This window comes from Bradyrhizobium sp. Ses1 (assembly GCF_059512365.1).
Map to the genome: position 1 here is coordinate 1 of NZ_JCAMOQ010000027.1, position 55,646 is coordinate 55,646.

54 protein-coding genes, 1 tRNA gene and 3 pseudogenes (1 of these 58 running past the window's edge) are annotated in these 55,646 nt (G+C 62.1%); 24 read left to right on the forward strand and 34 right to left on the reverse strand.

Annotated elements, in window-relative coordinates; translation table 11 throughout:
* Positions 1-445: 445 nt before the first annotated feature.
* Positions 446-1,288 (reverse strand): SDR family NAD(P)-dependent oxidoreductase, encoded by an 843-nt coding sequence (locus tag AC5ZG5_RS26900; RefSeq protein WP_456644310.1) that lies wholly within the window; start codon positions 1,286-1,288, stop codon positions 446-448.
* Between the two features lie 195 nt (positions 1,289-1,483).
* Here AC5ZG5_RS26900 and AC5ZG5_RS26905 point away from each other — a divergent pair, with 195 nt between their 5' ends.
* The 4 genes from AC5ZG5_RS26905 to AC5ZG5_RS26920 all read left to right on the forward strand — a co-directional run bounded on the left by AC5ZG5_RS26905 (position 1,484) and on the right by AC5ZG5_RS26920 (position 8,147).
* Positions 1,484-2,446 carry a sensor histidine kinase gene (locus AC5ZG5_RS26905; protein ID WP_130228836.1) on the forward strand — a complete coding sequence of 321 codons (963 nt, stop codon included), beginning with the start codon at positions 1,484-1,486 and terminating at the stop codon, positions 2,444-2,446.
* A gap of 223 nt (positions 2,447-2,669) precedes the next feature.
* Positions 2,670-4,412 carry a putative bifunctional diguanylate cyclase/phosphodiesterase gene (locus tag AC5ZG5_RS26910; protein WP_028162453.1) on the forward strand — a complete coding sequence of 581 codons (1,743 nt, stop codon included), beginning with the start codon at positions 2,670-2,672 and terminating at the stop codon, positions 4,410-4,412.
* A 125-nt stretch (positions 4,413-4,537) separates the two neighbouring features.
* Entirely contained in the window at positions 4,538-7,639 is a 3,102-nt protein-coding gene (locus AC5ZG5_RS26915) for a bifunctional diguanylate cyclase/phosphodiesterase (protein WP_456644309.1), read from the forward strand.
* A 103-nt stretch (positions 7,640-7,742) separates the two neighbouring features.
* Positions 7,743-8,147, forward strand: coding sequence for a YccF domain-containing protein (locus tag AC5ZG5_RS26920; RefSeq protein WP_028162454.1), 405 nt, complete (start codon positions 7,743-7,745; stop codon positions 8,145-8,147).
* 4 nt (positions 8,148-8,151) lie between these two features.
* Here the strand turns inward: AC5ZG5_RS26920 and AC5ZG5_RS26925 are convergent, their stop codons facing one another.
* Positions 8,152-9,231, reverse strand: coding sequence for an LLM class flavin-dependent oxidoreductase (locus AC5ZG5_RS26925; RefSeq protein ID WP_456644308.1), 1,080 nt, complete (start codon positions 9,229-9,231; stop codon positions 8,152-8,154).
* Between the two features lie 127 nt (positions 9,232-9,358).
* Between AC5ZG5_RS26925 and AC5ZG5_RS26930 the strand changes: the two genes are divergently transcribed.
* A tRNA-Arg gene (locus tag AC5ZG5_RS26930) sits at positions 9,359-9,435 on the forward strand.
* A 166-nt stretch (positions 9,436-9,601) separates the two neighbouring features.
* The gene (locus AC5ZG5_RS26935) at positions 9,602-10,306 is read left to right on the forward strand and encodes a restriction endonuclease (RefSeq protein WP_456644307.1); all 705 of its coding nucleotides are present in this window, start codon (positions 9,602-9,604) and stop codon (positions 10,304-10,306) included.
* A gap of 382 nt (positions 10,307-10,688) precedes the next feature.
* On the opposite strand, the gene AC5ZG5_RS26940 is transcribed toward AC5ZG5_RS26935, so the two are convergent.
* The 7 genes from AC5ZG5_RS26940 to AC5ZG5_RS26970 form a co-directional block, all read right to left on the reverse strand.
* The gene (locus AC5ZG5_RS26940; RefSeq protein ID WP_456644306.1) at positions 10,689-11,123 is read right to left on the reverse strand and encodes a hypothetical protein; all 435 of its coding nucleotides are present in this window, start codon (positions 11,121-11,123) and stop codon (positions 10,689-10,691) included.
* 18 nt (positions 11,124-11,141) lie between these two features.
* The gene (locus AC5ZG5_RS26945; RefSeq protein ID WP_456644315.1) at positions 11,142-12,017 is read right to left on the reverse strand and encodes a DUF2950 domain-containing protein; all 876 of its coding nucleotides are present in this window, start codon (positions 12,015-12,017) and stop codon (positions 11,142-11,144) included.
* 56 nt (positions 12,018-12,073) lie between these two features.
* Positions 12,074-13,708, reverse strand: a complete 1,635-nt coding sequence (locus AC5ZG5_RS26950) for a DUF3300 domain-containing protein (protein ID WP_456644305.1) — start codon at positions 13,706-13,708, stop codon at positions 12,074-12,076.
* Between the two features lie 178 nt (positions 13,709-13,886).
* Complete coding sequence (locus AC5ZG5_RS26955; RefSeq protein ID WP_456644304.1) at positions 13,887-15,776, reverse strand: sensor histidine kinase; 1,890 nt, start codon at positions 15,774-15,776, stop codon at positions 13,887-13,889.
* A gap of 94 nt (positions 15,777-15,870) precedes the next feature.
* Complete coding sequence (locus AC5ZG5_RS26960; protein WP_028162467.1) at positions 15,871-16,290, reverse strand: hypothetical protein; 420 nt, start codon at positions 16,288-16,290, stop codon at positions 15,871-15,873.
* A 51-nt stretch (positions 16,291-16,341) separates the two neighbouring features.
* On the reverse strand, positions 16,342-17,574 hold the full coding sequence (locus AC5ZG5_RS26965) for an HlyD family secretion protein (RefSeq protein ID WP_456644303.1): 1,233 nt from the start codon (positions 17,572-17,574) through the stop codon (positions 16,342-16,344).
* Positions 17,567-17,989 (reverse strand): hypothetical protein, encoded by a 423-nt coding sequence (locus tag AC5ZG5_RS26970; protein WP_456644314.1) that lies wholly within the window; start codon positions 17,987-17,989, stop codon positions 17,567-17,569. Before AC5ZG5_RS26970 ends, AC5ZG5_RS26965 begins: the two co-directional genes overlap by 8 nt.
* Positions 17,990-18,160: 171 nt before the next feature.
* On the opposite strand from AC5ZG5_RS26970, the gene AC5ZG5_RS26975 reads away from it, so the two are divergent.
* Entirely contained in the window at positions 18,161-18,616 is a 456-nt protein-coding gene (locus AC5ZG5_RS26975) for a hypothetical protein (RefSeq protein WP_028162470.1), read from the forward strand.
* Between the two features lie 45 nt (positions 18,617-18,661).
* A complete protein-coding gene (gene ppk2 / locus AC5ZG5_RS26980; RefSeq protein WP_456644302.1) occupies positions 18,662-19,459 on the forward strand; it encodes a polyphosphate kinase 2 in 798 nt (265 codons plus the stop codon).
* Between the two features lie 327 nt (positions 19,460-19,786).
* Here the strand turns inward: ppk2 and AC5ZG5_RS26985 are convergent, their stop codons facing one another.
* The 3 genes from AC5ZG5_RS26985 to AC5ZG5_RS26995 all read right to left on the reverse strand — a co-directional run bounded on the left by AC5ZG5_RS26985 (position 19,787) and on the right by AC5ZG5_RS26995 (position 23,026).
* Entirely contained in the window at positions 19,787-19,990 is a 204-nt protein-coding gene (locus tag AC5ZG5_RS26985; protein ID WP_456671187.1) for a hypothetical protein, read from the reverse strand.
* Between the two features lie 730 nt (positions 19,991-20,720).
* Entirely contained in the window at positions 20,721-21,149 is a 429-nt protein-coding gene (locus AC5ZG5_RS26990; protein ID WP_028162473.1) for a hypothetical protein, read from the reverse strand.
* Between the two features lie 182 nt (positions 21,150-21,331).
* Positions 21,332-23,026 (reverse strand): SulP family inorganic anion transporter, encoded by a 1,695-nt coding sequence (locus AC5ZG5_RS26995; RefSeq protein ID WP_456644301.1) that lies wholly within the window; start codon positions 23,024-23,026, stop codon positions 21,332-21,334.
* A gap of 173 nt (positions 23,027-23,199) precedes the next feature.
* Between AC5ZG5_RS26995 and AC5ZG5_RS27000 the strand changes: the two genes are divergently transcribed.
* Both AC5ZG5_RS27000 and AC5ZG5_RS27005 read left to right on the forward strand, forming a co-directional pair.
* A complete protein-coding gene (locus tag AC5ZG5_RS27000) occupies positions 23,200-24,054 on the forward strand; it encodes an alpha/beta hydrolase family protein (protein ID WP_456644300.1) in 855 nt (284 codons plus the stop codon).
* A 30-nt stretch (positions 24,055-24,084) separates the two neighbouring features.
* Positions 24,085-24,681, forward strand: a complete 597-nt coding sequence (locus tag AC5ZG5_RS27005; protein ID WP_456644299.1) for an invasion associated locus B family protein — start codon at positions 24,085-24,087, stop codon at positions 24,679-24,681.
* 16 nt (positions 24,682-24,697) lie between these two features.
* Here the strand turns inward: AC5ZG5_RS27005 and AC5ZG5_RS27010 are convergent, their stop codons facing one another.
* Both AC5ZG5_RS27010 and AC5ZG5_RS27015 read right to left on the reverse strand, forming a co-directional pair.
* Complete coding sequence (locus AC5ZG5_RS27010; RefSeq protein WP_456644298.1) at positions 24,698-25,150, reverse strand: response regulator; 453 nt, start codon at positions 25,148-25,150, stop codon at positions 24,698-24,700.
* A gap of 129 nt (positions 25,151-25,279) precedes the next feature.
* Positions 25,280-25,912 (reverse strand): response regulator transcription factor, encoded by a 633-nt coding sequence (locus AC5ZG5_RS27015; RefSeq protein ID WP_456644313.1) that lies wholly within the window; start codon positions 25,910-25,912, stop codon positions 25,280-25,282.
* A gap of 227 nt (positions 25,913-26,139) precedes the next feature.
* On the opposite strand from AC5ZG5_RS27015, the gene AC5ZG5_RS27020 reads away from it, so the two are divergent.
* The gene (locus AC5ZG5_RS27020; protein ID WP_456644297.1) at positions 26,140-26,826 is read left to right on the forward strand and encodes a helix-turn-helix domain-containing protein; all 687 of its coding nucleotides are present in this window, start codon (positions 26,140-26,142) and stop codon (positions 26,824-26,826) included.
* Positions 26,827-26,975: 149 nt separating this feature from the next.
* On the opposite strand, the gene AC5ZG5_RS27025 is transcribed toward AC5ZG5_RS27020, so the two are convergent.
* Complete coding sequence (locus tag AC5ZG5_RS27025) at positions 26,976-27,326, reverse strand: phasin (protein WP_456644296.1); 351 nt, start codon at positions 27,324-27,326, stop codon at positions 26,976-26,978.
* Between the two features lie 336 nt (positions 27,327-27,662).
* Between AC5ZG5_RS27025 and AC5ZG5_RS27030 the strand changes: the two genes are divergently transcribed.
* From AC5ZG5_RS27030 to AC5ZG5_RS27040, 3 genes are read left to right on the forward strand one after another with little or no spacing between them, the layout of a single operon-like run.
* Positions 27,663-28,310 carry a CoA transferase subunit A gene (locus tag AC5ZG5_RS27030; protein WP_456644295.1) on the forward strand — a complete coding sequence of 216 codons (648 nt, stop codon included), beginning with the start codon at positions 27,663-27,665 and terminating at the stop codon, positions 28,308-28,310.
* Positions 28,311-28,313: 3 nt separating this feature from the next.
* Positions 28,314-28,964: a 3-oxoacid CoA-transferase subunit B gene (locus AC5ZG5_RS27035; RefSeq protein ID WP_456644294.1), complete on the forward strand. Its 651-nt coding sequence runs from the start codon at positions 28,314-28,316 to the stop codon at positions 28,962-28,964.
* Positions 28,965-28,977: 13 nt separating this feature from the next.
* Complete coding sequence (locus tag AC5ZG5_RS27040; protein WP_456644293.1) at positions 28,978-29,436, forward strand: MaoC family dehydratase; 459 nt, start codon at positions 28,978-28,980, stop codon at positions 29,434-29,436.
* A gap of 32 nt (positions 29,437-29,468) precedes the next feature.
* Here AC5ZG5_RS27040 and fabI read toward each other — a convergent pair whose 3' ends face one another.
* The 5 genes from fabI to AC5ZG5_RS27065 form a co-directional block, all read right to left on the reverse strand.
* Positions 29,469-30,260: an enoyl-ACP reductase FabI gene (gene fabI, locus AC5ZG5_RS27045; RefSeq protein ID WP_456644292.1), complete on the reverse strand. Its 792-nt coding sequence runs from the start codon at positions 30,258-30,260 to the stop codon at positions 29,469-29,471.
* Positions 30,257-31,471 (reverse strand): acetate/propionate family kinase, encoded by a 1,215-nt coding sequence (locus tag AC5ZG5_RS27050; RefSeq protein WP_456644291.1) that lies wholly within the window; start codon positions 31,469-31,471, stop codon positions 30,257-30,259. The genes fabI and AC5ZG5_RS27050 overlap by 4 nt, the downstream gene beginning before the upstream one ends.
* Positions 31,472-31,476: 5 nt before the next feature.
* Complete coding sequence (locus tag AC5ZG5_RS27055) at positions 31,477-32,448, reverse strand: phosphate acetyltransferase (RefSeq protein ID WP_456644290.1); 972 nt, start codon at positions 32,446-32,448, stop codon at positions 31,477-31,479.
* A gap of 29 nt (positions 32,449-32,477) precedes the next feature.
* Positions 32,478-34,697 (reverse strand): DUF3141 domain-containing protein, encoded by a 2,220-nt coding sequence (locus AC5ZG5_RS27060; protein ID WP_456644289.1) that lies wholly within the window; start codon positions 34,695-34,697, stop codon positions 32,478-32,480.
* Between the two features lie 116 nt (positions 34,698-34,813).
* Positions 34,814-35,899, reverse strand: coding sequence for an AI-2E family transporter (locus tag AC5ZG5_RS27065; RefSeq protein ID WP_456644288.1), 1,086 nt, complete (start codon positions 35,897-35,899; stop codon positions 34,814-34,816).
* Between the two features lie 285 nt (positions 35,900-36,184).
* Between AC5ZG5_RS27065 and AC5ZG5_RS27070 the strand changes: the two genes are divergently transcribed.
* The 3 genes and pseudogenes from AC5ZG5_RS27070 to AC5ZG5_RS27080 all read left to right on the forward strand — a co-directional run bounded on the left by AC5ZG5_RS27070 (position 36,185) and on the right by AC5ZG5_RS27080 (position 37,456).
* The gene (locus AC5ZG5_RS27070) at positions 36,185-36,376 is read left to right on the forward strand and encodes a GCG_CRPN prefix-to-repeats domain-containing protein (protein WP_433994492.1); all 192 of its coding nucleotides are present in this window, start codon (positions 36,185-36,187) and stop codon (positions 36,374-36,376) included.
* Between the two features lie 328 nt (positions 36,377-36,704).
* Positions 36,705-36,764: pseudogene (locus tag AC5ZG5_RS27075) on the forward strand (ATPase inhibitor subunit zeta); the annotation flags it as partial.
* Positions 36,765-36,935: 171 nt separating this feature from the next.
* Positions 36,936-37,456 (forward strand): annotated as a pseudogene (locus AC5ZG5_RS27080) (GNAT family N-acetyltransferase).
* A gap of 55 nt (positions 37,457-37,511) precedes the next feature.
* Here the strand turns inward: AC5ZG5_RS27080 and AC5ZG5_RS27085 are convergent.
* The 3 genes from AC5ZG5_RS27085 to AC5ZG5_RS27095 all read right to left on the reverse strand — a co-directional run bounded on the left by AC5ZG5_RS27085 (position 37,512) and on the right by AC5ZG5_RS27095 (position 38,746).
* Positions 37,512-37,736, reverse strand: a complete 225-nt coding sequence (locus AC5ZG5_RS27085) for a hypothetical protein (protein WP_456644287.1) — start codon at positions 37,734-37,736, stop codon at positions 37,512-37,514.
* 195 nt (positions 37,737-37,931) lie between these two features.
* Complete coding sequence (locus AC5ZG5_RS27090) at positions 37,932-38,369, reverse strand: hypothetical protein (RefSeq protein ID WP_456644286.1); 438 nt, start codon at positions 38,367-38,369, stop codon at positions 37,932-37,934.
* Between the two features lie 149 nt (positions 38,370-38,518).
* Positions 38,519-38,746 carry a hypothetical protein gene (locus tag AC5ZG5_RS27095; protein WP_245287214.1) on the reverse strand — a complete coding sequence of 76 codons (228 nt, stop codon included), beginning with the start codon at positions 38,744-38,746 and terminating at the stop codon, positions 38,519-38,521.
* 161 nt (positions 38,747-38,907) lie between these two features.
* Between AC5ZG5_RS27095 and AC5ZG5_RS27100 the strand changes: the two genes are divergently transcribed.
* Positions 38,908-39,756, forward strand: coding sequence for a metal-dependent phosphohydrolase (locus tag AC5ZG5_RS27100; protein WP_456644285.1), 849 nt, complete (start codon positions 38,908-38,910; stop codon positions 39,754-39,756).
* Positions 39,757-39,917: 161 nt separating this feature from the next.
* Positions 39,918-40,130: a hypothetical protein gene (locus tag AC5ZG5_RS27105; protein ID WP_456644284.1), complete on the forward strand. Its 213-nt coding sequence runs from the start codon at positions 39,918-39,920 to the stop codon at positions 40,128-40,130.
* Positions 40,131-40,201: 71 nt separating this feature from the next.
* Here AC5ZG5_RS27105 and AC5ZG5_RS27110 read toward each other — a convergent pair whose 3' ends face one another.
* From AC5ZG5_RS27110 to AC5ZG5_RS27125, 4 genes are read right to left on the reverse strand one after another with little or no spacing between them, the layout of a single operon-like run.
* Entirely contained in the window at positions 40,202-41,311 is a 1,110-nt protein-coding gene (locus AC5ZG5_RS27110) for a hypothetical protein (RefSeq protein ID WP_130225804.1), read from the reverse strand.
* Positions 41,311-41,967: a 5-bromo-4-chloroindolyl phosphate hydrolysis family protein gene (locus AC5ZG5_RS27115; RefSeq protein WP_456644283.1), complete on the reverse strand. Its 657-nt coding sequence runs from the start codon at positions 41,965-41,967 to the stop codon at positions 41,311-41,313. Before AC5ZG5_RS27115 ends, AC5ZG5_RS27110 begins: the two co-directional genes overlap by 1 nt.
* Positions 41,967-43,559 (reverse strand): vWA domain-containing protein, encoded by a 1,593-nt coding sequence (locus AC5ZG5_RS27120; RefSeq protein WP_456644282.1) that lies wholly within the window; start codon positions 43,557-43,559, stop codon positions 41,967-41,969. Before AC5ZG5_RS27120 ends, AC5ZG5_RS27115 begins: the two co-directional genes overlap by 1 nt.
* On the reverse strand, positions 43,556-44,614 hold the full coding sequence (locus tag AC5ZG5_RS27125; RefSeq protein WP_456644281.1) for a toxic anion resistance protein: 1,059 nt from the start codon (positions 44,612-44,614) through the stop codon (positions 43,556-43,558). The genes AC5ZG5_RS27120 and AC5ZG5_RS27125 overlap by 4 nt, the downstream gene beginning before the upstream one ends.
* A 348-nt stretch (positions 44,615-44,962) precedes the next feature.
* Here AC5ZG5_RS27125 and AC5ZG5_RS27130 point away from each other — a divergent pair, with 348 nt between their 5' ends.
* The gene (locus tag AC5ZG5_RS27130) at positions 44,963-45,574 is read left to right on the forward strand and encodes an LOG family protein (RefSeq protein WP_456644280.1); all 612 of its coding nucleotides are present in this window, start codon (positions 44,963-44,965) and stop codon (positions 45,572-45,574) included.
* A gap of 84 nt (positions 45,575-45,658) precedes the next feature.
* On the opposite strand, the gene AC5ZG5_RS27135 is transcribed toward AC5ZG5_RS27130, so the two are convergent.
* The 6 genes and pseudogenes from AC5ZG5_RS27135 to AC5ZG5_RS27160 form a co-directional block, all read right to left on the reverse strand.
* A complete protein-coding gene (locus AC5ZG5_RS27135) occupies positions 45,659-46,153 on the reverse strand; it encodes a hypothetical protein (RefSeq protein WP_456644279.1) in 495 nt (164 codons plus the stop codon).
* Positions 46,154-46,155: 2 nt separating this feature from the next.
* Complete coding sequence (locus AC5ZG5_RS27140; protein ID WP_456644278.1) at positions 46,156-46,374, reverse strand: hypothetical protein; 219 nt, start codon at positions 46,372-46,374, stop codon at positions 46,156-46,158.
* Positions 46,375-46,385: 11 nt separating this feature from the next.
* Complete coding sequence (locus tag AC5ZG5_RS27145) at positions 46,386-46,577, reverse strand: hypothetical protein (protein WP_456644277.1); 192 nt, start codon at positions 46,575-46,577, stop codon at positions 46,386-46,388.
* 94 nt (positions 46,578-46,671) lie between these two features.
* Positions 46,672-47,184, reverse strand: a complete 513-nt coding sequence (locus tag AC5ZG5_RS27150; RefSeq protein ID WP_496165472.1) for a DUF2267 domain-containing protein — start codon at positions 47,182-47,184, stop codon at positions 46,672-46,674.
* 98 nt (positions 47,185-47,282) lie between these two features.
* A pseudogene (locus AC5ZG5_RS27155) lies at positions 47,283-49,044 on the reverse strand (methyl-accepting chemotaxis protein).
* A gap of 262 nt (positions 49,045-49,306) precedes the next feature.
* Positions 49,307-49,936, reverse strand: coding sequence for an aspartate/glutamate racemase family protein (locus AC5ZG5_RS27160; RefSeq protein WP_456644276.1), 630 nt, complete (start codon positions 49,934-49,936; stop codon positions 49,307-49,309).
* A gap of 187 nt (positions 49,937-50,123) precedes the next feature.
* Between AC5ZG5_RS27160 and AC5ZG5_RS27165 the strand changes: the two genes are divergently transcribed.
* From AC5ZG5_RS27165 to poxB, 4 genes are all read left to right on the forward strand, one after another.
* A complete protein-coding gene (locus AC5ZG5_RS27165) occupies positions 50,124-51,098 on the forward strand; it encodes an ABC transporter substrate-binding protein (RefSeq protein WP_456644275.1) in 975 nt (324 codons plus the stop codon).
* 216 nt (positions 51,099-51,314) lie between these two features.
* Positions 51,315-52,136 carry an ABC transporter ATP-binding protein gene (locus tag AC5ZG5_RS27170; protein WP_456644274.1) on the forward strand — a complete coding sequence of 274 codons (822 nt, stop codon included), beginning with the start codon at positions 51,315-51,317 and terminating at the stop codon, positions 52,134-52,136.
* Entirely contained in the window at positions 52,133-52,900 is a 768-nt protein-coding gene (locus AC5ZG5_RS27175) for an ABC transporter permease (protein WP_456644273.1), read from the forward strand. Before AC5ZG5_RS27170 ends, AC5ZG5_RS27175 begins: the two co-directional genes overlap by 4 nt.
* A 128-nt stretch (positions 52,901-53,028) precedes the next feature.
* Positions 53,029-54,756, forward strand: coding sequence for a ubiquinone-dependent pyruvate dehydrogenase (gene poxB / locus AC5ZG5_RS27180; protein ID WP_456644272.1), 1,728 nt, complete (start codon positions 53,029-53,031; stop codon positions 54,754-54,756).
* Between the two features lie 134 nt (positions 54,757-54,890).
* On the opposite strand, the gene AC5ZG5_RS27185 is transcribed toward poxB, so the two are convergent.
* A protein-coding gene (locus AC5ZG5_RS27185) for a threonine ammonia-lyase (RefSeq protein ID WP_456644271.1) crosses the window boundary here: on the reverse strand, positions 54,891-55,646 show its 3' portion. It continues 456 nt past the right edge of the window; only the last 756 of its 1,212 coding nucleotides appear in the window; the start codon falls outside the window, past its right edge; the stop codon is at positions 54,891-54,893.

The following is a 55,646-nucleotide window of genomic DNA, read 5'->3' on the forward strand; positions in this document are numbered from 1 at the left end:
AAATAAGCCGTAAACCATCGCGCAGGGAAAGCCGGAATGCTTCGGTTGAACCTGTGGTCCTACCCCCGTGCTTTTTGCTGCACGGGACCCATGGGTGCAACCAGCACCCGGCTTTCCCTGCGCCCTCGGATGATTGAGGAGGGTGGAACGAGATGCAAAGCTCGGGCAGCGAATGCCGCGAGAACGCGACCTCACATCCTCACGCTGTTTGAAATTTGAATCATAAGTCACGACGACGCCGTAGGGTGGGCAAAGCGACTTGTCCGCCGTAGCTCGTAGAGCGAAGGCGGAAGCGTGCCCACCATCCCGAGCACGGCGCTGGATGGTGGGCACGGCGCAAGTGCGCCTTTGCCCACCCTACACCTCTGCAACCACTTACTCGCGCCACAACAACATCCTGTGGTGATGGGTCCCCGCCTTCGCGGGGACGACACCGGCGCTAGATCTATCCCCCGCCCTGATCAAACGCCTTGCGGAGGGCAACGTAGCCCTGCTGCTGTTGGGTCCAGTTGCGGCCGCCGGTGATGGCGCCGTCGATGACGAGGTCGTGGCCGTTGATGAAGGAGGATTCGTCGCTGGCGAGGAATACGGCGGCGTGCGCGATGTCGTCGGGCAGGCCGGCGCGCGGGATCGGCTGCGCGGTCTTGTAGACCTCGCGCATCACGGCCGGCGTCTTCTCGGCGGCGTCAGTCGACAATCCCAACGCCTTGCCGAAGATGCCGGTCGCGATCGCGCCGGGCGAGATCGAGTTGACGCGGATGCCGGACTCGCCGAGCTCCATCGCGACGCATTTGGTCAGATGGATCACCGCGGCCTTTGCCGCGCCATAGACCACCGAGGACGAAAAGCCGGCAAGCCGTCCCGCGATGCTGCCATTGTTGATGATGCTGCCGGAGCCCTGCTTCTTCATGTGCGGCGCGACATGCTTCATGCCGAGCATGACGCTGCGCACCAAGGTTGCCATCGCGGCATCGAAACGGTCGACCTCCAATCCCTCGATGCCGCCGGTCTGCGCCGGGCCGCCGGCATTGTTGAAGAGGCAGTCGACCTTACCGAATTTTTCCAGCGTCAGCCCGATCAGCGCCTTCATCTGCTCTTCCACGGTGACGTCGGTCTGGCGGAAGATGCAGTTGGCGCCAAGCGCCTTGGCCAAGGCTTCGCCTTCGGCGACGCGCCGCCCGGCGATGATGACCTTCGCACCCTCGGCAACGAAAACTTCCGCCGTGCGCAGGCCGATGCCGCTCGTGGCGCCCGTGATCACCGCGACCTTGCCGTCCAACCGTCCCATGTCATTACCCTCTTAAGTTGTCGATCGAATTCCATGGACTGGGATATTCCTGCCACAGGCGGAACAAGGCAAGCGGACTGTTCGGTGCACAACGCCGCCGGCTGTGGCCTGCGGCCCTCTGCCGGCCACAAATCGCAGCTTACCCGTCGGTTCGGCCTTATTTTGGATTCGCTGATCACCTGAAGTGACAAAGCCATGAAGAGATTGATCGACGAGTTCAGGTGCGGCTGGCGCGGGGATGCCCCGCCATCGCTCGCGCTCGGCATCGGCTTTGCGATCACCTGCCTGGCGCTGGCGACGGCGGTCCGCTGGGGCCTGTCCCAGCTCCGCCCCGACGTATTCTTCACGCCGTATTTTCCGGCGGTGTTCTTCGCCGGCGCGTTCGGCGGCTTGCGCATCGGAATCCTGACCGCGCTTGCGGGCGGCCTGCTCGGCCTCGCCCTCAATTTCGGCAGCACGGTCACCGATCCGACGCGGATCGCGTTGCTTTTGATGTTCTGGGTGGTCTGCGGCCTGACGATCTGGGGCGTCGAGCACTACCGCTCGATCGTCGCCGAGCAGCAGCGGATCGCCAAACGCCTGATCGGCGAGCAGGACTACCGCAAGCTCGTGGTCGACGAATTGCAGCACCGGCTGAAGAACAAGTCCTCCACCATTCACGCCGTGCTGCACCAGGCGCTGCAGGACCAGCCGCAGATCTGGAGCCGCATCGATCATCGCATCCGTGCGCTGTCGGCGACCGACGATTTGATCGCGAAGGTTGACGGCAACGGATGCGATATCCAGGACCTCCTGATCTCCGAACTTGGTCCCTACGGCCACGTCCGGTTCAGCCTGAACGGCGATCGCCTGTTCCTGCCGGCGAAGCTGGCGGTGAGCCTGGCCTTGATCTTTCATGAACTCGCCACCAACGCCGGCAAGTATGGCGCGTTTTCCTCCGCGCGCGGCTTCCTGCAGGTATCATGGTCGGTATCCGACGATCGCCTCACCATCACCTGGGACGAGACCGAGGGCCCGGCCGTGGAGAAGATCGGCGAGCCGGGCTTCGGCACCAGGCTTTTGAAATCGGCGCTGAGGCCATTCGACGGCAAGACCGACGTCAGCTATCTCAAGACCGGTATTCACTGCACCATGCAGTGCCGGATTCCCACGGCTTGAGCGCGCTTTTTCGCGCTCCGCGCCGAAGCGAAGGTGAAACGAAACACAGCCGCAAGCACTCGATGATCGGGTTGACGCTCTGTTAATAACGATTGAGGCAGCGCCTGTTGAAATCTCCTATCGACACAGATGTCGCGGTTTTTCTCAGTTCCACTTAACCAAAACTACAAGGGACTTTGCCAAGTTCGCGCGCATGCACAGTCCCACAAAGCACGACTTTCAGATGGCCACGGCGGCGGCCACGAATGAGAGCGAACTCCATTCCGAATTGCGGATTCTGCGCGATGTCGTCAGGTTGTTGCCTGCGGGCGTCACGGTCCAGGACGAGCACGGCGACTTCCTGGTCGTTAACGATGCCGCCGCGGCGCGCTTCCAATTGGCAAGCGATGCAATGGCCTCGCAACTCGACGAGCGCCGCGAGACCTGTCTCGAATTGCTACGGAACGGCCGCTCCGCCGTGCTGGAGGAAGCGGTTGCTTCCGGCGCGACCAGGCAGGTGTTCCTCACCGCGCACCGGCCGGTGCGGATCGCCGACCGCAGTCTCCTGCTGTCGACCTCCGCAGACATCACCGAGCAGAAGGCGTTCGAGGATCAGCTATTCCGCTCCGCCTATTATGACGAACTGACCGGCCTGCCGACGCGCCGGGTGATCGAGCACCGCGTCAACAGCCTGTTGCGCCGTGACGATGCAGACGGCCATTTCGCGCTCGCCTTCCTCGACATCGACAATTTCAAGCACATCAACGACTATTACGGCCACGCCATCGGCGACGCGCTGCTGGTGGAGATGACCCGGCGGCTCAGCCTGTCCTTGCGCGAGACCGACATCCTGTCGCGCATCTCCGGCGACGAATTCCTGCTGCTGCTCAATCCGATCCAGACCGAGCAGGAGGTCGCCGACTACATCGAATTCATGCTGCAGCGGTTGAAGGCGCCGTTCTTCATCGACCAGTCGGAGATCTTTGCCTCCACCTCGATCGGCGTGAGCCTTTATCCCGAGCATGGCCGAAGCTACGACGAGCTGCGCCAGAACGCCGACATCGCAATGTATCGGGTCAAGCACGGCGGCAAGGGTGCCGCGGCCTTCTTCGACGCCAGCATGGAGGTCGAGGCCATGGCGCGGATGAAGATCGAGCAGTCGCTGCGGCTCGCGATCCTGGAGAAGCGCTTCTGTTGCGCCTTCCAGGCCAAGGTCGATCTCAGGACGCAGGAGGTCAGGGGCATCGAGGCGCTGGTGCGGCTGCGCGACAATGAGGGCGTGATCCAGGCGCCCGGCACTTTCGTCAACCTCGCCGTCGAGCTCGGGCTGATCGACGAACTGACCCATCTGGTGCTGGCGGAGATCGTAAGATCGATCGACCTGATCAACAACACCTTTGGTCCCGACGCTTCCATCAGCATCAACGTCGCGGCCAAGCAGGCCGCCAATCCCGAATTCATGCGCCCGTTCGCCCGCGCGCTCGAGGAGACGGGATACCCGAAGCGCTTCATGATCGAGGTGACGGAAGACGCCTTCGTCACCAAGTCGCATTTCCAGGAGGAGATCCTGCCGATACTGCGCCGGATCGGCGTCGGGATCTCGATCGATGATTTCGGCATCGGCTATTCGTCGCTGTCGGCGCTCGCCGACATCACCGCCGACGAGATCAAGATCGACCGCTCATTCATCACCGACATCCATAAGCGCCCGCGCAGCCAGGGCATCCTGCGGGCGATCGAGTCCTTGAGCGAGGCGCTCGGCATGACCGTGATCGCGGAAGGCATCGAATCCTACGAGGAACTGGCCTACCTGCAGGCCGCGACCAAGATCCGCTATGCCCAGGGTTACTATTTCTCGAGACCGATCTTCCTGGACGACCTCAAGCCGTCGATGCCGCTGACGAGCGAAGCGCGGGCCCACCTGGCGAGCCGGGCGATGGAGGAGGCGCGTCCGGCTTACACCCGGACAAGCAGGTATCGGCGCTGAGGACTGGCGCCCCTACAACCATTGCGAGGAAATACTGCAATATCCCAATTAAGCGTTGAGTAACCGGATTTCCTAACCGCTTGTGACAATTTTCCGTTGTATCCCTGCCTCCCGGGAATTCGGGAATGCGCAATCCTTCAAAGCACATCCATAGGATCATCCTTCGCGCGAAGGTATTCCGCCGCCACTTCGCCGCGACGATCCGCGGCCCGGTGCTGTGGCTGACGCTCTGCGGCGGATTGCTGGTGACCGCGATCTTTGCGGGCACCATCCTGATGGTCGGCCAATTCCGTGAGCGCGCTCTGCACAACAGCGAGCGCGAACTGGAAAACACGGTGCTGATGCTGACGCGCCATTTCGACCAGCAATTCGAAGACTCCGCGACGATCGCTTCCGACCTGATCTCACAATTGCGGATTCCGGAGCTCGCCTCGCCGGAAGCGTTCAAGGAACGGATGTCGACCGCCGAAGTGCACCATGTGCTGAGATCGAAGGGCCTGTCCTATCTCGGCGACGTCTCGCTATTCGATACCGACGGGCACATCATCAACTGGTCCGGACCGCTGCCGGCGCCGAAGCTCGACATATCCGAGCGCGCCTACTTCAAGAGCTTCAAATCCAACCCGACCACGGAGACCGTTCTCGCCGAAGCAGTCCGCAGCTATCGCAACGGCAAACTCAGTACCGTGATTGCCCACCGCCTGACCGGGCACAACGGAATCTTTCTCGGGATCATGACACGACGCATCGATCCCGCGAACTATGAGAAGTTCTTTGCTTCCGTCGCTCCAGGCGAGAGCGCCACCATCGCCATGTTTCACGCCGACGGTATCTTGCTCGCCCGTCATCCGCGCATCGATGAGATGATCGGACGGAATTTCGCTTCCGCCCCGCTGATGCGAGAGGTGCTGGCGAAGGGAGGCCAGCATACCCTGCGCATCGAAAGCCCGGTCGATGGAATGAACCGGCTGGGCTCGGCGGCGCGGCTCGGCCATTTTCCGGCGGTCGTGGTCGCAACCAATTCCATCGACGCAGCGCTCGCCGACTGGCGTGCGCAGACCAAATTCCTAATCGTCGCCGCGGCGCTCGCCGCCCTGGTGATCGCAGGCGTGCTGTTCCTGATCATCCGCGAGATCAACAAGCAAAACCGCCAGGCGCGGCAACGGCTGAAGGCGGAGCGGCAGCGGCTCGATACGGCGCTTAACAACATGATCCAAGGGCTGGTGCAGTACGACGCCACTGGGCGCATCGTCGCCTTCAACCGGCGCTATCTGGACATGTTCCAGCTCTCGACCGACGTCGCGAAGCCGGGATGCCACTTCCGCGACCTGATGCTCCACCGCCAGGCGAAGGGATTGTTCGACGGCGATGTCGACGCATTCTGCACCTCGGTCATGGACAATATCGCCCAAGCCCAGGTTGATCGCCGACTGATCGGTTGCGTGGACGGCCGCTGGTTTTCGGCCATCAGCACGCCGCTCAAGCACGGCGGGTGGATCACCACCGTCGAGGACATCACCGAGCGCTGCAGGCTCGAGCAGGAGCGCGACCGGAACTTCGCGTTCCTGCGCGAGATCATCGATCACATCCCCTCGCAGATCACCGTCAAGGATGCACACGACCGGCGCTATCTGCTGGTCAACCGGGTTGCCGAGGAGAAATTCGGCATCTCACGCGACCTGATCGTCGGCAAGACCGCATTCGATGTCTTTCCGACCGCCGCCGCCCGAATCATCACCTCAGACGACGAAAGGTTGCTGGGGTCCACCGACGGCTTCTACAGGGACGAGCACCTCTGGAAGACCCAGGCGAAGGGCGAACGCTACATCACCTCGAAACGCATCGGCATACGCGATCAGGCCGGCACGACGCGCTATATCATCAACGTCGTCGAGGACGTGACCGAACGCAAGCTCGCGAACGAAAGGATCACCTATCTTGCGCATTACGATGCGCTGACCGACCTGCCGAACCGCGTGCTGTTCCGTGCGCAGATCGCGCGCGAGCTCGAAAGGGCAATGCGCGGAGAACGGTTCGCATTGTTTTACATCGACATCGACGAGTTCAAGGCCATCAACGACTCACTCGGCCATCATGTCGGCGACGAATTGTTGAAGACGGTGGCCGCACGGATCAAGGTCTGCCTGAAGCCCGGCGACCTGATCGCCCGGCTTGGCGGCGACGAATTCGCGGTGATCCAGACCGCCGTTGATGCAACGTCTGACGTTGCGGAATTCGTGACGCGGATCCATGGCGCGATCCGACAACCTTGTGACTGCCTCGGGCATCATCTTTCCACCGACGCCAGCATTGGCATCGCACTTGCGCCGCAGGACGGCACGGAGCTCGACCAGCTCATCAAGCATGCGGATCTGGCGATGTATGCCGCCAAAGCAGGCGGGCGCCGGACCCATCGCTTCTTCGAGCCGGCGATGGATGAAAGCGCCCAGGCCCGCCTCACCATGGAGCAGGACCTGCGGCAAGCCATGATGGAAGGCGGTTTCGAGATCCACTACCAGCCGCTGCTGGACTTGAGAACCAATCAGGTGGCGGGCTGCGAGGCACTGTTGCGCTGGCGCCACCCGGAGCGCGGCATGGTTTCTCCCGCCGAATTCATTCCAGTGGCGGAAGATGCCGGCCTGATCAACGAGCTTGGCGATTGGGTGTTGCGCACGGCCTGCGCCGAAGCGGCCGCCTGGCCGTCTCACATCCGGCTCGCCGTCAACGTCTCGCCGGTCCAACTCAAAAGCGAAACGCTGGCGTTGCGGATCACGAGCGCGCTCACCGCCTCCGGCCTCGCGCCCGGTCGGCTGGAGATCGAGATCACGGAGGCGGTGCTGATCAGGGACGATGAAGCCGCGCTCGCGATCCTGCACCAGCTCCGCGCCATCGGCGTGCGCATCGCGCTCGACGATTTCGGCACCGGCTATTCCTCCTTAAGCTATCTGAAGCGGTTTCCGTTCGACAAGATCAAGATCGACCGATGCTTCGTCAGCGACATCGAGGTCGACGGTTCCTCAACCATCGTGCAGGCGGTGGTGAATATCGCTGCGTCGCGCAACATGACCACCGCGGCCGAAGGCGTCGAAACCGAGCAGCAGCAAAAACTATTGCGCGAGCTGGGCTGCACGCAGATGCAAGGCTTCCTGTTCAGCGCACCGAAGCCGGCCTCGGAGATCAGGCGATTGCTCGACATGGACCAGATGGCGGCGCGGGTTTTGGCCTAGAGTCGATCGGGCGGCTATCTTGCGCGACGGCGATGGCGTACAAATATGGGGTGCGAGCCCGACCACGAGGCAATCTGGCCATAAGGCAATGGCGAGTGAACCCATGTCCCCTCTTTCCATCCTCCTCAATGTGCTCTGGATCCTGATCGGCGGCGCGTGGATGGCGTTTGGCTGGCTTGTCGCCGCGATCATCATGGCGATCACGATCATCGGCCTGCCCTGGGCACGCGCGGCCTTCAATATCGCTGTCTATACCCTGTTGCCGTTCGGTTCGCGGGCCGCGCGCCGCGACGAAATCACCGGCGTGAGCGACGTCGGGACCGGCCCGCTCGGGCTGATCGGCAACCTGATCTGGTTCGTGCTCGCGGGCTGGTGGCTTGCGCTCGGTCACCTCGTCACGGCGATCATCTGGGCGGTCACCATCATCGGCTTGCCCTTCGCCTGGGCGCACCTCAAGCTTGCCGGCATCGCGCTGTGGCCGATCGGCAAGACGATCGTACCCGCTTGATCCGTTACGCAGCCAAGCGGCCGCGATTGTTCTGGGCAAGGATCGGGCGGATCAGCCGCCCGAAACGCTCGGCCTCTTCGTCATGCAGATAGCCGGACAGGCAGAAGGAATGGCAGCCGGCATCGATGAATCGCTGCAGCATGTCGGCGCATTGGAGGGGATTGCCGACCACGGCAATGCCGGCGCCGGGCCGGACCTTGGTGATGCCGGTCCACAGATGCGGCAACAGGAAATCGCCATGCTCGCGCGCAAGCTGCTGCACCCGTTGATTGGCCGCTGAATTGTTGTAGAGCGTCTTCATCTCCTGTTTCTGCCGTTCGGTAGCGTGACGCACCAGGCGGTCAGCCGCCTCCCACGCATCCGCTTCATCCTCGCGGCAGATCACCTGCAGTCGCATGCCGAAGCCGATCTCCTGCTCGCGGCCGTGGCTGCGCGCCAGCGCCCTGATTTCGGCGATGTTCTGCGCGATGCGCTCCGGCAGGTCGCCCCAGAACAGATGCACATCGGAATGTTTCGCCGATAATTCCCACGCCTGCCGCGAGCCGCCGCCGAGATAAAATTTCGGAAACGGCTGCTGCAGCGGCCGGGGCCGGATATGCGCGCCCGACAGCGAGTGGAACCTGCCATTGAAATGCACCGGCCCGCGCGTGGTCCACAGCGCCTTCAGGATCGAGACCTCCTCGTCCATCAGCGCGTAGCGCTCTTCCTTGACGTAACGGATACCCTCGGCTTCGACCTCGCTCTCGTTCTGGCCCGCGATCAGGTTGATACAGATGCGCCCGCCCGACATCTGGTCGAAGGTCGAGATCATCTTGGCAAGCAGCACCGGATTGATGTAGCCGGGACGCGCCGCGATCAGCGGCTTGATCTTCGACGACCGCGCCGCCATGAAGGCGCCCGTGATCCAGGCCTCCCAGCACACCGAGCCGACCGGGATCAGCAAATATTCAAAGCCCGCCGCTTCGGCGGCCTGCACTACCCGCTCGCAGAGTTCCGGCGAGCCAGCCACCTGGGCTTCCATCAGCCCATAGGCGGTGGTGTCGCCATGCGTCGGCAAATACCAGCCAAATTCGAGCGGACGCATGACGATCTCCCCAAGCAGATGGCGCTTTTCGCGCGGTTCTACCGGCAGTCTACAGCCTGCATCTCGTCAGACAATCGCTCTCAAGACCGTTGCCGATGGGGGACCAATCGGCTAAATGAACCGTCAGGCACCCGTAGCTCAGCTGGATAGAGCGTTGCCCTCCGAAGGCAAAGGTCACACGTTCGAATCGTGTCGGGTGCGCCATATTGTTGCTTTTTGACCGGTTACACCCTTTGCTTGGCTTACCGCCAACGAGGCGCCGACGGTAGTTCGGATGGGAACGCATCTAGCTGTCTATTCTGAGAAGAATCGGAGTTTTCTTCCGATAGTTACGAAGCTCCCGCTAAAGCCCGAAGGTATAAGACGAGTTTTGGGCAGCCCTCTCCGTTATTGCCTGGGTGCAGAATTCCTCTATCTTCCTGAGCAGTCAGATCGGGCAGGTGAGCTGAAACTTTGCTGGGCCCGTATCGGCTCAATCTCGCTTCCTCAAGTCAAGATGACACGCTCTGTCGACGAGATTGGAGAGTACGATCTCCAATCGCTTGAGCATCTTGATGACGTGAGAATCGGCGATCGATATGTCAAGCGCCAAAAAGAGAAAGACGGCAGGTTCGTAACTGTTGATGAGTTCTGCTCTCAATCGCTAATTGATGGCATCGCGCGTGAACCCGAGGCGCTGTCATCTACATCCCGCGCTGACTTTGAGAATCTGTGCGCAGAGCTTTTTGTTAGACGAGGATTCAAGGTCGACCTGTTTCGGCCATCGAAAGATGGCGGTATCGATTTTCTTGCGGTCCAACACGAAAGAACTGATCCGATAATATTTGCTGTACAATGCAAGCAGCCCGATATCAGAGAAGGCAAATCGCGACACTCAGTTGGACGTCCGATCGTTCAACAGATTTATGGTGCCGCTAAGGCTTGGGATCTGTCGGGCGGAATTGTTGTGTCCGGTTCAACCTATAGCGTCGAAGCAAAGAGGTTTAGCGAAATAAAGCCGACTGAGATGCAACTCTACTCCGGAGCTGACGTCTTAGAATGGATTACGCGTTACAGGTGGAACGTGGACGAGTGATGCTCGGAGAAGGACCATCCTGACCTACGGCGGCTTCGGATCGGTGTTTCCGTCCTGAGCTTGAACACACTTAGGCTGCACCAGCAATATCTTGGCCCCTCTTGCCGTCGCGAATGTTTTCCGTGCGGAGCGTGATCAAAGGGGCCGTGTCGCATGTTGTGCGGCGTAGGCACCGCAACGATGTACGAGGTCCCGGTCTCGCTCTGCCCGGCGCGCCAGTTTGTCCTTATTTTGCAACCCGGTGTGCGCGCCCCAACCGAGACCGTAGCTCGGTCTCATTCGCGTTGGTCGCTTCGAGCGACATTTCTGGCACGAATGTCCGCTCATTGTCACAAGCGGAGAAACTCGGCTTGAGCGGACGACTTCCGCTCCTCCCGATAACTCACTTCATCGAAATCCTCAGGCCGCTGAGGTTGGCGGCGAACTCCATTCCCGCTTTCGGCCCCTTCAGGATGAGCACGACGCCCTTTTCATTTCTCAAGTTGACGCCGCCTGCGCCGCCAACCAGGGCGCCGCCGGCGCCGACCGCGCTATAGGTGCCGGCAAAATCGGTCACGTCAGCTATGCCGGAGGCCCAACCTTCCAGCCGGCTGACGGATGCGCCGGCGGTGACGCCGAGGCTGAGGCCGGAGACCCGGAACGGATAGTTGCGGCCGCGATATGTCAGGACGCCGGTGCCGCCGCCGGCGCCGACCAGCAGGCCCGCTTTTGCGAAATTGACCCGCACGTAGCCCGGCGCTTGCGCTTGCGATGACGTTACCGGAAATACGAAGGCGAGCAGCGCGATCACCGCAAGACGAATTGCAGATGATTCCATTGCAATGTTTCCGCGTTTTCAGGGATTCGTCGCGTCCACCTTCTTCCACGTCTGGTCCGGATCGAACAGATACGTACGCTTGGCGATGACCGCCGTGCGTTCGCCGAGATCCTTCTGATAAACGGTGCCCGCGTGGTTGACCATGAAGGTCATGACACCTGAATTGCCATACTCTGCGGGATAGGCGATCAGCCCGAAGCCGCCGATCATCTTGCCCTTGACGACATAATTCACGGCTCCACCGGGCGCGTTGGGCCCCTGCCCTTTCAGGATTCGGAAGTAGTAGCCGTGGTAGGGCGCGCTGCCCTCCGCGCCAGCCTTATAGCCTTCCGTTGCCGCCTGCGCCGCGAGCTCACCGAGGGGACTTTGGTCGCGATCGTCGCGCCAGAACAGGCCATCCTTCTTGCCGGGAGTGCTGACAATCCGTTGCGCATAGAGCCCGGCGCCGTAGCCGGTGCGATCCTTGTCCGCATACTCGTTCTCGGCATCGACAAAGGCGAGCGCGGTTTGAATGGCATCGAGCTCGTTGCGTCCGATGCGGCGATACAGGATCTCGAGGCGACCCGCGGCGGAATCAAACTCCCAGCCATCCCTGTTGTTGACCAGAGGGATCGGGAACGGGAAGTCATCCGCGCCCAGGATGAGCGTCGCCTTCTTGTTTCCTTCCGCCTTGATCGAATGCTTGGCTTCATACGCGGACACGAAGCGTTCACGCGTCTCGGCGTCGGCGACATCATCGCCTGATGCGATGATGTCCTCGGCGTCCTTGCCGAGAACCTTCAGCACGGCTCTCTTCTCGCCGGTCTTGACGGCGGCAGCCAGCGCGGCCGCGGCGTCCTCCGGCGAAGGATAGGCCTGTTGCGCGTGAGCCGATGTGATCGGGAACGCCAGCATGATGAGGGTGGCGACAGCGGCCGCGGGGTGCGCCAACCGGAGCGACTGAACGATCGTCATGGTGTTGGCTCCGGTGCTGTGGGAATCCGCGCGCCGGCGGCAAGCCAGTCGCCGTAGGCCCGGAATTTCAATCCGAGCTTGTCGTAGTAGACCCTGAGATAGCCGTCGCTACCGCGCGTGACAGCTTCCGGCATGATGCCCTGCACTTCCTGCGCCATCACACCGACATAGGACTTGTTGCTGCCGAGATAGCTGAAGCGGTAGTAGCCAAGACCGTTGGCGAGGTGGCCGAGCAGCACGACGTCATGCTTCAGCGCGATATCGGAGCGCCGTCCGCCGCCACCACGGAAGCCCCCGCCGCCTCCGCCACGGAAACCTCCACCGCCCCCGCGAATCGCGGCGCCCTGGAAACCACCGCCCCCGCGGCCGGCTAAGGCAACAGCGCCTCCCGCCCGTCCGGCAAAGCTTGCCTGGCCTCGGGCGGCCTGCAGATTGGCAGCCCTGCCGGATGACACATTTTTGAAGGCGGTGTCGCTGCCGCCGCCGCCACGCGCCGCATTGCGACCGCGGTCAGCAGCCCCCGCACGACCGCCCCCTGCTTTGGCGCGATCGGCCGCGGCTGGGCGATTGGCGCGATCTCCGCCGGGACGATCACGAGAGGCGACGCCCTCGCGGCCGCGATCACCAGCGCGATCTCCGACGCGATCATCGCCGCCGGGTCGACCCTGTCCGGGACGCAGCACCTGCTCGCCGCCGCGGCCGCGGAAATCCATCCGGTTGGCACTTCCTGCCTTCAGGTTGTTGTTGCCGAAACGCTGCTGAACATTGGCGTTGTTGTATCGGACGCCTTGCCGATGCGCCGGGTTGTGCTGCCAATTGTTTCCGACGTTGGTGACCCTGTTGTAGTGGTTGACGTAGAGGTTGCGGTTGCCCCAATTGAAGCCGCCGCCCCAATAATTACCCCAGCGGCCGATCGCCCAGGCAGTACCGAAGGCAAGGCCCGCCGCGATCACGCCCGCGCCAATATAAGATGGGTAGCCGAAGTAATAGGGCGGATAGTCCGCATATGGCCACGTGCCGTAGACGGTGGCCGGATTGTAATAGGGAACGTACATCGTATTTGGGTCAGCCGAATCGATGACGATCACCTGCTTGTTGTCCTGGGTCTGCACGCTGACCTTCTGCTGCTTGGTCGTCACCAGCTTGTTGTTGGCCTGGGCCTTGGCGCGGAGCCGCTGGATCGCGTCCATCACATCTGGCTGCTGCGCGAGCACGGCATCGCCGAGATTCTTGGTCCAGTCGATCTTGTCGCTCATCATCGAAAGAACCGCTGCGGTGCTGACCAATGCCTTCACGCTGTCGTCCCAGGACTGCTTGTCGACTTCGTTCTTCAGTGCATCGCCCTTCAGGTTCTTGTGCGAGGTCACCCAACGGTCGGCCTGCACGATCTCGAGCGGATAGGTCGACGCCGCGAGCACGTTCGCCAGGAGGTCGTCGGGATAGAGTGCAATCGGCGCGACCAGCGCCTCGAGCTGTTCAGGCTTCAACAATTGTTCGCTCGGCGCAGCCTGTGACGCCCCCTGCGGCTGACCGCCCTGATCAGGCGGAGAACTGGTCGCCTGCGCAAAGGCCGCGACGGGAGCCAACAGAAACAGTGCGAGCGCGAGCAAGATCCTGCCGCAACGAGACATCACAACCTCCATGAGCCTCAGATGCCGCAAGCATCAGTCCAGGGCATGCGCGTCTCTTGATCGAGATCAAAGAAACCAAGCGCCGTTCATCTGGATAGCGAGATTGCTGCGACGCGACATGTTCGCGCGGACACCAGGATTGGGACCAACTCCCGGGGCAGACCGGTCGCGCCGAAGGTCAGCGAGCAAGTGGTAGTTTGATGCGGAACAGCGCCCCGCTGCCGATCCGGTTTTCCACGGTGATCCGGCCGTGGTGCGCTTCCACGATCGTGCGGGCGATCGCGAGTCCCATTCCCATGCCGTGCGTCTTGGTGGTGAAGAACGGCTCAAAGACATCCTTCAGATGATCGTCGGCGACGCCCGGGCCGGTATCACCGACCAGGATCTCGGCCTGTTCATCCGAGATGCCCATCGCGACGATCACCTCCCGCTTGTCGCTTTGCGATTCCGATATAACGTCGATCGCGTTCATGATGAGATTGAGGACAACCTGCTGAAGTTGGATGGAATCGCCCTTGACGCGCAGCGTCATTGCAGCCGGAACATATTTCAGCATCACATCGCGGCCTTCGGCCGAAGCTGAAACGACGCCGACGGCTTCCCTCACGGTCTCATTGAGATCAATCTCGCTAACTTCGATTGGCGCCCTTTTCAGCATGTTCCGAAGACGGCGGATCACTTCGCTCGCCCGCTGATCATCACGCCTGATGTCGGCCAGGATTTCTCGTATTTCGTCGAGATCGGGCGAAACCGATTTCAGCATCAGCTCCGCCGTTTCGGTATTGGTGAGAATGGAGCCGAGCGGCTGATTCAGCTCATGTGCGAGCGAGGTCGCCATCTCTCCGGCAGCCGAATAGCGGTTGACGCGTGCAAGCTCCGCCAGACGTTGCCGTGCTTCGACCTCAGCGAGACGACGGCGATGACGTTCATGGAGCAATCCACTGATCAGGCCAGCCTGCACCAGAATCACGCTCGCGATTAGCGCGACCTGCCATCGATATCTTTCCCAGAAAGTCGGCTCGCGAAACAGGATTTCGCTTCCCGCGGGCAGGTTGCTCTCGCTGATGCCCCAGCGTTGCAGCTCGCGCCAGTCGTATTTCGGAGCTGCAAATCCAATCGGTTCGATCTTGATGTCGGCCGGCTTCTCGCCACCGAGAATCCGGATCACGGCATTGACGGTTTTCTCGCTCGATGCGCTGATGGAATGCATCGGGCCGCCGACCGTGTCCTGACCAAAAAAGGCTTCCTGGAAGGAAAAGATCGGGGCATTCGCGACCGCATGAAGACTGCGCAGTGCAAGATCGCCCTCATGGGCGACACCCGCCGCGTCGACCGACATCAGGCCCCAGAATAGGACAGTGTGCGGCGGAAGTGCGCTCGCCCGCTGCAGGATTTCCTGGAATGACAGGTCCGCGTACCACACGAATGCGACCCGGCTTTCGAACGGCTTCGCTTCCCTTTTTGCTTCCTCGAGCCAGAACTTCTCCAGGGGCGAGGCGCCGATCACGACGGCAATCGTCTGCGTCTCCGGCAGGACCTTAAGAATGCTGGCGAAAAAGGTTGAGAAATCATTGTGCACCGAAATGACCGTGTCGTTGTCTGTGAGTCCGGCGCGGTTCACCAATCGCTGTTCAACCGCCGTCAGGACCATGGGCGTCCCTGGGAAGAGCTCCGCGCGGTATTTCTGGACGAACCCGGCCGCAGGTGCCCCGATGCTGATCACAATGTCGGGCGCCGCACTCTGATAGAGCGCGCGCAGATAATCGACGAAGGGCGCTTCCGAGCCCGAATTGTTGAATCGCGCCGCCAGTAGCGTCTGTTCCTGGAGGTTCAGCGGCCACGGCGATTGGCGCTCGAGCTCCGCCCGGATGGCCCGGGCAAATTCGCTCCATGGTCGGAAGTCTCGCCCGAACGAATGGAGCAGCAGCACGCGTTTCGGTTCGCCGCGTGGAACGGCGCTTGCCGGCTGGGGCAGGATGGCAACCCACGCCAGCAGACAGATACAGAGGCGCAGGGCAACAACTGCCCGGCCTATGCTGACCGCATCAACGAGGATGCGTCTGCTCATCTTTCTCCCCGCCAACCTCACCGTTTGACGGCTGCACTCTATCCCATTTCTAGCGCCAAAATTGCACCGCAGCCTACGGTCTCAACGGTCCGGCCTATAGCTGGCAGCGATGGTACGTGACCTCCATGCCTTCGACGCCGGGAAACAGCCGCGTGACGCTGTTGTCATCGACCACTTTCAGGAAGAATTGCACGTTTGAGAGCATGATGCCATTGGCGCAGCTCACGACGATGTTGATGTTCTGGCCGTCGTCCTTCCTGGACTTGATCGAACAGTTCTCGAACTTGCCTCTCAAGCGATCAGGCTCGGCGATGAAGCCACCGCCATAGACGCCGGGAAATCTGGTGAAGGTGACCTGTCTTGCCCTTCCCTTGCGCGCAAATACCTTGTTGCATTGGTCGGCGCTCGTGACCCATGCGCCTGTGAGATCGAACGCGGTCGCCTTCTCTGATAGTCCGAAGACGGAAGCGGCCAATGTTGCCGCAAGCACCAGGGACCTGCGAAGTCCATTCATATCATGCCCCCTACCCCGAAACTCTCAAGCGCTTTCCGTCCTCACCACGCATCAATGGCCGGTGAACACCAGGGTCTTGATCGGCAACAGCAGCGCCTGGATGCGCAGCAGCAATGCGTGCACCAGTCCCACGCCGTCGACCACGTGCAGCGCGATGCGGCGGCCCGCGCTGGTTTCCTTGTTGGAAATTTCCTCATGATTGCTGGTGTAGGCGTTGACGATGCAACTGCTGCCCGGCGTGACCCCTTCGAGACCTCCCTTAAAGAGCGGCTCCATGAACACCAGGACGGTCCCCGGCCGGAGGATGTTTTGCGCTTCGAGCAGTTGCTCGCCACCTCGGAACTGGCCGGCGGCAATGTAATCCTGGACCGTCGTGACCACCATCGGAATGATGACCCACGGTCTTGAGATGCAGGTCGCTTCCGCCACCATGCCTTCCCTCATCACCTGCGCCTCGATCTGGCCGAACCCGGCCTGCAAGACCCGCCGCCCCGCCCCCTCCGGGATAAGGATCCCGGCCGGCCGCATCAGCGGATTGACGACGTCACCGACGCGAAGAAGGAACTGCTCCACACGCCCATCGACGCCGGCGCGAACGAAAGTCTTGTCCAGATCCACCTGGGCCTGCGCCAAGCTGGCTTCGGCGCTTGCCTTCTCCGCCGGCAGCAGTGTTGAGAGCCGAAGGGTCGCAGACTGCTTGGTAGCCACTGCGGCATCAATCCCGGCTTGCCGCTGATCGACCAGGACTTGAAGTTTTTCAATATCGCGCTGCGGCACGATGCCGGGATTGCGGCGCTGCAGATCGCTCTTGGTATCCAATTCGTCCTTCGCTTGCTGATGCGCGCTCCTGGCTTCCTGTGTCTGCGCCTCGGCCTTGACGACGTCGGCCTCCGCCGCCACCAGCGCAGCATCGACCTCGGCGACTTTGCGCTTGGCTGTCTCAACGGCCGCTTCCTGCTTCGAATTGTCCAGCCTGAAGATCACATCGCCTTTCTTCACCGAGGCACTGAAGCCGAAATTGACTTCCGCGACGCGTCCGGAGGTTTCCGGGAGGATAGGGATCGTCCGGAAGAATAGCGTGGCGCTGTCGGTGGCAGGGTGGAAATAGAAGATCATGGTGATCAGCGCTATCGTGAGCATCAGGCAGCCGGTGATGCCCCACCTCAGCTCGAACCAGACCGAGAAGAACGTGATCTCCTTGCCGAAGCGCTTGCCCTGGACATAGCGGCGATAGAGATAGTCTGGAAGGATGGTCACGAGGGAGCAGATCATGAGCTCAAGCATTGCTGGGCTCCCTTGCCTTCGTCTCCGATGAGGCTGCCGGAACTGCCGGATCCGGTTTGGTTTCAGGCTTTGCCGCGCCGCCTTCATCCGCTGCGACACTCGCTATCTTCTCCACCGAGCCGGCAATGCTGCGCAGCGGCGTGCTGAAGTCGGGAAGATCGATCATGGCGAGCAACAGCGCCGCGACCCAGAACAGGTGGATGTGCGTGAAAAGCGCCAGTAAGCCGAGGACCGCGACGATCTCGAACTGCAGCTTTTGCGATTTGTGCGCCATCCGCTCGGGCAGGCTGTGCAGGCGCCAATAGAGCGTGCCGACCCAGAGCAGGACGGCCACCAGGAAGATCCCCATGACAACCATCAGCACGTCGACCTCGTTCGGCGGGGTGATGAAAAAAGGCAGATGGTGGGGTGCCATTGGATGAAGCTGGTCGCTCAACTGCTTCTCCCGGTCAGGAATTGGGTTTGACCGTTCAATCTGGATACCGCCGCCCGGGAGGTCGCTTGATCTGGATCAAAGGTGCGCCCCTACCCGGCCCTAGCCTTTTGCGAACGACCATTGGAAACGGCCACTCAGGAGATGTCAGCCATGCCCGCGAACATTGATGACCTGATCCCCAGCGCCAGCCAGATCCAGAAGGAGGCCGCCCTCCGCGAGGCGGAAAAGGCGGATGAGTATGTCCGCCGCGCGGCCGCCGCCGAGGCCGAGAAGAAAGCACTGATCGAGCGGCTCAGCCGGCCCTCGGGCAAGTCCGAGGAGGAAAAGATCCAGTTGGCATCGACCATCATCCAGCGTGCCGTGCGGAACGGATTGACCGAGGTCCTGGTGTATCGCTTCCCGAATACGCTGTGCACCGACAGGGGCCGCGCCATCAACCAGATGGAAGCGGGCTGGGAAGCCACGCTGACCGGGATTCCCAAGGAGATCTACCAGCTTTGGACCGACTACCTGAAGCCGCGCGGCTATCGCATCCGCTATCAGGTCATCGATTTTCCCGGCGGGGTGCCCGGCGACATCGGCGTCACCATCGCCTGGGGCGATTAAGCGGCCAGCCGATTCGAGACGATCTGAAGCAGTGGAAGCCCGGATATGGCAGATGCGCCCGCCGCACGGATGAAGCGAAAGATCTATGAGAAGGAACTGGAGAAGCTCCAGGTCGAGCTATGCCATCTCCAGGAATGGGTGAAAGCGAACCAGGCCCGCGTCATCATCCTGTTCGAGGGCAGGGACGCGGCGGGCAAGGGAGGCACGATCAAGGCGATCACGGAAAAGGTCAGCCCGCGCGTGTTTCGCGTCGTCGCCCTCCCTGCGCCTTCGGATCGCGAAAAGACGCAGATGTTCATCCAGCGTTACATGCAGCATTTCCCTGCCGGGGGCGAAATCGTCATTTTCGACCGGAGCTGGTACAACCGGGCCGGGGTCGAATATGTGATGGGCTTCTGCAGCCCCGCCGAGCACAAGCGCTTCCTCGAGCTGTGCCCTACCGTGGAGCACTACGTCGTTGAGGCCGGCATCGTCCTAATCAAGCTGTGGCTCGAAGTGGGGATGGAGGAACAGGAGCGACGATTCAGGGCAAGGATCAACGATCCGCTGCGACAATGGAAGCTGAGCCCGATGGATACGGAATCTTATCGACGCTGGTACGCCTACTCGCGGGCACGCGACCTGATGTTCAAGGCCACCAACTCGAAACATGCGCCATGGCACATCATCCGCTCCGACGACAAACGGCGGGCACGGCTGAACTGCATCTCGCATATCTTGGACATGATCCCGTACAAGCGCGTTCGCCGGAACAAGGTCAGGCTGCCCAAGCGCTCCAGCAAAGGACGCTACAACGATCAGACCGGGCTGCGCGGGATGGCGTTTGTTGCTGAGCGGTACTGACCGGATGCGGCCAAGTTCCAAATTCCGAGCTTTTCTCAACCGTCCGCCATCCGGACTCGCAACGCCAGCTTGATTTATGTCAAGGGAGCGACCACCGCGCACGAATAGCGTTAATAATGGCCGACCATTTCGGCCGAGCAGGGATAGGTTCGAGGGTCATCTCGCCATCCGTCGCGATTTGCCAACGGCGGCATAAGCAATCATTCGATCTTCGAATCTTGTCCGCAACAAGAGGAGAGCGCAATGACACGGCTGCCATTGATTGCCGCAGCAGTTCTAGCGATTGCTGCATCTGCCCCACTTGTCTGCACGACAACGAGCCCCGCATCAGCCCAAGGATGGCACGGCAGGGACGGCGATGTGGGCAGCGATTTGAGAGACCTTCTGAGAGACCGGATTCAAACGCGCGAAGACTTGCGGGATCTCATTATCGACCTTCTGCGAGATCGACAGGAGATGCGGGGCCGCCTGCGCGAGCGGATGGGCCAGTGGCGTGATCGCGAGGAGGATGAGGACGATGGGGGCTGGCACGGCGGTCTACGGGGGCGGCTCGCCGAGAGGTTGGCCGAACGACGCGGTGGAGGTGAGGGAGGAGGGTGCTATTTCCTTACCCGCAGCTTGAGCGATGAGGACCGCGACTTTATCCTTATCATTCGTAGGCGCGTGTGCCGCGACTGAGCATCTCAGGGGTGAGCCGGAGCGGATCACGACCAGGATCGTTCCGCTCCGGCGTCTCAACTCGCTCACAATGAGGAGACGCACGATGAATAAAGCCTTTGCCCTCACCGTCACGCTTTTGCTTATCTCTCCGCCCGCCTTCAGTCAGAACGCTCCCAGCTCAGATCAGCGAGACTCATCACGCTCCCGAATGGATCGTGATCTGGACGATGTTCTGCGAGCGATCGGCGAATCTGGTCGCGGGGGAGCGCGCCGAGGCGGCGCCTCGTTCTTCCTGAGGAATGGCGACTCGATAGTGGCAGTGCGCTGCGATCCACAAGACTCCATGAAGGCATGCGTTGACACCACTCTGACGCTCCTTGAGCGGGCGCGCTCCATGCAGCCAGGAGGAGGGCAGAGTGGCGCTCCGGGAGCGCAGCCCCAACCTCGCTGACAACTCTGAAAGCCGGAATGTCCGCTTCCATCCACCGTCCAGACTGGCAGGAGGACGCTCCTTGGGCGGATTGACTCTCGCGCATTGCACACGAGCTCCTCGCCCCCCGAGAAGCGGACCAGGGCAACGCAGCCCTGGCCCGCCCCGCGATTATTTCAATCGTATGGTGACGCCACCGACGGCTGCTGACACTTCGGCGCCAATCCTCGGACCGCTGAGCTGCAAGATCACGCCATTGGCATTCTGCAACTGAACGCCTCCGGCGCCGGCGGCAACGGCGCCACCGGCGCCGACCACGGCGTAGCTGCCTTCGATGGACTCAGGCCCCCGCAAATTCAGCGCACGCCCAACAAACTTGGTGGTCGAGGCTCCGATCGTAAAGCCAACGCTCATGCCGGAAACAGTGAATGGATAACGTTTGCCGCGGAGTATCAGCACGCCCTCGCCGCCGCCGACGCCGATGACAAAGCCGCCTTTGGTGAAGACGACTGCAACCTGGCCGGTCTCCGCCCGCGACGGCGTACTCAGTCCTGCCAAGGCCAGCATTGCCATCAGCGCGATCACCCCAACTTGTCTCATGATTTACCTCCAAGAGCGATTTAGAGAAATTTTTCCAACACTACTTCTCGCGTCAGACGCGCTCGACGGCGGATCTCTCCGATCGTCGTGAACGCCGACGTTTGATCGTGCTGGCTCCCTCCGCTGCCCCTTTGATCCAAGTCAATGCCGCGTAACTCGTGGCGAGGTCCTCAGGCGATCGATCATCCGACGGCGTTGCTCTCGCCAAGCACGCTGTCGAGCGTCCGCATCCAGTTGCGGCTATCGGTCTTTTCCGCCAGCCCATCTGCCTGCAACAGGTCGCGCAGTTGGCCATGAGCGCCGACGATGCAGAACGTCACTTCACGATCTGCCAGTTCGTCATGCAGATCATGCAACATGCGCGCCCCGGCCAGATCGATGAAGGGCGATGCCGAGAGATCGCAGACCACCAGCTTGATACCCGACGATTTTCGGAGCGCAGCCAGGACGGCGTCGAGGATCGTCTCGGCGTTGACGTAGAGCAGCGATGCTTCAGGACGGAATGCGATGACGCCGGCCAGCGGCTCCACCCCATGATGCCTGGCGCTGTCCGAATAACGGCCGGTTCCAGGGAGCCGTCCGAGAAACGCCACATTCGGTTGCGACGCGTGGACGAGCAGCAGGAAGATGGATGCGAGTGCCGCAAGCAGCACGCCTTGCAGGATTCCAAGCAGCAGCACCGAGGCGAGCGCGATCGCCGCAGCATAGAAATCGATCCGGCTGATTTTCCACATGCGCAGCAGCGCCGGGATATCGACCAGCCTGTATACGGCGGCAAGAACGATGGCAGCGAGCACCGCCTTGGGAAGATTTGTCAGCAGTCCCGTGAAGAACAGCAGACACAGCGCGAGCGTGACCGAGCAGAGCACCAGCGCCAAAGGCGTACGGGCCCCAGCCGCGTCGTTCACCGCAGATTGCGACAGGCCGCCGGCAACCGGATAGCCGTGGCCGAACGCCGCCGCGAGGTTGGCCGCACCCAGTCCCAGAAACTCCTGCCGGACATCGAGGCCGTAGCCATGCTTGGCCGCGAAGCTCCGCGCTGCGGAAACCCCCTCGACATAGGCGAGCAACAGACAGCCGGCCGCGATCGGAAACAACTCTTCAGGCTCCGACAGTCCGAATGACGGCACTGCAAACGCCGGCAGCCCTTGCGGGATCGCCCCGGTGATCGGCACTCCGAGCGCCGGCAGGCCAAATATCGATGCGACCAGAATCGACAGTGCGACGACGGCGAGTCCAACCGGCTTGCCCGGCAGGACGCGTTCGCCGATCAACAACAGCAGCAGCGCAGCAAGACCGATCGTCAGAACGAGCAAGTGGACGTCGCCGAGCTGCCCGGCGAGCCGAACAGCCCGGTCAAAAAAGTTGTGGCCACCGCCGGCGACACCGAACAGGCTGGGTAGCTGGGTCATCATGATCGTCAGCCCGGCGCCCGCCTTGAATCCCACCAGGATGCTGTCGCTGATCAGGCGTACCAGAAGGCTCAGCTTGAACAGCCAGGCGATCAGGCAGAGCAACGCCACTGCGCAGGCCACCAGGCTCGCGATGCCGGCGTATCGCGCCGGATCGCCCGCGGCCAAAGCCCCGACCGAGCCGGCGATCATGAGCGAGATCGCGGATGTCGGACCAATCGCAAGCTGACGCGAGGAGCCGAGGAGCGCATAGCCGACGCCGCCAAGCAGATAGCCGTAGATTCCGACATGCGGCGGCAGTCCGGCGAGCGCCGCATAAGCGAGCGAAACCGGTATCGCGTAGGCGGCGAGCGTAATTCCCGCGACGGCGTCCGAAGGCAGAAAGGAAAGCCGATAGTTTGTAAGCCACTCCACCGGCGGAAAGAGCCGCGTCCATCCCGGTTGCTGAGATGACGATGACTTCATGTGAATTGGCCTGTCACGAGGCGCTATAGCGGTCGCCGAAATGCTCCGATGAACGACGGCCTGCGGCCAAGCGGGATTGATCTGGATCAAGCGTCGCTTCGGATTCGATCCGTCAACTCGCCTCGTAACAGCGGAGCTCTGATATGGGTCAGGCTTGCTCACGATTCCTGATAATGCTGTTCGTTGTCCTCAGCCAGATCGCGCCGGCGCGCCCTGACGATCAGAACGCTGTCGTGCACATTCAGGAGGAAGTCTGGGCGCTACCGCTCGTCTTGCCGACCATCGCCTATGTGGTGCGTCCGGTCGGCGGCGGCCCTTTCCCGCTCGCCATCATGAACCACGGCGTGTCACTTGACCCGGTGCAGCGCAGCTTCTTTCCGCTGGTCGAATTCCGCGACGCCGCCATGTGGTTCGCGCGACGCGGCTACCTCGTGGTGGCACCGGTCGGGTCGGGCTACGGCGCCTCGGCCATCGACATACCCGAGCGCGGGCTCTACGGACCGTTCTTCTCCAAGATCGGCAATTGCACCAATCCCAATTTCCGCGACGCCGGCATGGCTGTTGCGCAGCTCGACCTCTGGATCATCGACTATATGGCTGCCGAGAAGAAGATCGTGCCGAAGGATGTCATCGTGATCGGCCAATCGGCCGGCGGCTGGGCGTCGATCGCGCTTTCAAGCGTGAACCCGCCGCAGGTGAAAGCCATCATCACCTTTGCTGCCGGACGCGGCGGCCGCGTCGATGGCAAGCCGAACAACAATTGCGCCCCGGACAGACTGGTCGAGGCTATCAGTGAATTCGGCCGTACCTCGCGGGTGCCGATGCTCTGGATCTACATTGCAAACGACACGTTCTTCGGCCCGACGCTGTCGAAACGGATGCACGAGGCGTTCACCGCCGCAGGCGGCAACGCCGAATACCACCTTCTTCCGCCGTTCGGCGACGATGGACATTTCCTGGTCGGCTCAGCCGACTCCATTCCGATCTGGGCGCCGCTCGTCGGTGCGTTCCTGGACGGGCACAAGTAGCGACGGTGATCGGCGCTGAGGAGCACAGCCATGACGATGCAGCCTCCCGAACCGTTTTCGATCCTGTTCGCCGCCCTGATATTATCAGCGATGATCGCGGCCGGGCCGGCGAATGGACAAAAGGTGCCGACTGGTGCGCAAGCCGGGGAGCCCGAAATCGCGCTTCGCGGCCAACGTGAAGCGCGCGACATCAGGTTCGGCGACTGGGAGAAGGTCTGCTTCAAGCCCGGCGGCGCCAAGATGGTCTGCCGCACCACCATCAGCGGCAGTTTCAATACCGGCCAGACCGCGGTTCGTGTCTATCTGACCGAGCGCGAGGACAATAGCGGCGCGCGGCTACAGCTTTTCCTGCCGGTCGGCCTCTATCTGCCAGCCGGCGCCACGCTCACCGTCGATCAGGGTACGACCTATCGACTTCCGTTCACGTGGTGTCTCACCAACACCTGCATTGCGGGTGACCTCGCCGACCTAAACCTGCTTCACGACATGGACTCCGGCAAGAAACTCCTTCTGCAAGTGGTCGACACGAACTTGCTTTCGGTGAGGACGCTACTCCCGCTCGATCAATTTGCGGCCGTGCGCAGAGGCGCACCGGCACGCCTTTTCGAACAGGATATTGATGAGTGAATATCGGCAAGCTCCGCTAGGCGATAGCGGCTGCCATTTTTTCGATCGGCTCGATCAGCGATTTTGCCGAGAACGGCTTGGTCAGGTAAGCGACACATCCCGACTCCGTCGCCGCCGTGCGGTTCGCGTGGCTATCATTGCCAGTGATATAGATGACCGGCAGGGTGATGCCCTTGTCCAGGAGCCGGCGACGCAGATCGATGCCGGATTGACCATTCAGATTGATATCCAGGATGATGCAGAAGGCGCGGCCGAAATCGCCGTGGCCAAGCAGCGCGCTGGCGGAATCGAACAGCGTCGTGTCAAAACCGTGCTGCCCCAGCAGACGCTTAAGGCTCCTGAGCATGGATCGGTCGTCATCTACGACAAGAACAGATCTTCGATTCGACAAGGTGATGGCTTCAGCTTTTCGAGGATGTTTTCGGCTATCTTCTGCAGAAGGCGACCTGACCGCGAGCCGAGAAACCATGCTGATTTCACACGCGCCTGATACGCGCTGTCATTAAGATGTGATATTGTCCGTTCGTACAGGTGTCCTGAGGGAACCGGGAGCGTTTGCGCATCTTTCCTGCGAGATTGGATACTTCGATTTCGAACGCTAACGGGCTGCATCGTTGCTTGAGTCGAGCACGCCGAGCCGTTCCGCGATCGACACCAATTCGGCGAGCGAGTGCACTTGCATCTTTTCCATCACCTGGTGGCGATGTGCTTTCACCGTGCGCTCGGTTGTTCCCAATTGATGCGCGATCTGCTTGTTGATCTTGCCGCGCACGATCAACTCGAACACCTGTCGCTCGCGCGGGGTCAATCTCGCAAGCAGCGAGCGATGGGAATCGAGCCTGATGCGCTGGCTGCGCGTTGCCTCGTGACGGGCAATCGCGCGCTCGATTGCATCGATCAACTGTGCCGAAGACACTGGTTTGGTCAGGAAATCCTCAGCGCCGGCCTTGATTGCCCGCACGGTCGTCGCCGTGTCGGCGTACCCGGTGAGGAACACGATCGGCAGCGTCGAACCGAGTTCGCTGAGACGATCCTGCAGTTCGGGACCGCTCAGGCCGGGTATCCGCACATCGAGCAGGATGCATCCCAGCCGCTCATTGTCCGACAGACGATCCAGTAGCTGCTGAGCGGACGGATAGGTTGCGACCTCATAACCGGCGAGCTTCAGCCGCCGCTCAATGGCCGTCCGAAACGACGCATCGTCATCAACCACGTGAACGAGGCCAGGCAATTTTCCCTCCGAGGAGGCATGGAGCCGCACCGTGACCGGCAATCTCGCCGCCAGTCCGACACCATTGCCTACTTGTCCCATAGTACAATGGTCCGTGGGACAATGATTAGGAATGCTGCCTTCGTCGCAGATCAACCTTGGCGAGACCGGACCCGATACCGAATTCTTGCAGCGCAATAGTTCTAAAGACTGATAGAATTCGTGACGTTCAGGTGAGGAGTTGGGCCATGTTTTCCTATGTTAACATCGATCCGGCAGCGTCCCTACCTAATATGCTCGGCGCGTTCGGCATGGCGAGCGCTTCCAGCCCGATGATGACCCTCAACGAATTTACGTACAAGAAAGGGACAGAGATCTACGGCGAGAAAGAGCCTGCCGATTACGTCTACCAGGTCAAGTCTGGCGCGGTGCGAAGCTACAAGCTGCTTTCAGACGGCCGCCGCCAGATTGGCTCGTTTCACCTGGTCGGCGATATCTTCGGGCTGGAGAACGGCAGCGAGCATCGCTTCACGGCCGAAGCGATCGTCGACACCGCGGTGCGCCTGGTGAAGCGTCGCAGCCTTGAACTAGTAGCCGAGAGCGACGCCATGGTCGCCCGCAACCTGCTGAACATGACCACGAACAACCTGCAGCATGCCGAGGATCACATGCTGCTGCTCGGCCGCAAGACGTCGCTCGAGCGCGTTGTCGCCTTCCTGCTCGAAATGGACAAGCGCCTGACCGCGGCCGGCGTCTTGGCGCTGCCGATGTGCCGCCGCGACATCGCTGATTATCTCGGCCTGACGCTGGAGACGGTCTCTCGCGCCCTGTCGCGGCTACACGAGCTCGGTATCCTCGGATTCATCGGCAACAACCAGCGCCAGATCGTGCTGTTGGACCGGCCCCAGTTGGCTGGCCTCGATCTGCAGAACTGAACGGCCCTCCCGGTGTCGTCGCTCTGCAATACGGGCGATGGCGACCACAGCGACGGTCACCATCGCGTGGATCATGATGTTGGATCCGCTGATGGTTGCGACGACCACGAATTGAAGGGCCACAGCCAGCACCGGGCCCGCAAGGCAAATCAGCTCTTGGGAGTAAACACGCCGGTTGCGGCTTTCATGGCCGATTCGCCCATGCTCCTCCCCTGTTCCATCAGCGCTCGCATCTGGTCCTGGAAGAACTCGGACTGAATTCTGACTACATCAGGCACGTCCTTGGCCTGGATCAGCCGGTCGCAGAGGTCGAAGGTCGCCGAAGTCTGGCGCCGCATATGATCGCAAAACTGCTTGGCCTGCCCGGCAATCGGAAGCTGCGAGGAGCTCATCCCCTTCTCAAGCATGTCAAAATAATCCGAATTGGCCTTGCGAACACGACTGAGATTCTCGGTGAGCATCGCCCGAACATTGTCCGCTGCCACTTGGGGGTCCGACATTGCATCCTCCTCTCTTGATGAAATCTACTAAAGGTTCCGTCTATTTCGCGAGGCCGCCGAACCAGCCGTCATAGAGCGCAGCCAATTCGAGATCCATGCCGGTGCCGGGCACGATGGCCAGTCGACGGTCCCTCACAGCTTTCCCCATTGTCTCGAGGTCGGCAAGCGCAATCCAGCCGTCCTGCTCACCCAAGAGCGCAAGACGCGGATGCCGGATAACCGGTATCCATCGCTCCGGCGAATACCCTTGATACAGATCAAAGCGACGCGATGAGCGGGGACCAGCATCGCGCGGGTACCGCCCCGATCAATCGCGTGCCGGCCGGAGTGCCAATCATGAAGGCTATTTCCGTCGAAGAAGCCGTTGCGAAGATCCCGGCCGGCGCGAGCATCATGGTCGGCGGCTTCATGGGCGTCGGGACGCCGGAACGCCTGCTCGACGAAGTCGTACGCCAGCACAAGACGGGCCTTGCCTTGATCTCCAATGACGCGGCGATACCCGGAAAGGGCATCGGCAAACTGTTCGATGCCGGCCTGGTCTCAAGCCTGACCGCAAGCCACATCGGCCTCAATCCCAAAGCGCAGCAGCAGATGCTGGCCAACCAGATTGCCGTCGACCTGATTCCGCAGGGGACGTTGGTGGAGCGCATCCGCGCCGGAGGCTGCGGCCTTGGCGGCGTGCTCACGCCGACCGGCGTCGGAACGACGGTTGCCGAAGGAAAACGCCAGATCGAGATCGACGGAAAAGCGTTCCTGCTCGAGATCGCATTGCGAGCCCAATTCGCGCTGGTCCACGCCTTCCTCGCCGATTACCTCGGCAACCTTTCTTATGCGCTGACCGCGCGCAACTTCAATCCCGTCATGGCGATGGCCGCCGATACCGTGATCGTGACTGCCGAGCACATCGTTCCGGTCGGCGTCATCGCGCCCGACCATGTGGTCACACCGGCGCCGCTTGTCGACTATCTCATAGCGAACGAGTGAACCATGGATGCACAAGAGATCATCGGCCGCCGCGTGGCACGCGAGCTTCGCACCGGCCACCTGGTGAACCTCGGGATCGGCATTCCAACGCTGGTGGCCAACTACGTACCATCAGACATCAAGGTGTTCTTCCAGTCCGAGAACGGACTGATCGGCACCGGTCCGATCCCGGAGCAAGGGTTGGCCCATCCCCTTCTGACCAATGCAGGTGGACGACCGATCAGCGCGCTTCCGGGGGCCTGCACCTTCGACAGTGCGATGTCGTTCGGATTGATCCGCGGCGGCCATGTCGACGTGACCGTGCTCGGCGGCCTTCAGGTCGACGCCGAAGGGCACCTCGCCAACTGGATGATCCCAGGCAAGATGGTGCCAGGCATGGGTGGCGCGATGGACCTCGTCAGCGGCGCCAAACGCGTCATCGTGGCGATGCAGCATGCCGCGAGGGGGAAATCGAAGATCGTCAGAAAATGCACCCTGCCCCTGACGTCGTCGCGAACAATCGACCTCGTCGTCACCGACATCGCCGTGATCGGCTTTCCGGACGGCAAGGCGACGTTGATGGAGACCGCTCCCGGGCTCACGGTCGCTGAGGTCATGGCGGTGACGGAAGCCGAACTCGTCATTCCCGACACGGTTCCGGAAATGACGATCTGACGGGGTAACGAACATGCGGGTATTCAGCGACTTCAACGAGATCAAGTCCGCAGTTGGCACCGAGATCGGCGTCAGCGACTGGATCGAGGTCACCCAGGACCGCATCAACCTGTTCGCCGAAGCGACTTGCGACGAGCAGTGGATCCACGTCGATCGGGAGCGCGCCAAAAAAGAGTTGCCCGGCGGCACCACCATCGCCCACGGGCTGCTGTCGCTCGGGCTTGCCCCGCTGTTCATACGATCGGTGATCGGGTTGAAGGGATTGAGGAATACTCTCAACTACGGAGCGGATCGCATCCGCTACCTTGCGCCGGTGCCGGCGGGCTCGCGGCTGCGCGGCCGCGTCACCATCGCCGAAGCCGAGGATGTGCCGCCGGACGGCTTGCGCGTGCACTATCACCTTGTGATCGAGATCGAAGGCGGCGCACGGCCTGCCTGCGTCGCGGAGCTGATCGCGTTGCATTATCGGTGAGGCCCCGGTCGCGGCGAGGGGAGCAAATGCCCTCAATCGATGATGTGATAACCACCATCGATATACATGACGGTGCCGGTAATGAGTTTTGCACCGTCAAGCGCCAGGAATGCCGTCGCGTTGCCAACGTCATCGATGCTGACGAGGCTGCGGGTCGGCGCCTTCGACTGCGCCTTGTCCATCAGCGCGTCGAAATCAGGAATACCCGAGGCGGCGCGCGTGGCGAGCGGACCAGGTGAAATCGCGTGAACCCGGATACCCTTCGGCCCCAACTCCGCCGCGATGTAACGCACGGCGGCCTCAAGCGCTGCCTTCGCGACGCCCATGACATTGTAGTTCTCGACCACCATCTGGCTGCCGTAATAAGTCATGGTGAACAGCGTTCCGCCGTTCTTCATCAACGGCTCAGCCAGGTGAGCCATGCGCATGAACGACCAGCATGAGACCTCCATCGTCTTCAAGAAGCCATCCCGTCCGACATCCACGACGCGGCCGTGCAGCGCTTCCTTTGGCGAGAACGCGATCGAGTGCAGCACGAAATCAAGCCGGCCCCAATCCTTCTCGATGCGCTCGAACACCTGCTCGATCTGGCCTTCGCTGTTGACATCGAGCGGCATGAAGATCGGCGCTTCCAGCGCCTGCGCCAGCGGCTCGACATGCTTTTTCGCCCGGTCGTTCAGGTAGGTGACGGCCAGATCGGCGCCGAGCGCACGAAACGCCTTGGCGCAGCCCCATGCGATCGATTGATCGTTGGCAATGCCGACAATCAGGCCCTTCCTTCCCTTGAGGGCCACCTTGGTCTCCGGAAACAGGGGAATATTCATGACACCCTCTGACGGTTCGCGTTGGGCGATTGATTGTTCAACAGAACCGACAGGGTGTGCTGCGCGATCATCAGTTCCTCATCCGTCGGTATGACGTACACCGGAATGCGGCTGTCGGACCGCGATATCAGCCGCGCGTGGCCGGCATTCGCGGCCGGATCGAACGCAATGCCAAGCCAGGCCAACTGCTCGACGATGCGTGAGCGAATTCCTGCCGAGTTCTCGCCGATGCCGGCCGTAAAGACGAACGCGTCCAGACCCTGCAGCGCCGCCGCCAGCATGCCGACGTTGAGGCATGTCCGATAGACGAAATACTCGATCGCCAGTATCGCGTGCGGATCGTTGCTTGCCTCCAATTGCCGCATGTCATTGCTGATGCCGGAGAGGCCCTTCAGTCCACAACTGCGGTAGAGGAAATCCTGGACGTTCGAGGCCGACATTCCCTTTTCAGATATGAGATAAAGCACGACGCCGGGATCGATCTGCCCCGGACGTGTCCCCATCGGCAAGCCATCAAGCGCGGTGAACCCCATTGTGCTCTCCACGCTGCGTCCACCGTTCAGGGCGCACATCGACGCACCGCTGCCGAGATGGGCGACGATCACCCGCCCCTTCGCGACATCTGGCGCGATCTGCGGCAAGGTTCTCGCGATATATTCATAGGACAGGCCGTGGAATCCGTAGCGCCGCACGCCCTCGGCGTGGAGCTGATAAGGGATCGCGTAGTGATCCGCTACCGGGCCGTGGGTGCGGTGAAAGGCAGTGTCGAAACACGCCACCTGCGGAAGGGCAGGAAAATTGGCGAGCAGCGAACGGATCGGCGCCAGATTGTGGGGCTGATGCAGCGGCGCCAGCGCGACATAGCGCTCCAGGCGCGACACTACGCCATGGTCGATCAGCACCGGCCGCTCATAGTCCGGACCGCCATGGACAACGCGATGCCCGACGGCCATCGGGGAGATGCGAAGCTCGTCCCGCAGCCACGCTCCCGCAACAGCCATCGCGGCCGGGATGTCTGAGACGCTTTCGATCTGGTAGGCCCGCTCCGCCAGCGGATCGCCGTTTGCATCGACAGCGCGCAGGCGCGGACGGCTGCCGATGCCATCCATCTGGCCCTTGATCTGCCGCCGCAGCCTCCCTTCCCCTTCAATCGCAAAGATCTGGAACTTGACGCTGGAGGAGCCCGCATTGACAACGAGGATCGTATCCATGGCGATCACGCAGCCGCAATTGGAGCAAGCCGGCGCCGCGCGTCGGCATAGAGCGCCGCGACCGCGCAGGAGGCCATGCGCGCCCGCGGTGAATCCGCACGGGAGGTCAGAACGATTGGCACCCGGGCCCCGAGCACGATGCCGGCGCTGTCGGCGTTCGCGAAATAAGCCAGATTCTTTGCCAGCATGTTGCCGGCCTCGAGATCGGGAACGACCAGGATCTGCGCGCGGCCCGCGACCTCGGACTTTATTCCCTTGATCGTGGCCGCCTCCACATCGATCGCGTTGTCGAAGGCAAGCGGTCCGTCGAGCAAGCCGCCGATGATCTGCCCGCGATCCGCCATCTTGCATAGCGCCGCGGCCTCGATGGTGGACGGGATCTTGGACGTGACCGTTTCGACCGCCGACAGGATCGCCACCCGTGGCAATGTGCCGAAACCAGCCTGCGTGAAGAGATCGATGGCATTCTGGATGATGTCCCGCTTGTCATCGAGATCAGGGAAAATATTGATGGCCGCATCCGTCACAAGCAGCGTATCGGCATAGGCGGGGACATCCATCACGAACACATGGCTGATGCGCCGATCGGTCCGCAAGCCGGTCGCCTTTGCCGTGACGCTGCGCATCAGCTCGTCGGTGTGCAGGCTGCCCTTCATCAGCATTTCGCCCTTGGCCGCATGAATCAGCTCGACGCCTTTGGCGGCCGCGGCGTCGCTGTGGGGAACATTGATGATCTCGACACTGGCGATGTCGAGGCCATGCTTGCTTGCGGTGTTCCTGATCTTGGCTTCGGGGCCGACCAGCAGCGGACGGATGATGCCGGCTTCCGCGCTGTCCAACGCACCGCGCAGCGATGTCTCGTCGCAGGGATGCACGACAATGGTCGGCACCGGCGGCACGGCCTTGGTGGCCGCGATCAACCGATCATATTTGATGTGGGGTCGCACTTCGCCTGAATCTGCGGGCATGACGCTCATGGTGGCGCTCCGGATTCTTCCAACCAGCGTTACGACGCCTTCGCCTTTGGATCGAAAGGGGTAACCTTATCCCTTTCCGACATTTCGCTCGCATCCAGACAGAACAACTCGGCGACATGCTGCAAGCGCTTGGCGACCTCGCCTGAGATTTCGGCACTGGCCGACAACACCTCGCCGATCGCTGCGAAGGCCGCGCGGCGTTCGTTGGCATTGTCGGGCAGCATTTTCGGAATTGCCGCCAGCGCTCTCCTCTGGTCCAGCAACAGCATGAAGAACTGCTCGCGCACCAGCATTTTGAATTGTGCCAACGTCAATCGCTCACCCCTCTCGCGGCGGATTCGCCGCAGCGCTTCGAGGCTGCGCTCGTCCACCATGCCCCGCGCCGACCCGACGTAAAGCAAGCCTCTGATAGCTGCCTCGCGAAGGCCGCCTTCGTCGATCCTGGATTTCAGCTCGCTGATCCGCCGCTGGAGCATTTCGCGGTGCTCGGCCGGCATCCCTTGTCGCGACGGCTCCCAGCGCGGATCAACACCGACCGCCGCCTGAAGCGCGGGCGAACCATACACGGCGAGAAAGATGGTTTCGCTGAGTGCTTCCTGGTAGTCCCGCCAGCCGTCGAGCGCACTGACGATTTGCCTTGAGATTCCTTCCTGAAGGGCGATGAACGGATTCTCCTCGGCTGCCGGTTTCCGATCATTCCGAATTCTTTCCGCCGTCGTCCCCACGGCAGTCATCAAAGGATTTCGGCTGCTGAAAAACTCATATTGCAGGCGCAGCGGGTGGATATTGCGCGTCCACTCCGCCACCTGCGGCGTCACCATGCATTTGATCCAGGGCTGGACGAGCTTTTTATAGGCGGCGAGATTGATCTCCGAGACGCGCTTGGCGGTCGCGAAGCGCCTTTCGTCTTCCGACGAGTTGCCGCCCATGGCGCGAATATCATCGAGCGTGCGCGCCTCGCATCGCATCACCCACTGCCCGACCGCAAGATCCGCGTTCGCGGTGTCGGCGCCCTTTGCCTCGAAGGTCGCTTCATAGAGGCCCGGCGGCAGCACGTCGATCAGATCGATGTTGCTGGAAAATTCCGCGTGCTCCTTCTTGGCGATGCCGCCGGACACGAAGATTCCGAGATGGCCGACGCTCTCATGAACCGTGTAGACGATGGTCTGGCCGTAGGCCCTGATCTCGTCGACCTCGGCGTAGAGATCGAGGACCCAGCCCAACGCCTGCTGTGGCGGAGTGATATTGTCTCCCTTGGAGCAGAACACCACGATGGGTGACTTGATGTTGCGCAGGTCGACTGCCTTGCCATCGGACGTCTTGATGCGGCCGGCGGCGAGATTGTTGCCGATGAAGAGCTCATCGACAATGAACTGGATTTCTTCCGCGTTCAGGTTGACATGCCCGCCCCACCAGCGCTCGAATTCGAGATAGCGGTCCGCCTCGGTATCGACCTTCGAATACACATTATATTGTTTGGTCCACAGCGTGTTCGACGGGTTCTGGTTCTCGAAATTCTGCACCAGCCAGGCGCCGTCAAACTTGCCGGCGCCGAGGTCGCTGGTGAGCGCGGTCAACCAGCTCCCGCCGAGCAGGCCGCCCGAGTAGCGCATCGGATATTTGCCGTGCACGCCAGCCCAATAGGCCAGCGGCGCGCCGGCGACGATGATGGGCCCAAACAGTTCCGGGCGCAGCGATGCGAGCATCATCACGGCCCAGCCGGCCTGGCAGTTGCCGATCACGCAGGGCTTGCCGTCGGCATCAGGATGGCGCCTGATGACTTCCTCGATGAACAAGGCTTCCGCGCGCGCGATGCGCTCGATGGTCTGGTGCGGCATCGGCTCCGGCAGGAAGCCGATGAAGTAGCAGGGATGACCGGCCTTCATGGCGACGCCGATCTCGCTGTCCGCCTTGAACCCGCCGATTCCCGGCCCGTGTCCAGCGCGCGGATCGACCACGATGAACGGTCGCCGCTCGAGATCGAGCTCGATACCCTCAGGCGGAATGATGCGCACCAGCGCATAGTTCACCGGTTCGGAGAGCTTGCGCCCGTCCATGACCAGTTCGGCGGCGTAGTGCAGAACATGCGGTGCCGTCTGGGCAATGTGCTGCCGATACTGGTCACCACGCCGGCGCAGGATATCCAGGAACAGCACAGTGCGCTGCCCGGCATCAATCATGTATTCCACGGCCGAAGCAACGAGGCCTGACATGGGAACGCGCGCAAGCGGTGTTTTGTCGATCGACATGTTCAGACCTCCGTGTCGCGCATCGATTGAATGCGCCGCGCCACCCCGGACTTTGATTTAGGTCAACGTCGTGAGCGGAACAGAATGGTCCGTTTTGAGCGGCTTCGGCTTGCGAGCTATTGTTCCGCTGATTGCGCAAGGCGGCTACGATCCTGATTGATCCAGGCCACTGTCAACTCCCAAGCGACTGACAGGATGACCGGGCCGATAAAGAGGCCAAGAATTCCGTGTGCAAGCGTGCCTCCGACCACCCCGATAAGGATCACGAGGGCGGGTGTAGTAAGGCCGCGCCCCATCACCAGCGGCTTCAAGATGTTGTCAAGCAAGCCAACAATCACCAGAAACACGGTCAGTGGGAGTGCCGTCGTGAAGTCTTTCGCTGTCCAGAGCCAGATGATCACGGGAAGCAGGACGACCGCCGCACCGATCTGCACGATGCTCAGCAGCAGGATCGCGAAAGCCAACAGGCCCGCATTCGGAATTCCCGCCAGCTTGAGACCAATGCCGGCGAGCAGCGACTGGATGATCGCGACGCCGATAACGCCTTGAGATACGCCACGTATCGTTGCGCCCGCCAATTCCAGGAAGTGTTCGCTTTGCTCGGGAACGACGCGGGACAGGAACCCCCTGCTCGCCGCCACTAGTTGCGGTCCATAGGGGAAGAGAAAGCCGGCCAAAGCAACCGACAGGAGGAATTTGAGCGTTCCAACGCCGGCATTCCCGGCAAGGCCGAGAATCGTCGCGGCCAGCGGCTTCAGATAAGGAGCGATTTCGTGCAGAACGGCGCGGAGGTTGGTCGATGCCTGATCCCAGAGATCGTAGAGCTGCGGGCCGATCAGCGGCCAATCCTTGATGCGCGCGGGCGGCGAGGGAACCCCGAGGCTTCCCGCGCTGAGTTGTGCGGCAATTTCCCGGAGGCCATCCACCGCGCCCAGACCGAGCCAGGTCGCCGGCCCGATGACTATCGCGAGGTTGACGATGGTGAGAATCGCCGCCGCCAGCTTCGGGCGTCCGCCGAGCAACTTGGCGAGACCGTTAAAGACCGGATAGAACGCAACGGCGAGCACCACGCTCCAGGCCACGATTGGCACGAAGGGTCGTACAAGAACGAAAGTCCAGTAGATCAGAAAAGCCAGCAATCCAAGCCGGATCGCAAGCTGGATGATGTCCTCCCCGGACAAAAGCTGGCGAAGTGTTCTCAAGGGCGCGCCCTCGTTCGAGGCTGCGCGAAAGCGTACCCACCGCGCTGCGCGACGCGGCTTGATTTAGATCAAGCACACCGACCCCCACTGCCCATCTCGCAAATCAGTGCCCTCGCCCGCTCGGTTTCGTGCTCGGGGAGGGGCTTCGCTTTTCCGCCCCATTGATCCAAGATCAACGCCGCGCGCTCGGCGCAGCACTTGCCTGCAAAACATGAGAGGCGAGAGGAAACAGAGATGAAAGTGACATTCGCAGTTCTGTTCGCAGCCATATTCGCGAGCATTGGCATGGCCAACGCCGCGGACGGCTGCGGTCCCGGTTGCCATGCGGCGCGCAACGGTGGGTGCGTCGTCGACGGCTGGGATAGAGGCGCGCGTGTGCGCAATGAGTGTCCGGTCGGGGCTCATCCCCGTCCTCCGTGCTATCGGTGGTTCGTTTGGAGCCGTCGCGACGGAGCCTGCATCATCAGCCCCAACTAGGGGGCGATCCAGATCGGGATGATCGGCGTCCATCGCGGGAGCCGACCGGAGTGGGCCGCGTCTCGCGGCCCGCGCAGATTCACACGACTATCAAGTGCCCGTGACTAGAGCACTTTCGATTCTGATAGAATCCGAACCGAAGCTCCAGATTCTAGTTTTGACGCGTTTTCTTCACGCGAACGGTATCCACCCTCGGATCAAGTCCAAGGGCATGCTTCGCTGGAAAACGCTCTAATGGCGACTTGATCTAGATCAAGCACCCTGGTCCCGAGTGGCGGGTTTGATTGCCGATGTCACGGCAACCACCTTCGACGAACGCGAAAAGGCGGTGGAAGCGAAATTCGCTCATGACGAGGAGCTGCGATTCAAAGCGATGGCCCGAGCCAACAAGTTGCTGGGCAACTGCGCAGCCGTACAGCTTGAATTGATCGGAGAGGACGCAACCACCTGCTTTCGCTCGGCACTCTTGGCTGAAACGAGCGCCATGCTCCGGTGCGGGCCTCACACTCCGCCTGATCAGCGAGACCGGCCGTCGAATGATTGGAACAAGAGGCAGCAGATGCTGGAAGCCGCAACCTACACCGCGCACGAGCGTCTGAACGACGGCAGCCACATCGAAATCCGAGCGCTTCGAGTCGATGATGAGGCCGACATGCTGGCTGCGGTCGGGCGGGCGAGCACGCAATCCCTGCAACGCCGTTTCTTTGCGGTGAAGCGCGGCTTCTCGGAGAAGGAGCGCGCCTTCTTCATGGACATCGATTTCAGAATCATGTCGCGCTTGTTGCGCTCATCGAGGAAGCCGGTCGACCGGCGATCGTCGGAGGCGGTCGATACGTTGTATTCGAGCCCGGACGAGCCGAGATGGCATTCGTGGTCGTCGATGTCTGGCAGGGACGCGGCATCGGTTCGATCCTGATGCGTCACCTCGTCGGCATCGCTCGCAATGCCGGGCTACAGGAATTGACCGCAGAGGTCTTGCCTGAAAATGCCGCGATGCTGAAAGTGTTCGGAAAGTTCGGCTTCAAGCCGGTCTCGCGGGGAGACCCGCAGACGATCCATCTGGCGCTGACGCTCAGCTAACAACGATGGTCGGAATCCCTGCTGCCATGCGCTTATCATGGCCCTGCTACCTGGATCACAGGTAGAGCACGGCAACTGCGGTTATTGCCCCAGAAAATATTCCGAGCGAGATCACGGCCGCTTTGAATATCAAGTCATTCTCGGCAACCCACAACAAGCCAGACCTCAATCCGAGAACGCCCTTGCGCCAACGCAATCGGGCGATAGCGAAGATCACTATTGTTTTCGCCCGGTTCGGATTTGAGAACGACGGCATAGCCCCGATACTCCACACCGCCATGATGTGGCTCCGGCTGGCAATTGACCAGTGCAGTTTGTGCCACCAAAGCTCGCGGCATAACAACGCTTGGTGGCTGAAGGCGCAGCCTCGTTTTTTCCGACGCTGGTCGCATGTGATATCTCCGCCTCTCATAGGACGGCAATCGCGCAGCTCGCGGCGGCCCCCTTCGTCTTCGGCTCGAGCGACGCAAGCCCTTCAGTCGTCATCATCTCCTTGAATCGAGAGGCCTTGGCCATACGGGTTCGTCGGGCTATCCGGTACGTACGGATTTCCAGCACCGAAGGGATTGTTGACGCTATCCGGAGAAAAACGACTCCCATAGCGGCCGTATGGATTTGAAATCGAATCCGGATCATACCGGTTGCTACTTAGGCGCCCACGATAGTTTCCCTGGCTGTCATACAGCTTGGGTGCATCCATCGCGTACGGATTGTTGGCGGAGCTGTTGCTGTGGACGCTGCCATATCGCCCGTACGGATTGTTGATGCTGTTTGGATTGTAGGGACTGCCAGCACCGAATGCGTTTCCCGTAGAATTCGAGGCATATGGGTTGGCGGAATAGTTGCCGAGATATTGCGCGGCGGCGCTAGATGTCATCACGACCAACAGAGCGCTGCTCAAGGCCATATTCATCTGCACTTCCTCTTCGTTCCAACATCACGGGCGCGCTCGCCGGACGTACAGCCCTCGCGCGACATGACCGCCCCTGCAGGGCGACCTTAACGCAGGCTTCGCCATGGCACCCCAGTCACACATCCACCACGTGCGGTCGGAGGTTATCGCTACCTCAGCCCGAGAAGGGAACGGCGGTAGCCGCTCGCCTGGGCTTCGCTCCTGCACACAAAACTTCCGGTGAGACCCAGCCCGTAACGTTTCTGCCCTTTCAAATAATAGCGCGCGCGCCGAAAATCGAGCCAAACCACGGAATCACCCGGGCAATGGCGTTGCGCCTGGGCTTGATAGCGGAACGGCGTGAGCGGGACGGCCTTAGCCTGGTGTGCGGTGCACACGAAAAGTGAGAAGGAAACGACAAGTCCACTGCGTTTGACCCAGATCAACAGGCGCTCCCCCAGCGTTTCCAGCGCCCGATCGATAGCATTTTCGGCACGCTGCCTAAAGACGGTTCGAACGGACTGTGCTAAATTTCAGTCTCGATCGAGCGAGCAGCAACATGCTCACGATACCACATCTCACCGCGCAGGCGCTCGGCGCCTTTCTGGCCTCCGAGACGAACGGACGGTTCGGCGCGTCTTACGGTTACCTCAACGAGCTCCTGCCATATGCGGCACGCCTGGCGCTCGAATGCATCGGCAACAGCGACGCGCTCTATCACGATATCGAGCACTCGATGCTGGTCACCCTGGCCGGCCATGACATCCTGATGGGGCGCGCCTTGTCGCGGCCGACGACGGCCGAGGACTATTCAAATTTCATCCTGGCCTGCTTGATCCACGACATCGGTTATGTCCGTGGCGTCCTTCAAGGAGACGGGGACGACGTCTATGTCGCCGATATCACCGGCACGACCATCCGGCTTCCGCGCGGCGCGTCCGATGCAGCGCTCGCACCCTATCACGTGGACCGGTCCAAACTGTTCGCGCTGGAGCGCTTCGATGGTGTTGAGCACGTCGACGCCAACCGGATGGCGCGCGCGATCGAATACACGCGATTTCCCTACGGACCGTCATCGTCCGACGACGATCTGAACAATGAAGAGGGCCTGCTGCTGCGCGCCGCGGACCTGATCGGCCAACTTGGCGACCCCAACTATCTGAGGAAGGCCAACGCTCTCTTCTATGAATTCGAAGAGACCGGGATGAACAAGCAGCTCGGCTACGATACCCCGGCCGATGTCGTGTACAAATATCCGCAGTTCTATTGGAACACCGTCGCGCCGCAGATATCGACCGCCATTCGATACCTGAACGTCACGTCAAGCGGCCGCCAATGGATCGCAAACCTTTACAGCAATGTGTTCAGGGCGGAACGAGAGATGAGGCTGTCCGGTCCGGAGCTGTGACGCTGATCAATTGCCAGGGCGCACGCGGCATGTGGCAGATGTAACCGAATTTTCGGGCGCCTGAAATGCCCGCGTAACCCTGACCTCCCAAGTTCCGACACGCGGCACCGCTCGCGGTTACCGCGAGATGCATTCGTTAGCGGGGGCACAAGGAGGAATTCATGACAAACAAACTCGCACTGGCTGCATCAGTCGTCATCCTCATCGCATTCTCGGGCGCGGCGTTTGCAGGCAGCCCCAAAACGCACGCGCGCACGCATTGGTCCGCGGCAGCTTACGCTGCACAAGCCGCGTACTACCCTTACGCTTTCGAGCCGGCACCATACTGGCCCAACGTGCGCCAGTATCACGGCGGACCGAAGTCCAACTATTGAGATCGCGGACATAGCCAGCCGGCGGGCTGGTTATATGGCCTACCGATTAACGGTGATGTACCGCTTGCGCGCTACGCCGCCAACCGGTCGAGCAGAGCGAGCATGACCGGAGCGTCCGGCATCGGCAACACCGCGTCGATGCGCTCGATCAGGCGGGACTGCAGGAGTGCGTTGCGCGCCTTGCCGATGGTGCCGAGCGGGCCGCGGAATCCGTGATCCTCCCAGGCCATCTCGAGCAGGCTTTCGCTCATCAGCGCATCGATGAGGTCGTCGGCCTGGCGCTCGATGCTGATTAACGGATGCGCGGAGAACACCGTCGGCTGCGGATAGAGGATCACCGGCTTGGCCGGCGCATTGGCCTCCAGCCGCTTCCAGCGCTCGGCATCCTGCAGCACCCACTCCACCAATTGATTCTCGTAGCCGACGATCAGCGGCTGCGCGCCGGCGCCGCCGGCAACATAATCGTCGAACAATTTTCCCGAGGACGGCGGCTTGAAGCCCATACGGCGGAACACGGTGGCGACGTCGCCGTCGATGCGGCTCAGGGTGTCCGGCATCACCACGTCGCCCGAGAGCAGGCTCGCGGCGAGGCCCGCGAACATGAATCCCGAATTGGACTTGTTCGGATCGGTGCAGACGATGCGGGCGCGGCCGAACAGATCGGAGACGCCGATCGCGGCCCAGGTCTCGCCGGCGATGATCGCCTTGAGCAGCTTCGAAAGGTCGGCCTTGTAGCGCGGGCCGCCCATCGGCTCGGCGAAACCGCCCTTCACCAGGCCATCGGCAATGCGGTCCCATGAATAGAGCACGATTGGCGAATTGAAGATCACCTGGTCGCGCGAAATCTTCAGGCCCGAGCTGCGCGCCACCTCCACCAGCACGGAGGACGACGGCCACAGGAACTGCGGCTTCTGGTCGAGCAATGCACGCTCGCGCACCATCTCCACCGATCCGGCGCGGCGCCCGTCGAGCACCAGCCCAAAGCGGCGCTCGAGCACGCCGCGCACACGCGCATTGGCGAGGAAGCCTTCCTTCTCGCCACCGGCGAATCCGAACAGTTTCTTCGCTTCGCCGAAGCGGCCGGCGATCTCAGGATGTTCCCGAAGGTAGAGATAGCCGCCGGTCGCCGCGGCGCTTGCGGCGACGAGGCCGATCCCGAACGCACGACGCGACATGGCCATCAGGTTGTCCCCTTCTTCTCCCCGGACGGGATGCCGGTCCGCGCCGGTCCGATATCCTCGTCGAGCGAGCTTTTCAAAAGCTTGAGTTCGATGTCGAGCTTGTCGAGATCGGCATCCTGCAGATTGGCCGCGTAGCGTGTGAAGGCGCCATCGAGCCGGTCGATCAATTCACGCGTCGCGGCGAGTCGTGCGGTGTCGGGCACAGTGCTGCGCTCGAGCGAAGCATAGGCCTCGGCGATCTCGGCCGCGCGCGGCAGGTAATAAGTGAGGAAGCGCCTGACACGGTCGATGCGCAGCGGGTCACGCTCGATCGCGTCAAAAATATCGCGGGCGATCTTCACGAGATGCCGGACGCGCTCGGCCACCACGCGGGTCCGGATCGCTGCCGCCGCGGTTTCCATGCGCTCCGTCAGCGGCTCTGCCTCCGTGAGGAGTGCGCGCGCGAATTCGATGCGGCCGCGCGCCGCGCCGCTGGCGTCGAGTTCGGCGAAGCGCCTGCGCGGCGCCATCACCGCGACGATGCCGCCGCCGGCCAGCGCGCTGACGAGGACAGCGATCCAGAATGGCATCCCAACGCCGATCGCAAGCGAAGGCAGCAAGACCGCGGCGGCCGCGCCACCGGCAATCCAGCCGAGCCCGGACGGCACGGTCGCCATCAATTATATCCTCGCACCGAGCGGAACGCGTCCGTGAGGCTCTTGGTGCCGTCGAACACCCTGCCGCCGGTCAGCTTCGCCAGATTGTCGAGCTGGCTGCGATCGACCTGGTCGCCGAACGTGACCCCGAACACTGGCACACGCCGGCCGTCCGCGCGCCACGTGGCCTCAAACGTCGACAAATAGCCTTGGCTCTTGCCATCGGTCATGATGACGATGGCCGGCAAATGCTCGCCGCTGGCAAGCAGCGGCTTCATGGCGACGAGCGCCCGCTCGCCACAGGCATAGAAGTCGGTGCCGCCGCCGGCATGCAGCTCCAGCGCCTGGGTGAGAAGCGTGGCCTGCTCGGCCTCTCCGCCTGTGGCGCGCGCCGTCCACAGCACATGATCGTTGAACGGCAGCAGCAGGATTTCGTCCGCCTTGGTCCATTGCACCAACAGCTCGCGGGTGCGGGCGGGCGTCAAAAGGAAACGCATCGCGTCGAGCAACTGGGTCTCGCCTGCTCCTTGCATGCTGCCGGAGACGTCGAGGCACAAAGCGGTGAGCGAGGGACGTCGGAGCGCCTCCTGATAGATCGACAGCGCCTTCTGGATGACCGCGGGCTCGGGTGGCCGGATGATTGTCAGCGCGCGCGCCGGATCCAGATTGGTCTTGGGATCGGCGGGAAGCGGCGCCGCGCGGCCGACCTCCACTCGCCGTCCGGTCTTCGCGATCCGCGCCTGAACCTCGCCCTTGAGCAGAAAGGCTTGCAGATCGGCAAAGAAGGTTTCGACGTCCTTGCCACGGCCGCGATCGACGAAGCCGAGCGGAGAATCGGCGACCGCGACGCCGTCTTCCGGATAGATCGCGTAAAGCGGCTCGTGGCCATCGGCGATCAATTTGTCATTGGTCTCCTTGATAACAGCCTCATAGTTCCAGATCGCCTGATAGTGCGCTCCATTCCGCTCGCCGTCGCGATAGAGATCGGCGAGCCAGCCGCTCGAACCCGCGCTGCGCTCAACCCCTTTGAGAAGGCCGCGCGCCGTCGCCAGCACCTCGGGCTTGTCGAGATCGCCGGCTTCGATCAGGTCGGGCTTGCCGATGCCGGCCGCGAGCATCGCGAGATAAGCAGCCGCGCCGGAGTTCGACTGCGTCGCCGAGGTCATCAGGAATTTCAATCGGCCGGCCTCGACAGCGGCTAGAATGTCCTTCGCAGTCACCTTGGCGCCGATCCAGTTCAACTCTTGTGCCTTCGAGCGGCGCACGCCGAGGATCACCGGCATCTGCACGATCGACTTGACCGACTTCACCCGCCGCTTGGTGTCGAACATGTCGATCCAGATCGAGGCCGCCGGCCACACCGCGTCGGCCGGCGGATCGTCGCCCTTGAGCGCCAGCGCGATGTCAAGCGAGCCCTGATAGCGCATCGTGCAGACAGCATTGCGCGACTTGCAGAATTCCTGCACCAGCGGCTCGAGCACGTCATTCTCCGAGCCTGACAGGATGGTGAATTGCGGCCCCGGCCCGCCGCTGCAGCCGGAGAGCAGCACGGCGATCAGCGGTGCCGCGACATGCAGCGCAAGCCAGCGCCGCGGGAACAACGCGAGGCTCATGCAGACGACTTGGTGACCGCAGATTTCAAATCGTCGGTCAGTTGCGACATACGCTGTTCGATCTCAGCGCGCTTGGTCCGACCCTGTTCCTGCACCGCGAGCACGCCCGAGATGGTGTCGATCAGGTCGCGATTGGCCTTTTCCAGCGTCGTGATGTCGACGATGCCGCGCTGTGACTGCTTCTCGATCTCGATCGCCTGGGTCTTCATCATCTCGGAAGCCTGGCGCATCATCTCGTTGGTGGCATCCGTGATGGTCTTCTGCAACTCGAGCGCGGATTTCTGCCGATTCAGCCCGAGCAGCAGGATCATCTTCTGCTTCCACACCGGGATTGTGAGTTCGGTCGTGGCCTGCAGGTTCTCGATCAGCGTCTCGTCGCCCGATTGCACGATGCGGATCTGCGGCAGTTGCTGGATGCCGATCTGGCGCGCCTGCTGCAGATAGAAGATGCGCTTCTCGAGCCGGTCGAGCGCCTGGAGCGCGTCCTGGTAGGTCTGCGCCGCGAGCAGGGCGTCGCTGCTTTGGCCTTGCGCGGTCGCGGCCCGCTCCATCTCGATCAGCTTGCCGCGGCGAAAGTCCTCGGCGAAGGCCTTGCCGGCGCTAATATGCGCGTCGAGCTGCCCGAGTGCGGTCCTGGTCTGCTCATAGAGATCGTCGAGCAGCGCGATGTCGCGGCGCAGGACCTCCTTGTTGCGATCGAGCTCGACGCAGACGCGATCGATCTGCGAAGCGACATCGCTGAACTGCTCGGCAAAGCGCCGCAGCCGTGCCTCCGCCGACGAGAACAGGCGCGTCAAGAGGCCGCTGTCCTTGAGATCGGCGGGATCGAGCCCGCGCGCCTTGCCCAAAATGTCCGACAGGAGCTTGCCGGTCGTTCCGAGCTCGCGATTTTGCGTCTGGGACAGAATGCGGTCGGCGAATTCGACCACTGACCGCTGGGCGCGCTCGCCGAACGTGACGATGCGCGAACGATCTGAAATATCGATTTCGGATTTGATACGTGCAATCGCAGATGCATCAGCCGGCAACGCCGGGACATCAGTCGTTTCGCTCACTACCTCACTCCCTCTCTGCCACGGCCATGATAGCATGTCGGGCTGGTTCCGCAGCTAAGCGCAGGCGATACGACAGATTGATGACACTCCCGCAGGTTGACGACAGGCTTGTTGATGAAGTCCTTTCCGAAACGGCATAGGTTACCGAGGGTCGCAAAACCCGATCCGGCGCGAGCTCGGTGCATGAAGAGATTCTTGTTTGATTTCAAATATATGTGAGCAGATCATCCGCAATGCCGACCTGCCGTGCGTTCACGTTGTAGCGCGGCGCCGCGATTCCCCTGCCTCTCATGCTAACGTCGAACCGCCGACGAATCGTTTGCAGCACGAAAGGTCCGCACACATCCAATGCAAAACCAAAACGCCAAAGCGCTGAAATCCGTCTGTATCTTCTGCGGCTCCAGCCCGGGCCGTGATCCGATCTATCTGGAGACCGCGGTCGCCACCGGACAGGCGCTGGCAAAGGCCGGCATTACCATCGTCTATGGCGGCGGGAAGGTTGGGCTGATGGGAGCGGTGGCAGACGCGGCGCTCGCGGCGGGCGGACGCGTGGTCGGCGTCATTCCGCGCGCGCTGGTCGAGCGCGAGATCGGACACACGGGCCTGAGCCAGCTTCACATCGTCGAGACCATGCACGAGCGCAAGACGATGATGGCCGAGCTATCCGACGGCTTCATCGCGCTGCCGGGCGGCGCCGGGACGCTCGAAGAACTTTTCGAGGAATGGACCTGGGCCCAGCTCGGGATTCACCAAAAGCCGTGCGGCCTCCTGAACGTGAAGGATTACTTCGCGCCGCTGATGGCGATGGTGGAGCGGATGGTGGCTGAAGGATTCACGATCAGAGCCTACGCCGAGATACTCATCATCGAAACCAAAGTAGAGGCGCTGCTGCGTCGCTTTGCGGCCTACCAGCCGCCGCCACGAAAATGGCTGCGCACGGACGCGGCGGCCAAGCCATAAGAGACGGTCCGAAAAGAGCATGCTCAAACGGAGAGGTGAAACCGTGATCCGATTCCTTTCAATCGGATCACGGTTTCAGTCGCTTCACCCGCCATGCTTCTGCGGCTTATGGCCGCTCTGACCGGGATCGTTGTGCTTGTTGTGGTGGCTTTCCTGGTTCAGCCCGCCGCGGCTCACCGGAAATTCCGACTGGCGCGCATCCTGTTTCGGACGTCTTACGGTCGCATCTTCCACATTCCGCGCGCCTCCTTGCTCGAGATTGCGCGCATCGGGAACATCGGGCTTGCGTTCCAGCATCCGCAACTGCTGCTCATGGGTCTTCTTGCCCTGCAGCACCGCCTTGCGCGATTTTGGCGTCTGATCGCGCGACGGGCGGCCGCGCCGGCGATCCGGCGCCTCGATACCACCCTGCGGGTTGGTGTCGTTCTCGACGTCGCCCTCGAACGTGTTCTCGCCTTCGACATCCTCCAGATCGTCTGGCGTCGCCTGCGCCATTGTGACGCCCTTCGATCCCCCGATCAGCGGATTGCGATAGAGGTCGATGTCGCTCGGCCGTTTCGTTTTGGCGTGTTTCGTCATGATCACCCCTTCGATGCCGGATGCGTACCCCCGCCCTTGTGTTCCGGTTCGTGCGTGTGGTGGCTGTCGCGCTCGCCACCGCCGCCGGAAATCCGGCTGTGACGTCGCCTGGGATCGTCGGCGGCCGGCTTCTTGACCTCAAGCGGCGCCTGAACGTTTTCGTGCGCAGCACCGGGGCCGCCCTGGCGAATGCTCGCCGGCGTCTTGGTTGAAGTGGACATGATGCGCTCCTTCAGCGATCCTGCTGATAGCCCTGATGGGTGGTGTTCTGCTTGGTGTTCGCCGACTGCCCCTGCTCGTCGGGCTCGTCGGGATTTTCCACGTGCCCGCGCGTCGTGCGCGCCTGATGGGCATTGCCGGACTTCGGATCACCCGTACCCTTGCGGCTCTGGTTCTCCGGCGGCACCGGTGGTGGCTTGGTCATGATGGACTCCTGTTCCATCCAAAGTGACATAGGATAACGCACGCGAAATGCATGGGTTCACTTCACTGTCATCGAAAACCCGACGACGTAACGATCAGGAAACCGGCTCGGCGCGCCGCGGCGTCCTCTTCGATTCCGGCCACATCGCGCGGACTTCCTCCGGCAATGCGTGGCGGATCTTCTCGACCTGACCAGGATCGACGTAGTGGTTCAGCACCTGGAACACAGCATGCGCCGCGTCAGGCGCGCTGACCGGCCGTGTCGAGCTTAGCTCGGCCGTGATGATCGACAGGAACTGTTCCGCTGACCGCCAGTTTTGCGGAGCATCGCTCGGGCGGAATCGATCATAATACGTGCCGCGCACGATCAGCGGAAGCTGTGCGCCGAGATGTGCCGCGAGTTCGATCGGAACCCGATCGCGTATGGTCCGCAACACCGCGCCCAGCGCATGCCATGCCAGTTGCCGGTCGCGTGGCAAGGTTTCCATGATCTCATCCAGCCATGAATTGGTGAGGTGGATGGTTCTGTCGAATACCTCGAGACCTGTCGCACTCATGGGGATCACCCTTCGTTTGCAAGACGCAGGGCTAACGATGCGCGGACGCATAGGTTCGCGAATATTGCAGTCGACGAGCGGGCGCCGGTTTTTGTCGCTGGCGGCCGGGCAGGCATCTATAATGGTGGCAGCGCCGCCACCGACACCATTCAGGCGGCCCGCACGGTCTGCAGGAACCGGCTGACTTCCGTCTGGAGCCGGCTGCTGTCGCGGGACAGCGATTGCGCGGACGAGAGCACCCTGCGTGGACGCCGAGCCTGTCGCTGTGGCGCCGCGCTGGACATCGGTAATCCGCGAAGAAACTTCCTCAGTGCCTTGCGCGGCCTGTTGCACGTTGCGCGCGATCTCCTGCGTCGCCGCGCCCTGCTCTTCGACCGCAGCGGCGACCGTCGAGGCGATCTCCGCCAGCGATTCGATCGTGTTGCTGATCTGGCCGATGGCGCCGACCGATTGATCGGTCGCGGTCTGGATCGCGGCGATCTGCTGACCGATTTCGCCGGTCGCCTTCGCCGTCTGCTCGGCCAGCGCCTTCACCTCGGACGCGACGACCGCAAACCCGCGGCCTGCGTCGCCGGCGCGCGCAGCCTCGATGGTGGCGTTGAGCGCCAACAGGTTGGTCTGGCCTGCAATGGTGTTGATGAGCTCGACCACATCGCCGATGCGGCTTGCGGCCTTGGACAGTTCGCTCACGCGCTCGGTGGTGGCGCGCGCCTGGCCGACCGCGTCCGCCGCGATTCGCGCCGAGTCCTGGACCTGACGGCTGATCTCGTTCACGGAAGACGACAGTTGTTCCGTGGCAGTCGCCACCGATTGCACGTTGGCCGACGCTTCTTCGGAAGCCGATGCCACAGCGACAGTTATTTCCTGGGCGCGCTCGGCCGTCGAGGTGAGCGCCTTTGCCGATTGCTCCAGCTCCGTCGACGCCGACGAGACCGTGCTGACGATCTCGCCCACCGCTCCCTCGAAAGCGTCCGCAAGCTTGATCATCTCGGCCCGGCGCTGCCCGGCAAGGAGGTCATCCTGCCGGCGCTTGGATTCGGACTCGAGCATCGCCTTCTCTTCCGCCTTGACCTTGAAGGTCTCGACGGCCTGCGCGACCGCGCCGATTTCGTCCTTGCGCCCGATGCCGGGCAACTGGACAGCAAAATTGCCATTCGCGAGTTCCTGCATGGCCCGGCTCAGGCTGCGCATCGGTCCCGCGATCGAAAGCGCCGACAGCACGGAGGTCACGATCAGCAGCAGGGCCGCAACGCCGCCGATCACGAGCGACATCCTGTCGGCCGAGGCCGCCTGCTGCGTCGCCTTTTCAATCTCGCCGGCCATGGCCTGTTTGGCACGGTCCACGATCGCATTGGCGTTGAACTCGAGCTCCCCGGAAAGCGACAGCATGACGTCATTGGCGATCTGTCGTGAATCCGTCGTCAACTGGGCGGCGCGCGCCTGGGCCTCGTTCGAGATCGTGAGCCCGGAAGCTTCGACGGAGGCAATTTCCAGAAGCTCGGCTTTCATCTTCGCGAGCTTCTCGGCGGCGGACTCATAGGCAGTCGCCGCGCTCTTCAGCTTCTCCAACTGCGAGCGCGTATCAGCCGTCGCGAGACGGGAGATCTCATCGATGAATCCGAGGAATCCTTTGTAGCGTGCCGCCAGATACTCGGTGGCGTTCTGCAATTCTTCATCGGTGCTGGCAACGCGGATATTGGCCGCGCCGATCTGCAGGCCTCGCGCTGCCGCCTTGGCGTCGATTGCCGCGCGCGCGATGTTGGACTGCAGGAGCACGCTCTCATTGGTCCGGCTGACTGTGGCATTCGCCGTCAATTGATTGACGATCATCAGCACGACGAAGATCACGCCGAGCGCGGATGCGATGCCAAGCTTGGCTCCGATCCGCAAGTTCTGAATACCTTTGATCATGCCCACCCCGTTGCAGTCTGGCCTTTGGCCCAACCTCGTCAGCCGGGGCGAACTTATTGCTGGGGCTGTTTAAGTAACGTTAAACGACGGCAGCGAAAGCGATGAAACAACCCGAGAGCGAGTGATGATTGCTTGCAGAAAAAGCATGCTTCATATGCCGAGGCGCGAACGCTCAGTTCGCACAACTCCCTGATGTATCTCTTCGTCCGGAAGACGGTTGGTCAGGAAAATTCGGTAGCGCACTCATCCGCAAAGGATACCGTCAGCAGAGCATCTCCTTCAACTTCAGCACGGCGCTATCCGGCGTCGTGAGCACCGGTCGTCCCGACGCTTGCTCAACCGCCGATGCCGCCGGCGCCATGCTGTATTGCGCGAGAGCGATGACGTCGCAGTTGCGCAAGTCTTTCGACGTTTCGATCACAAGCCGATCATGCTCGGCGCGGTCGCCGCGATCGAGCGCCGCCAGCGCGCCTTCCGCCAGCCTCGGTACGAGCTCAATCGAGGCAGGAAACTCGCGAGGCATGGAGGCCAAGGTCGGCGGGAACGTCGAGAGCAGGCCGACCTTGCGGCCGCCTCGCGCAGCCTGCTCGATCATCGCCTCATTGGGCTTCAAGACCGGCATCGGCGCGTGCGCCCGCGCCACCGCCTCGATGCAGAGTCCGAAGGCGGAGCAGGTGAACAGGATCGCATCGGCGCCCGTGCTCACGACATAGCGGCCGAGCGCGAGGAAACGCTCGGTCATGGCGTCGGTGAGCCGGCCGTCGCGCGCGAGATCGGCCGACAGGCTGTCGTCGAGCAGGTTCATCAGCCGCGCCTCCGGCCACAGCTTGGCGAACGATGATTCAATCGGCTGAATCGAATGCTTCAGGGCGTGAATAAGGGCGATGCGCATTGTCGTTGTTCTACTCTCGATCAGTTGCCGATGCCGGTCAGCGCTCTGTCGACGGCGCGGCCGAGCCGGTCGACGTTCACATTGCTGTCGTCAGGCGTCCAAGCCGAGCTTACGCGGAGATCGCCATGATAGTCTATCGCGGCACAGTTCTTGCTACCCCATACGGGACTTCCCAGGGGAAATTTCCATGCAGTTGATGACCAGAGTGACCGCGATCCTTGCCCTGCTCGCAGCCATTGCGGCGCTGCCCGCCCCCTCGCAGGCGCAGGACAAGGTCGCCGTCGGCGTATTCCCGCTGTCGTCGTCGCTGCCTTATTTCGTCGCGCTGGAACGCGGGTTCTTCAAGGAACGGAACATCGAGCCCGAGATGACGAAGCTTTTGGGTGGGCCCGCCAACGTCGCGGCGCTGATGACCAACCAGATCGAGGTCTCGGCGGTTCTGGTCACGCTCGAAGGCCTCAACGCCAACGTCAAGAAGCCGGGAGTCGCCACCTATATCAGCCTCAACAGCCAGACCAAGGTCTGGAAGATGGAACAGTTCGTCGTCCGCAATGGCTTTGCGGCGAAAACGATCGCCGATCTCAAGGGCGCCAAACTGATGTCGGCGCCGGGACCGGCCAACATCAACACCGCAAAGGCGATCCTCGCCAAGAACGGCCTGAAGGCAGGCGACTACACGATCGACCAGCTCGACATGGGCCAGCACGTCAACGCCATGACGGCCGGCACCTTCGACGGCGGCTACACGCTCGAGCCGAATGCATCGATGATGATCAAGGCCGGCGTCGCGCACCCGATCGAGGCCGGGGTGATCTCGAAATACATCCTCGGCAATGAGAATGCCAACGCGTACGCCGCCGGCTGCGCGATGACAGCCGATTTCATCCAGAAGCGACCGGATGTGGCAAAACGCTTCGCAGCCGCCTGGGCCAAGGCGATTGCCTTCATCAACGCCAATCCGGATGAAGCGCGGAAACACCTCGCCAAGAACACGTTCACGCCGGATAACGTGGTCGATATGGTGCCGATGCTTGGCTATGTGATGGTCGGCGATATGGCAAAGGAGCAGCTTGCCGATCTGCAGGCATTGTCGGATTTCGGCAACTCGATCGGCGTCGTGCCCGAAAAGATCGACGTCACCAAGTTCCTGCACAGGTTCTGAGGCGCGCATGACGATCCAGGGCTATCGCATTTGGCTATTTGGCGGCTATGGACGAGGCGGGCCTCATGGTTCGAGACGCGCCGCAAGCGGCGCTCCTCACAATGAGGGTCTAGGATTCCGCCACGGAATCAGACCTCATCCTGAGGAGCCCGCCAATGGCGGGCGTCTCGAAGGATGGGCCGCGAAGGGACCGCCCTCCATGTGCGATAGCCCTGCATGACCAGCACGACCGCAAGCGTGGCGAGCGGGCTGGCCAGCGGCTTCGACGAGTCGCGCCGGACGGCGCCGCATGTCACGATCCGCGGGCTTTCCAAGCGTTATCCCGACGCTGTCATCTACGACGCCTTCGATTTCGATATTCCGCGCGGCAAGCTCATTTCCGTGTTCGGACCAAACGGCTGCGGCAAGAGCACGCTGATCAACATGATCGCAGGGCTCGTGCCCGCTGATAGCGGCGAGGTGCTGTTCGACGGGCGGCCGCTCAGTCGCGTCAAGTTCGGCTATGTGTTCCAGAACTATCGCGAGGCCCTGTTTCCGTGGCTGCCGGCCTTCGACAACATCGCCTATCCGCTGAAGCTGATGGGCGTGCCGAAGGCGGAACGCAGGCTGCGCGTGGAGCGGCTGGTGGCGCATCTCGGCGTCAAGATCGACCTTGCGCTCTATCCCTACTACCTCTCCGGCGGACAGCAGCAGCTCGTCTCGATCATGCGCGCGCTGATCGTCGAGCCGGAGGTCCTGTTCCTCGACGAACCATTCTCCGCGCTCGATTACGAGATGACGCTGTTCATGCGCGAGCAGTTGCAGCGCGTGTTCATGGAGACCAAGACGACGACGGTCCTGGTGTCGCACGACCTCGAAGAGGCCGTATATCTCTCCGACCATGTACTGCTGCTGTCGCGCCATCCGGCGCGGGTGGTCGAGTTCGTGCCCTATGACGCGCCGCGGCCGCGCACGGACAAGACGATGTCAGAGCCTTCCTTCGTCGCCACCAAGGCGCACTGCCTGAAGCTGTTCCAGCACGAGGTGCGCCGCGGATGACGGGACGCCAGCAAATCGCGAGGGCGTTGCTGCCGTTGGTTGGCGTTGCGATGCTGCTCGCCGTCTGGACGCTGGTGAACGGACTGAAGCTGGTCGATCCCGTGCTGCTGCCCTCGCCCGCCGAGACGTTCAGGACCTTGTGGGAAGGCATGACCAGCGGCAAGCTCGGCGTCGACTTCGTCAAGACGGTGGCGCGGACGATCTCCTCCACCGCAATTGCGGCCGTCATCGCCATTCCGCTCGGCATCCTGCTCGGCTCCTCGGAGAAGCTCTATCGCTCGGTGGAGTTCCTGATCGACTTCTTCCGTTCGACGCCCGCCTCCGCGATGTTTCCACTGTTCCTGGTGCTGTTCGGCGTCGGCGACCGCACCAAGATTTCCGTGGCCGCGTTCGGCGCCGGCCTCGTCATCCTGTTCAACGTCGCCTACGGCGTCATGAACGCGCGGAAGACGCGCCTGCTTGCCGCCAAGGTGATGGGCGCATCGCGCACGCGCGTGCTGTTCGACGTGATGCTCTTGGAATCGCTGCCGCAGACCTTCGTCGGCTTGCGCAGCGGCGTGTCGCTTGCGCTCGTCATCATCGTGGTCGCCGAGATGTTCATCGGCTCGACCGACGGGCTCGGCCAGCGCGTATTCGAAGCGCAGCAATTGTTCGACATGCCCGGCATGTATGCGGCGATCTTTGCCGCCGGCGCGCTCGGCTACGCGCTCAATCTCTTGTTTCTATTGATCGAACGCCGCTTCGTGCACTGGGCCGGCCGCTAGCAGCGGCGCTTTCCGGCCTCAGGACGAGGTCGTGCGAACCCGAAATATCCCAGTCGGCCGAATGGCCTATCTTCTAGGCCGCCGGACGCATGCCCCGATCGAAACCTTGATTCCCCAGGGAGAACCTCATGGCCCGCACCGTTGCCGACCAGATGGTCGAGACCTTTGCCGCAGCCGGCGTGAAACGCATTTACGGCATTGTCGGTGACAGCTTGAACGGATTCACTGACGCACTGCGCCGCCACGGCGGCGTTGAATGGCTGCATGTGCGCCATGAGGAAGTCGCGGCCTTCGCCGCCGGCGCCGAGGCGCACATCACCGGCGAACTCGCGGTCTGCGCCGGAAGCTGCGGCCCTGGCAATCTGCATCTGATCAACGGCCTGTTCGACTGCCATCGTTCGCGTGTGCCGGTAGTGGCAATCGCCGCGCATATCCCTTCGCCCGAGATCGGCTCGGGCTTTTTCCAGGAGACGCATCCGGAGCATCTGTTCAAGGAATGCTCGACCTATTGCGAATTGGTGTCGAGCGCCGAACAGATGCCCCGCGCGATCGAGATCGCCGTGCGGCGTGCGATCGGCGAACGTTGCGTCAGCGTCATCGTGATTCCCGGCGATATCGCGCTCAAGCCAGCCACCGGCACCTCGGCCTCGGCATCGACAGGGCTGGTGCTGTCTCAGCCGGAGGTGGCGCCATCCGATGCCGCACTCAAGCAGCTCGCCGACCTCCTGAACCAGTCGGAGCGCGTCACGCTGCTCTGCGGCAGCGGCTGCGCCGGCGCGCATGACGAATTGATGCAGCTCGCGGAAGCGCTGAAATCGCCGATCGTCCACGCCATGCGCGGCAAGGAACATGTCGAGTGGGACAATCCTTACGACGTCGGCATGACTGGCCTCATCGGGTTTTCCTCCGGCTATCACGCCATGGAAAACTGCGACACGCTGCTGATGCTCGGCACCGACTTCCCCTATCGGCAATTCTATCCGAAGGGCGCGCGGATCGCGCAGGTCGACGTCAGGCCCGACGCGATCGGCCGGCGCGTGCCGGTCGAGCTCGGCGTCATCGGACAGGTCGGCCCGACATTGCGCGCGCTATTGCCGCGGCTGACGGCCAAGGATGATCGGCGGTTTCTCGACGGTGCGCGCAAGCATTATGCCGAAGCGCGCCGCGGCCTCGACGAGCTCGCCTCCGGCCGCAAGGGCGGCACGCTGCATCCGCAACAGATCGCGCGTGTCGCAAGCCAGCTCGCCAGTGAGGACGCGATCTTCACCTGCGACGTCGGCCTGCCGACAGTCTGGGCGGCGCGCTATCTCGCGATGAACGGCAAGCGCCGCCTGATCGGCTCGTTCTGGCACGGCTCGATGGCCAACGCGATGGCACAGGCGATCGGCGCCCAAGCGGCCGCACCGGGACGCCAGGTCATCTCGCTTTCCGGCGATGGCGGCTTCACCATGCTGATGGGCGATCTCCTCAGCCTTTCCCAGCTCAAGCTGCCGGTTAAGGTGATCGTGTTCAACAATGGCGCGCTCGGCTTCATCGAGCTCGAGCAGAAATCCTCCGGCTTCCTTGATACCGGCACAGAGTTGAAGAACCCGAACTTTGCCGCCATGGCGGAGGCCACCGGCATCAAGGGTGTCCGCATCGAGGATCCGTCGGAGGTCGAGGGCAAGCTGGCCGAAGCCTTCGCGCATCCCGGACCCGTCGTGATCGACGCCGTCGTCAACCGCCTGGAACTCGCCATGCCGCCCAAGGTCACCACCGAAATGGCCAAGGGCTTCACGCTCTACATGGTGCAGGCAGTGCTGAACGGCCGCGCCGACGAGGTCGTCACGCTGGCGCGGACCAATCTCTTGCGGTGAGAGGCTCCCTCTCCCGCTTGCGGGAGAGGGCGGGTGAGGGTGTCTCCGCATCGGGACTCCCTGAGTGGAGAGAACCCTCACCCGGCGCTTCGCGCCGACCTCTCCCGCAGGCGGGAGAGGTGGGGTCACCGCCGCTACGTGCATCGCGCTGAGAAGCCTGACGTCGCGAGCTTGGCCAGCACATCGTCCAGATGCGCGCGGTCACGGGTTTCGATCACGAGCTCGAGCAGCGTCGCCTTGGCCGGGAGCGCCGAGAAGGTGCGCTGGTGCGAGACTTCGATGATATTCGCACCGGCTTCGGCGAGCAGCGCCGAGACCGCGGCGAGCTGGCCGGGTCGGTCGACGATGTCGAGCGTGAGCTGCGTCAACCGTCCCTCGCGCGCGAGCTCGCGCGTCAGCACCGAGGCGATCAGGCGCGTGTCGATGTTTCCGCCGGTCAGGACCAGGCCGACCTTCTGCCCCGCGAAGCGCTGCGGCGCGGCCAATACCGCCGCGAGGCCCACGGCACCGGCCCCTTCGACGACCGTTTTCTCGATCGAGATCAGCATCGATACCGCGCGCTCGATCTGATCTTCCGTGACCAGCAGGATGTCGTCGACCAGTTCGCGCACGATCTTGGTCGTGATCTGGCCCGGCGACTTGACCGCAATGCCCTCGGCAAGGGTGTCGCCGCGCATCGGCAGATGCTCGTTCCTGACCGCGTTGTGCATCGACGGGTAGAGCTGGGCCTGGACGCCGATGATCTTCAAACCGGGCTTGAGCGATTTGGCTGCGATCGCGATGCCCGAGATCAACCCGCCGCCGCCGATCGGCACGACGAGCACATCCAGATCCGGCACGGATGCCAGCATCTCCAGTGCAATCGTGCCCTGGCCAGCCATGATCAGCGG

Bases quoted from the DNA above. Each gene is read 5' to 3' on its own strand.
- AC5ZG5_RS27035 (WP_456644294.1), top strand. From the start codon at position 28,314: ATGGATGCACAAGAGATCATCGGCCGCCGCGTGGCACGCGAGCTTCGC.
- poxB (WP_456644272.1), top strand. From the start codon at position 53,029: ATGGCCCGCACCGTTGCCGACCAGATGGTCGAGACCTTTGCCGCAGCC.
- AC5ZG5_RS26920 (WP_028162454.1), top strand. From the start codon at position 7,743: ATGTCCCCTCTTTCCATCCTCCTCAATGTGCTCTGGATCCTGATCGGC.
- AC5ZG5_RS26925 (WP_456644308.1), bottom strand. From the start codon at position 9,231: ATGCGTCCGCTCGAATTTGGCTGGTATTTGCCGACGCATGGCGACACC.
- AC5ZG5_RS27040 (WP_456644293.1), top strand. From the start codon at position 28,978: ATGCGGGTATTCAGCGACTTCAACGAGATCAAGTCCGCAGTTGGCACC.
- AC5ZG5_RS26915 (WP_456644309.1), top strand. From the start codon at position 4,538: ATGCGCAATCCTTCAAAGCACATCCATAGGATCATCCTTCGCGCGAAG.
- AC5ZG5_RS26995 (WP_456644301.1), bottom strand. From the start codon at position 23,026: ATGAAGTCATCGTCATCTCAGCAACCGGGATGGACGCGGCTCTTTCCG.
- AC5ZG5_RS26900 (WP_456644310.1), bottom strand. From the start codon at position 1,288: ATGGGACGGTTGGACGGCAAGGTCGCGGTGATCACGGGCGCCACGAGC.
- AC5ZG5_RS27110 (WP_130225804.1), bottom strand. From the start codon at position 41,311: ATGGCCATGTCGCGTCGTGCGTTCGGGATCGGCCTCGTCGCCGCAAGC.
- AC5ZG5_RS26975 (WP_028162470.1), top strand. From the start codon at position 18,161: ATGCCCGCGAACATTGATGACCTGATCCCCAGCGCCAGCCAGATCCAG.
- AC5ZG5_RS26945 (WP_456644315.1), bottom strand. From the start codon at position 12,017: ATGCTGGCGTTCCCGATCACATCGGCTCACGCGCAACAGGCCTATCCT.
- AC5ZG5_RS27085 (WP_456644287.1), bottom strand. From the start codon at position 37,736: ATGGCGGTGTGGAGTATCGGGGCTATGCCGTCGTTCTCAAATCCGAAC.
- AC5ZG5_RS26950 (WP_456644305.1), bottom strand. From the start codon at position 13,708: ATGTCTCGTTGCGGCAGGATCTTGCTCGCGCTCGCACTGTTTCTGTTG.
- AC5ZG5_RS27060 (WP_456644289.1), bottom strand. From the start codon at position 34,697: ATGTCGATCGACAAAACACCGCTTGCGCGCGTTCCCATGTCAGGCCTC.
- AC5ZG5_RS27140 (WP_456644278.1), bottom strand. From the start codon at position 46,374: ATGTCCACTTCAACCAAGACGCCGGCGAGCATTCGCCAGGGCGGCCCC.
- AC5ZG5_RS27050 (WP_456644291.1), bottom strand. From the start codon at position 31,471: ATGGATACGATCCTCGTTGTCAATGCGGGCTCCTCCAGCGTCAAGTTC.
- AC5ZG5_RS27030 (WP_456644295.1), top strand. From the start codon at position 27,663: ATGAAGGCTATTTCCGTCGAAGAAGCCGTTGCGAAGATCCCGGCCGGC.
- AC5ZG5_RS27070 (WP_433994492.1), top strand. From the start codon at position 36,185: ATGGCCAACGCCGCGGACGGCTGCGGTCCCGGTTGCCATGCGGCGCGC.
- AC5ZG5_RS27115 (WP_456644283.1), bottom strand. From the start codon at position 41,967: ATGGCGACCGTGCCGTCCGGGCTCGGCTGGATTGCCGGTGGCGCGGCC.
- AC5ZG5_RS27160 (WP_456644276.1), bottom strand. From the start codon at position 49,936: ATGCGCATCGCCCTTATTCACGCCCTGAAGCATTCGATTCAGCCGATT.
- AC5ZG5_RS26905 (WP_130228836.1), top strand. From the start codon at position 1,484: ATGAAGAGATTGATCGACGAGTTCAGGTGCGGCTGGCGCGGGGATGCC.
- AC5ZG5_RS26965 (WP_456644303.1), bottom strand. From the start codon at position 17,574: ATGCTTGAGCTCATGATCTGCTCCCTCGTGACCATCCTTCCAGACTAT.
- AC5ZG5_RS26910 (WP_028162453.1), top strand. From the start codon at position 2,670: ATGGCCACGGCGGCGGCCACGAATGAGAGCGAACTCCATTCCGAATTG.
- AC5ZG5_RS27120 (WP_456644282.1), bottom strand. From the start codon at position 43,559: ATGAGCCTCGCGTTGTTCCCGCGGCGCTGGCTTGCGCTGCATGTCGCG.
- AC5ZG5_RS27025 (WP_456644296.1), bottom strand. From the start codon at position 27,326: ATGTCGGACCCCCAAGTGGCAGCGGACAATGTTCGGGCGATGCTCACC.
- AC5ZG5_RS27175 (WP_456644273.1), top strand. From the start codon at position 52,133: ATGACGGGACGCCAGCAAATCGCGAGGGCGTTGCTGCCGTTGGTTGGC.
- AC5ZG5_RS27165 (WP_456644275.1), top strand. From the start codon at position 50,124: ATGCAGTTGATGACCAGAGTGACCGCGATCCTTGCCCTGCTCGCAGCC.
- AC5ZG5_RS27100 (WP_456644285.1), top strand. From the start codon at position 38,908: ATGCTCACGATACCACATCTCACCGCGCAGGCGCTCGGCGCCTTTCTG.
- AC5ZG5_RS27130 (WP_456644280.1), top strand. From the start codon at position 44,963: ATGCAAAACCAAAACGCCAAAGCGCTGAAATCCGTCTGTATCTTCTGC.
- AC5ZG5_RS27105 (WP_456644284.1), top strand. From the start codon at position 39,918: ATGACAAACAAACTCGCACTGGCTGCATCAGTCGTCATCCTCATCGCA.
- AC5ZG5_RS27020 (WP_456644297.1), top strand. From the start codon at position 26,140: ATGTTTTCCTATGTTAACATCGATCCGGCAGCGTCCCTACCTAATATG.
- AC5ZG5_RS27145 (WP_456644277.1), bottom strand. From the start codon at position 46,577: ATGACCAAGCCACCACCGGTGCCGCCGGAGAACCAGAGCCGCAAGGGT.
- AC5ZG5_RS27005 (WP_456644299.1), top strand. From the start codon at position 24,085: ATGACGATGCAGCCTCCCGAACCGTTTTCGATCCTGTTCGCCGCCCTG.
- AC5ZG5_RS26990 (WP_028162473.1), bottom strand. From the start codon at position 21,149: ATGAGACAAGTTGGGGTGATCGCGCTGATGGCAATGCTGGCCTTGGCA.
- ppk2 (WP_456644302.1), top strand. From the start codon at position 18,662: ATGGCAGATGCGCCCGCCGCACGGATGAAGCGAAAGATCTATGAGAAG.
- AC5ZG5_RS27170 (WP_456644274.1), top strand. From the start codon at position 51,315: ATGACCAGCACGACCGCAAGCGTGGCGAGCGGGCTGGCCAGCGGCTTC.
- AC5ZG5_RS26955 (WP_456644304.1), bottom strand. From the start codon at position 15,776: ATGAGCAGACGCATCCTCGTTGATGCGGTCAGCATAGGCCGGGCAGTT.
- AC5ZG5_RS27000 (WP_456644300.1), top strand. From the start codon at position 23,200: ATGCTGTTCGTTGTCCTCAGCCAGATCGCGCCGGCGCGCCCTGACGAT.
- AC5ZG5_RS27150 (WP_496165472.1), bottom strand. From the start codon at position 47,184: ATGCGTCCGCGCATCGTTAGCCCTGCGTCTTGCAAACGAAGGGTGATC.
- fabI (WP_456644292.1), bottom strand. From the start codon at position 30,260: ATGAATATTCCCCTGTTTCCGGAGACCAAGGTGGCCCTCAAGGGAAGG.
- AC5ZG5_RS27135 (WP_456644279.1), bottom strand. From the start codon at position 46,153: ATGACGAAACACGCCAAAACGAAACGGCCGAGCGACATCGACCTCTAT.
- AC5ZG5_RS26960 (WP_028162467.1), bottom strand. From the start codon at position 16,290: ATGAATGGACTTCGCAGGTCCCTGGTGCTTGCGGCAACATTGGCCGCT.
- AC5ZG5_RS26940 (WP_456644306.1), bottom strand. From the start codon at position 11,123: ATGGAATCATCTGCAATTCGTCTTGCGGTGATCGCGCTGCTCGCCTTC.
- AC5ZG5_RS27090 (WP_456644286.1), bottom strand. From the start codon at position 38,369: ATGAATATGGCCTTGAGCAGCGCTCTGTTGGTCGTGATGACATCTAGC.
- AC5ZG5_RS27010 (WP_456644298.1), bottom strand. From the start codon at position 25,150: ATGGTTTCTCGGCTCGCGGTCAGGTCGCCTTCTGCAGAAGATAGCCGA.
- AC5ZG5_RS27055 (WP_456644290.1), bottom strand. From the start codon at position 32,448: ATGAGCGTCATGCCCGCAGATTCAGGCGAAGTGCGACCCCACATCAAA.
- AC5ZG5_RS26970 (WP_456644314.1), bottom strand. From the start codon at position 17,989: ATGGCACCCCACCATCTGCCTTTTTTCATCACCCCGCCGAACGAGGTC.